The organism is Rhizobium sp. NLR16a (assembly GCF_017948245.1).
Lineage (GTDB): Bacteria > Pseudomonadota > Alphaproteobacteria > Rhizobiales > Rhizobiaceae > Rhizobium.
Genome location: NZ_CP072866.1, coordinates 396947 through 454355 on the forward strand (window position 1 = coordinate 396947; position 57409 = coordinate 454355).

The following is a 57409-nucleotide window of genomic DNA, read 5'->3' on the forward strand; positions in this document are numbered from 1 at the left end:
CAGGAAGGGCAATCTCTGGGGCCTACCGATCAACCTGCTGGCATTCTGCCTCGTCGCAGGTGTCACGACCACGGCAGCCTTCACCGTATACGGTGAGGTCCTGCTGCATCCGGAAATGATATCGGCGAAATTCGACAGCTGGTTCCTGGCGCTGCTTGCGGCGCTGACATTCGCGATTGCAACGCTCGGCATCAACGTCGTGGCGAACTTCGTTTCGCCCGCCTTCGACTTTGCCAATGTCTTCCCGCGCCAGATCAACTTCAAGCGCGGCGGATATATCGCCGCGCTGATCGCCCTCGTGCTCTATCCCTTCGCTCCCTGGGAGACGGGTGCTGCGCATTTCGTCAACTTCATCGGTTCGACGATGGGGCCGATCTTCGGCATCATGATGGTCGACTACTATCTCATCAGGAAGAGCCAGCTGAACGTCGAGGCTCTCTACCAGGAGAATGGCGAGTTCCGGTTCCAGAACGGCTGGCACGGCAATGCCTTCATCGCCTTTGCGGTCGGTGCGCTGTTCTCGTCGATCCTGCCGACCTTCACCTCCATCCTGCCGGACTGGTGGGGCACCTATGGCTGGTTCTTCGGCGTCGCCATCGGCGGAGCGATCTATTTCGTGCTGAGGATGGGCGCACGGCGCAATCCGGCCTTCGCCGCATGACGAAACAAAGGCGCCTGGCCATCGCCAGGCGCCTTCATGTTCTGTTTGGAAAATCTGCCGGCCCGAGGGAGCCGGTCATTTCGCCCGGTTCAACGGCGTGCCGCCACCGCATGGATGGCCCCACGGCCGATGGGCTGGGCCATGGATTTTGCCGTCGAGCGGAGGGCTGCGGAATGGCTGGAGACCACCTCGTCGAGCCTGAACTGTGCGACAAGTTCGCGAAGCTTCTGGGCCTCCTGCGCCAGTGAATCGGATGCTGCAGTCGATTCTTCCACCATCGCTGCGTTCTGTTGTGTGGTCTGGTCCATCTGATTGACCGCGACGTTCACTTCGCTCAGTCCGATCGACTGTTCTTTCGCAGAGGTGGCGATCGAATCCATGTGGTGATTGATCTGGGTGATGAAGCCGCCGATGGTCTTCAAGGCCTGGCCGGTATCGCGCACCAGCTTGACGCCGCTTTCCACTTCCCTCGATGAGTTCTGGATAAGCCCCTTGATTTCCTTGGCAGCGCCGGCAGAGCGCTGTGCGAGTTCGCGCACTTCCTGGGCGACGACCGCAAAACCCTTGCCGGCTTCGCCGGCTCTCGCCGCTTCGACGCCGGCATTGAGGGCAAGAAGGTTGGTCTGGAATGCGATTTCGTCGATGACGCCGATGATGTTGGAAATCTGCTGCGACGAGGCCTCGATGCGTTCCATCGCTTCCTCCGCATGGGAGACGACTTCCGCCGAAATCCCGGCGCTCCGGTTTGCCTCGGTGGCGACTGCGCGCGTCTCCTCGGTCCGCTTGCTGGAGTTCGACACGTTCGCTGTGATTTGTTCTAATGCGGCCGCCGTTTCTTCGAGCGAGGCCGCCTGCTGCTCTGTCCGTTTCGAAAGATCACCGGCGCCCGAGGAGATTTCCCGGGTGCCTTCGTCGATCGTGCCGATGCTTTCGGAGATTGCTCTCAGCGTCGCGCCAAGCTGCGTGACCGACTGGTTGAAGTCATGGCGGAGTGCTTCAAACTCGGGGGCGAAGGCCTCATTGAGCTGGAAAGCGAGATCGCCCGAAGCGAGCCGTTTCAGACCGGCGGCCAGACCGGAAGTGGCGATGCGCAACCGCTCTGATGCGTCGGCTTCCGCCTGCATCTGCGCCGCAACACGATCTGCCTCCGCCCTGTTGCGGTTCTCCTCGGCTTCCACCGCCAGGCGCTTGTTCGCAATCGCGGCCTGGCGGAAAATCTCCACCGCTCCCGCCATCAATCCGATTTCGTCGGCGCGATCGGCAAAAGGAATTTCCGAGCCGGTGTCGCCTTCGGCGAGATGCCGCATCGAGGCGGTGATGTTGGTAATCGGATTGGCGATGCTCTTCAGTACGAAGACGATCGCGCCGAGAACGATCAATCCCGCAAAGGCGATCGTTGCAAGGAGGTAGGATTCGATGGAGGCGAAGGTCTCCTTGCTGAGATCGGCAGCCTTCTTGCTGCCGCTGACGTTCAATTCGACCAGGGCCGCCGTGGCCTCCTTGAGCTTGTCCAAATAGGAACGCATCTCGCCGCCCAGATATTGGCCAGCTTCTTCGGTCTTGTTTGCACGGGAAAGAGCAAGCAACTGCGAACTGCTGGCGACGTAGCCTTCGACACTTTCTTTGATCGTCTTGATCAGATCCCGCTCGCGATCGGATGAAGCCAGCTGAAGATAAGCGTCTGCCGATTTGCGAGTTGCATCTTCGGCGGCCTTAATGGCCTCTTCACGGGATTTCTTCTCTGCTTCCGCCTGGACGATAATGTGATCGCGGTAAGCGAGGCGCAAATTTGTCATGGCGAGGCTGATCGCTTGCGAAGCCTGCACGCTCGGCAGCCAGTTGGCGGCGATTTCTTCGGTGGAGCCGTTCGTCTTTTGCAGGCCGTCGACCGCGAGATAGGCAACGAGCCCGAAAAGGAGAGCTATGCCGCTGACAATGAACAGCAAACTCGATTTAATGTTTGGACGGCGCATCAAAGTCCCCATCGAACAGTCCGGTGTCGTGCCGGTTTGACCAGGCATGTTTGTAACGGAAAAAATTTAACGATGTGTTCCGGAGTGTAAAACGCCGTTTACCAGTTTACGCGAAACTCGCCGCCCTCTTCGTGTTCAGATTCCCGCTCCAACCGGAAAACGCTTAATCGACGGCTCAGGGACAATAGGAGCCAGACATGGTGAAGCGCATATTTTCCGCCCTTCTTGCGTTGGTCCTGCCGGTACAGGCAGCCGTTTCTCAACCCCCTGATGACGCACAGGCACGCAAAGCCCGGTCTGTCGCCCAGCTTCAGTCGGAAGGCGTGCCGACCATCGATCATCTGCCGTCCATCGAGGCAGAGAGCGACAGTACCCGCCGCGATAAAAGAGCAGTCGTTCAGCGCGCTATCGCGCTTGCGATCGTTGCCGTAAAAGGCGAGACTGGTGATCACTCGATGGGCCAGGCTCTCATCCGGCAATTCGATGCAGCAAGTTTCTTCACCCCCAAGGAACAGGCGTTCATGGACGACCCCGATCCTTCGGAGCAGGACCGGGTGAACTTCGCTTGGCGCTATGAGGGCGTGCACGTCATGTTATGGGCGCTCGGGATCACGGCCGATCTCGAACGTCCCGACCATATTTGCGATGTGCCATCCATCGCCGGGACGCTTCGCGAACTCGGCACCGACGGGCTGATGCGCCGCGCCAGGCTGCGTCCGCAGAAAGAACTGCTCGACGCCGCCGACCTGATCTACCGCTACGATTGGGCGGCCGTGAATGCACGGCTGAAGGGCGAGGAGGCGCCGGCCGGACTGGACAAGGGCGTGGTTTACGAGCGCCACTACGCCCTCAACTGGCTGATCGGTTACCTGAATCAGGACTGGGATGATATTTCCACCGATACGTGACGAGTGTGGACTTCCTGCCCAAGTCGAGGATTGAGGCGGGGGAGTCGGCCCCCGTGCCGAAGTGGATGCATGTTTTGCGAAATGGCATTATGATCGGCGCATCGCCTGACCGGCGTTGGTTTCGGACACGTGATCCGCAGGACGGGGGGGACGGCAGGATTTGGAACGGCTGAAGGATCTGGACAGTGTTTCCGCGCGGGTTGGCAGCGGGTCGGCGTCGTCTCCCTACGAGCGGCGCGGCGTCGTGGCCGCAGCCGTATACCAGCATGGGCAGCGCATTCGCGACATCAGGATAGAGGAGGCTGGCGAATGGCGGAACCGGGAGGATGCGATCGTCTGGATCGGCCTGCACGAGCCGGATGAAGTGCTGCTGCACCAGATCCAGGCCGAATTCAATCTCCATCCGCTGGCGATCGAGGATGCGGCGCAGCCGCACCAGCGTCCGAAGCTGGAGATTTACGGTGACGCGATGTTCATCGTCGCCCGGACCGCCCATATGAAGGATGGCGAGATCATCTTCGGCGAAACGCATCTGTTCGTTGGCCGCGGTTATGTCGTCTCCGTTCGCCACGGAGAATCGTCTTCCTATCTGGCCGTCAGGCAGCGATGCGAGGCGACGCCCGCCGCCCTTGCCCATGGCGAGAACTACATTCTCTATTCCATCCTCGACTTCATCGTCGACAACTACATGCCTGTTATCGAGGTGGTGCAGGAGGAGGTCGAGATGCTCGAGGATCTCGTGCTGCGCGAACAGCTGGGAAAATCCGACATCGAGCGGCTTTACATGCTGCGGCGCAAGCTTCTGCGGCTGCGCAACGCAGTAGTGCCACTCGTCGACGTCTGCCGGCGATACGAGCATATCGATCTTCCCGGCATGGATCCGACGCTGCAATCGCTGTTCCGCGATGTGACCGATCACGTGCGCCGGGTTCAGGAGGATATCGACGCGTTGCGCGAGGTGCTCGCTTTCGCCTTCGAGGCCAGCGTGATGATCGGCCAGACGGAACAGACGGCAATCGCCCGCAAGCTCGCCGCCTGGGCGGCGATCCTCGCTGTTCCCACCGCGATCGCCGGCATCTACGGCATGAATTTCAGCGACATGCCGGAATTAAAATTCCAATATGGCTATTTCGTCGTGTTGGGCGTCATCGCCGTCCTGTGCCTCAGCCTTTTCGGCTTCTTCCGCCGGCGAAAGTGGCTTTAGTCAGGACAGCGCTTTCAGCAGCCGATTTCGGTGTATCCCCATATAGCCGATGTCGTTCAGATAGAGCCTGGCGTCTCCTGCATCGACGTCTTCCGCGAAGGTCTCGTCGCCGGCCGCAGCCTTTGCCAACATGAAATCGGCAAGGGCTTGGAGCCGCGTGCAGACCATTTCGGGAAGCCCACGCCGTTCTGCCATCGTCGCGCCATAGGCGGTGCAGAAGATTTCCGCCCGCCGCAGTTGGTCGTCGAGACCGAATGCCACGGAGGCATTGGCAGGATCGGAGAGGGGCGCCCAGCGATAGACCGCATAGGCGAGATCCCAAAGGCGCGGGGCGGGATGGGCAGTGTCGAAATCGACGATCCCGACAGCTTCCTGATCGACGGTGGCGACATTGTAGGGCGCAAAGTCTCCGTGACAGACGATCTCCCGCGGCTCCTGCGGCGGCAGCATCCATATCTGAGCATCGTCATCCGATTCCAGAAAGCCTTGAGATGCTCTATGAAAATCGCGCAGAAGTCTTGCTGCGGAAATCAGCATGCGCTCCGATCCGACAAGGGGATCACTGAGGTCTTCGCAGACGCGCCCGTCGACATAGCTGACGACCTCCTGATCGTCGCCGATAATTTGAATGGGCTGCGGAGCCGCCGGGAAGCCGTTGCTTCTGAGATGACGCAAGAACCGGTGCGTGGTCGGCGTCCATGCTCCTGATGGTCTGATGACGGTATCGCCGTCGCGCCAGATCTGCCCGGTTCGACCGCCCTCCAATAATTCCACGCATGGCCTCCTACGCAGATTTCAGTTTTTCGATATGGGCCTGAACCGTAGCGCCAAGGTTCGTCTCATGGCAGTTCCGGTAGAACGCCGCCGTGTCCGACGGCATCCCGTTGGGAATGGCGACGAAGTCGTCAAGCCGGAAACCACTTGTACTGCCGAGTTGCGGGTCAGCCAGCTGGCTTTCACTCAGGGCGCCGACGCGAACGGCCAAGTCTTGGAAATAAGCGAGGTTCTCGTCCACTGCCGAAGGCGTCGATGTTCTGCCGTGTGCGGGAATGACCAGTTTCGCATCAAGGTCACGGATAAGCCTGAGTGAGGAGCGGATCTGGCGAAGATCATCGGCACTCCTGCTCCAGACTTCGGGAATGGGATATTCCACCGCGTCGACGGCGAGGCAGATGCGGAGTTCCGGAATCCAGACGGCGATATGGTCAGGCGTGTGTCCCGGCGTGTGAATGAGTTCCAGCGTCAGATCGCCGCCGTTAAGGACCATCGAGCCGGAGAAGGTGATATCCGGGCCGATAAGTTCGACGTTCGCAAACCGCGTTTCCTGTCTCGCCTTGTCCTTCAGGATCTGCTGCGTAGAGGCATCACGCAGACGGTCGAGCGCGGCGGCATGCGCGATGATCGGAGCACGCCCTGAAACCGCAGTGTTCCCCCAGAAGTGATCCCAATCCATATGCGAATTGACGACGATCAGCGGGCGATCCTCGCCTCTGTCCCCAACCAGATCGAGCGCAATCCGGCACAGTTCCGGCGTGCCGAGCGTATCGATCAGGACATTGAACCTCTCGGTCCGCACAAACACGGCATCGACCTCGTCTCCCGCCCGGAGGATAATGATGCGCTCGTCAAGTCCGGGATAGGAGCACAATTCTACCGCTGGGTTCACGTCTGCCCGCCTTCGCTGCAATCGCAGTGATATCATCTACTACATCAAATCTCGTTTGGATGCTCGCCCTCTAAGGGCTTCCCGATTTCCGCTCCACCGGCACTGGCACATCCCACCGTTCCATCACGGCGTTCGGCACAGCGGCCGCGCAGATCACTATAACGCTGGGCTTCGAGCGGTCGAGGCTCTTCGGCGTCCATCGTGCCTGCAGGGGCACCGCGCATCGGGGCACAAGCACCTTCGCATTGGGTTCTAGCACGTTCCACTGCTCGTGCGCCTTGGCGTTCTCCTGTGCGATGAAGCGCCTGGCCTTTTCGCGGATTTCGAACAGGCCGTGCTTATCCGGCGTCGAGCGATCGGTCTCGATGCTCCAGGAGGCGAGGCAGGGTATGCAAGCCGTGAGGGCGGTGATGAAGACTATTGATCGAAGCATTGATGGGCTCTCAACCGCTCGAGATTTCCGGATCGGAAACAGTCGGACGATCTTTTATCGCATGGCGGCAATATCTCTACCGGCAAATCGTGAGGACTTCCTTCTCTCGCTGAGCGAGATCGGCCTGCCGGATCACGTCGTCTCCCACCTCGCGCGCAGGCGCGTTCAGCCTTTAGCCATGTGCCCCATGCAGCCGTGAATTGACGGTTTGAGTGGAACAACCTCCGCCAAAAGAAGTTTGCCTGAAAAGCAACACGAGGCGGCGGCCGATGTTACTCTCTGCGAAGCAGGGTGCGTTCAGCACCCCACCCCGGATCTATTATGTCAACCCGCTACTTCTCCAAGGCATCGATGCATGGCGCGAGGTTTTCGACCATGCGGCGGATACCGGCTTTGAGTATGTTCTGACGGCGCCGCTCTTCGACCGAGGCGGGGACTGCAGCGTCTTTACCTCCCGGGATTTCGATCGGCTCGATCCTGAACTGCAGCTCGGAAGCGCGGTCGATGATGGGATATCGCGCCTGTCGGAGGCCGCTGACAAGAGCGGCGTCGGCCTGATGATGGACCTGATGCTCGACGGGAAAGTCGGCGATGCGCAAGTGGGCTTTCGTCCGATCGATCCTCGACGCTCGCCGCTCGATCCGGCGGAGCCGATGAACACGATCGGGTCCGAGCGGCAATTGCGTTTGTTGGGGGAGTGGACCGAACGGCTGTGGCGGCTGTCCGGGCTCGGCCTCTCCGGCTACCGAGTGCTCGGGATCGATCGCGCTGAACCGGCGCTTTTCAAATCGCTGATCGCTGCGGTGCGCGAGAAGGCTGACGCGCAATTCCTCGCCTGGACGCCCGGCACCGACTTTGCGGTAAGAAGAGGGATCGCGGATGCGGGCTTTTCTGGATGTTTTTCATCGATGGCCTGGTGGGATCTCGACGAGAGATGGTTCGTCGAGGAGCATCGCGTTCAGGAGGCGCTCGGCTGGCAAATTGCCTTTCCCGAACCGCCCTTTGCCAGACGGATTGCGCATGGGACCGAGAGCCGTGAAATTCTCGAGCGGCGTGCCGTCAGAGCGCTGCGGCTCGCCGCCTCGCTCGGCGGCGGCCTCATGGTTCCGATTGGTTTCGAATATGGTGCGGCGACGCCGCTCGATCCAACCCACGGCGATGGTTCGGGGCTGCGGAAGCTGCGCCATGATCTCGCCTTCGACATCTCCTCTGAAATACGCGCCGCCAATGCCGAGATCGGCAGGCCCGGCCACGCGCGCGCTCCGTCGCTTCGCCTGATCCGCAACGCCAACGGGCCGGTCTCCGCGCTTGTGCAATCCGAGGAGCAGGATCTCCGCAGTGCATCGAATGTGCGGTTCGTCCTGATTAACCGGGACCTCCGGAGAAGCGCGCCCGCGCCGATGACGGCGGTTCGCGAGGCGGTGTCCGGCTATCTTCCCGTCGCGGCCGATGGCGCAATCCTGCGCCTGCGGGCCGGGGAGACGCGGATCATCGGAGCCAGAGCGCCGGAGCCGATCACATCCCGACCCGCCCTCGACGTTGAGCAGGCGATCGCTTCGCCGCGGCTTGCCATCGAAAACATCATGCCGCGGGTCGATGACGGACGCTTTCCTGTCAAGCGGGTGGTCGGCGAGACCGTCACCGTCGAGGCCGATCTATTCGCCGACGGTCACGACCCGATCGCGGCCGTCCTGCTCTGGCGGCCGCACGACGCCATGGCGGAGTGGAACGAGACTGAGATGCAGCTGGTCGAGAACGACCGCTGGCGCGCCGAATTCCTGCTGGAGCGCATCGGACGCTACGAGTTCGCGGTCGAAGCGTGGAAGAATCCGTTCGCGATCTTCCGCTACGAACTGACCAAGAAGAACGATGCCAGGTTGGACCTGAAGCTGGAGCTTCAGGAGGGGTTGAACCTCGTGCGCGCCGCGAGGGCCGAAGCGCCGGCGGCACTCGGCGCCGACTTGCAGGCGCTCATCGACGGTCTGGAAAACGCCTCGGATGCCGAGCGCACGGCAATCCTGCTCGACCCCGAGACCTCCGAGTTGATGAACAAGGCTGACAGGCGGCCCTTCCGGCTTCGCTCCACGACAAGCGCCGTCGATGCTGAACGCAAGTCGGCGGCCTTCGCCAGCTGGTATCAGATCTTCCCGCGCTCACAGAGCGGCGATCCCAATCGGCACGGCACCTTCGACGACGTCATCCCGAGATTGTCTGCCATCCGCGACATGGGTTTCGACGTGCTCTACTTCCCGCCGATCCATCCGATTGGAACGACCAACCGAAAGGGACGCAATAACAGCCTGAAGGCAGCGCCTGATGATCCCGGAAGTCCCTATGCCATCGGTTCCGAGGAGGGCGGCCATGATGCCATTCATCCCGAGCTTGGCGATTTCGAGGATTTCGGCCGGCTGGTCGAGGAGGCGGGCCGGCATGGGTTGGAGATCGCGCTCGATCTCGCGATCCAGGCTTCGCCCGATCATCCCTGGCTGACGGAACATCCCGGCTGGTTCGACTGGAGGCCCGACGGCACGATCAAATATGCCGAGAACCCGCCGAAAAAGTACGAGGACATCGTCAATGTCGATTTCTATACGAAAGACGCGCTGCCCTCTCTATGGGTGGAACTCAGGGATATTGTCCAGCTTTGGGTCGACCAGGGCGTCAAGCTGTTTCGTGTCGACAATCCGCACACAAAGCCATTTCCGTTCTGGGAATGGCTGATCGGCGATATCAGGGCGCGCCATCCCGACGTCGTCTTCCTGTCGGAAGCCTTCACCAAGCCGAAGGTCATGTACCGGTTGGCGAAGATTGGCTTCTCCCAGTCCTACACATACTTCACCTGGCGCAATACCAAGTGGGAGCTCGAGCAATATATGCGAGAGCTGACCGAGACGGCGCCGAAGGAATTCTTCCGCCCGCATTTCTTCGTCAACACCCATGACATCAATCCGGAGTTTCTGCAGAACGCGCCGCGCCCGGCCTTCCTGATCCGCGCGGCACTCGCCGCGACGCTTTCCGGTCTGTGGGGCGTTTATAACGGCTTCGAACTCTGCGAGGGCCGTCCCGACGCCAAGCGCAAGGAATATGCCGACAGCGAGAAATACGAGATCCGCGCCTGGGATTACGACCGGCCGGGCAACATCATCGCCGAAATCAGGATGCTGAACCGCATTCGGAACGAAAATACCGCGCTGCATTCGCATCTCGGGCTGACGCTGCTGAACGCCTGGAATGACAACATCCTGTTCTTCGAGAAGGCGAGCCAAGCCCGCGACAATGTCTTGCTGATCGCGATCAGCCTTGACCCCCATAATTTTCAGGAAAGCGATGTCGAACTGCCGCTTTGGAAGTGGTCGTTGGATGATGGCAGCGCGCTCGACGCCGAGGACTTGGTCACGGGGCACCGGTTCAGGTGGAACGGCAAGCGGCAGAGAGTGGGTTTCAATCCTCAGATCCTGCCCTTTGCGATCTGGCGCGTTCGCGCAGCGGAGGCATGAATGGACACGATGAATCCCGGTAGCGTCGACCCGCTGCTCTGGTACAAGGATGCGATCATCTACCAGCTGCACATCAAGTCATTCTACGACGCCAATGGCGACGGCGTCGGCGATTTTGCCGGCCTGCACCAGAAGCTCGATCACGTCGCAGCGCTCGGCGTCAACGCGATCTGGCTTTTGCCTTTCTTTCCCTCACCGCGTCGTGACGACGGCTACGACATCGCCGACTACGGCAATGTCAGCCCGGATTACGGGACTATGGAGGATTTCCGCGCCTTCGTCGACGCCGCCCACCAGCGCAATATCCGTGTCATCATCGAGCTCGTCATCAACCACACCTCCGACCAGCATCCCTGGTTCCAGCGGGCACGTCATGCACCTGCGGGATCGCCGGAGCGGGATTTCTATGTCTGGTCGGACAGCGATCAGAAATTTCCGGAAACGCGCATCATCTTCCTCGACACGGAAAAATCGAACTGGACGTGGGATGCCGTCGCCGGCGCCTATTATTGGCACCGCTTCTATTCCCACCAGCCCGACCTCAATTTCGACAGCCCGCTTGTTATGGAGGAGCTGCTGAAGGTGATGCGCTTCTGGCTGGAGACCGGTATCGACGGTTTCCGCCTCGATGCGATTCCGTACCTCGTCGAGCGCGAGGGGACGATCAACGAAAACCTTCCCGAGACGCACGCAATCCTCAAGCGCATCCGTGCCGCCCTCGATGCCACTCATCCCGGCGTGATGCTGCTTGCCGAAGCCAATCAATGGCCGGAGGACACGCGCGAATATTTCGGCGAAGGCGACGAATGCCATATGGCGTTCCACTTCCCGCTGATGCCGCGCATGTACATGGCGATTGCCAAGGAAGACCGCTTCCCGATCACCGACATCCTGCGCCAGACGCCTGAAATCCCGGAGAATTGCCAATGGGCGATCTTCTTGCGCAATCACGACGAACTGACGCTTGAGATGGTCACCGACGCCGAGCGGGACTATCTCTGGGAGACCTATGCTTCCGACAAGCGCGCCCGCATCAATCTCGGCATCAGGCGGCGCCTGGCGCCGCTGATGGAACGCGACCGCCGGCGCATAGAGTTGATGAACGCGCTTCTTCTGTCGATGCCGGGGACGCCCGTTATCTATTACGGTGATGAGATCGGCATGGGCGACAACATCTATCTCGGCGACCGCGACGGGGTGCGGACGCCGATGCAATGGTCACCCGACCGCAATGGCGGCTTCTCCCGAACGGACCCGGCGCGCCTCGTCCTGCCGCCGATCGCCGATCCGCTCTACGGCTTCGAGGCTGTCAATGTCGAAGCCCAGAGCACCGATGCGCATTCGCTGCTTAACTGGACGCGCAAGATGCTGGCGCTGCGCGGTCGGCATCCGGCCTTCGGACGCGGTTCGCTGCGTTTCCTCTCGCCTGAGAACCGCAAGATCCTGGCCTATCTCAGGGAATATGAAGGCGAGACGCTGATGTGCGTCGCAAACCTCTCGCGACTGCCCCAGGCGGTCGAGCTCGACCTCTCGGCCTTCGAGGGCCGCGTGCCGATCGAACTGACGGGCATGTCGCCCTTTCCGCCGATCGGGCAACTGACCTATCTCCTGACGCTGCCGCCCTATGGCTTCTTCTGGTTTCAGCTGGAGGCCGATGCCGATCCGCCGGCATGGCGTACTGCTCCGCCCGAACAGCTTCCCGATCTCATGACGATGGTCCTCCGCCGCGGTCTGCTCGACCTCGTCGATGAACCGCGGCTGGGACGCGTCCTCAGCAACGAAATTCTGCCCGCCTACCTCTCCAAACGGCGGTGGTTCGGCGCAAAGGATCAGCCGCTTCAGGCGGCTCGACTGATTTCGGCGACGCCGATCCCCTATGCCGATGGGATCGTTCTCGGCGAGTTGGAGGTGGAGCTGCCGGATCACAGCGAATCCTATCAGTTGCCGCTGGCGGTCGCCTGGGATGATGCGCAACCCTCCGCTCTGACACAGCAGCTTGCGCTCGGGCGGGTTCGTCAGGGCAGGCGGGTCGGCTTCCTGACAGATGGGTTCGCGGTCGAGCCGATGGCGCGCGGTATCCTGCGCGGGCTGACCGACCGCTCGCGCATCACCGGACGTACCGGCACCCTCGAATTTCTCGGCACCGAGCGGCTCGACCGCCTACAGGTTACCGACGGCATGCCGGTTCATTGGCTATCGGCCGAACAATCCAACAGTTCGCTGATCGTCGGCGACGTCGCCATGATCAAGCTGATCCGGCACATCTTTCCGGGCGTCCATCCGGAAGTCGAGATGACGCGGTTTCTGACCTGCGCGGGTTACCATCACACCGCTCCACTCCTCGGCGAGGTCGCGCATACGGATTCCAGTGGGCGTCGCTCGACCTTGATCATCGTCCAGGGCGCGATCCGCAACCAGGGCGACGCCTGGAACTGGATGCTGAATAATCTGCGCCGCGCGGCCGACGAGCTCGTGTTGAACGATCCGGCGGTCGAGCCCGGCGACGACGTCTTCCGGCCGCTGATCAGCTTCGTTGCCATGGTCGGTATGAGGCTCGGCGAGTTACACGTCGTGCTCTCCGGGGAAAACGCGGACGAGGCTTTCAGCCCTGTGGTCGCTGGCGACGATGAGGTCGAGGCGATCAAGAAGGCGGTGGCGGGCGAAGTCGCCTATGCCATGTCGAAGCTTGCCGAGCGCGAGGAAAATGCCGAGCCCGCTATCGATCTGCTCGCCCGTCCGCTTCTGGAACGCCGCTCCGAACTGGTTGAACTTGGCGCGCGCCTGGCGGAGAGCGCCCGCGGCACGCTGATGACGCGTACGCATGGCGACTTCCATCTCGGTCAGATCCTGGTCAGTGAGGGCGACGCCGTCATCATCGATTTCGAGGGCGAACCCGCGAAAAACCTTGCTGAACGCCGCGCCAAGACAGTTCCGCTGCGCGATGTCGCCGGGCTTCTCCGGTCGCTCAGCTATCTCGTCGCCACCGCCCAGCTCGACAATGACGCGGTCACCGAACACGAAAACGAGGTGCGCCGTGACGCCATCGCCCGTTTCGGGCGCAATGCCGAGCAGGCTTTTCTCGATGCCTATTGGCAGGCGGTCTCGACCTCGAAGGCGCTCGCCATGCCGACCGAACAAAGACGGAGGGTTCTCGATGCTTTTCTTCTCGAAAAGGCGGCATACGAAATCGCCTATGAGGCCCGCATCAGGCCGAAATGGCTGCCGATCCCGCTTGCCGGCCTTACCGAAATCGTATCGCGCTTAGCGGGGGTCGAGGCATGAATGTTGAACGCTCGGAACTTCTCGCCGGCATCGGACATGATGCGCTCTGGGCGCTGATCGAGGGACGCCATGGCGATCCCTTTTCGATCCTCGGCCCGCATGAAAGCGGCGGCATGACGATCGTGCGCGTCTATTTGCCGGGTGCCGAAGGCGTCGATCTCATCGAAGCGGCGAGCGGCAGGGTGGTGGCACCCTTCAGCATCGCTCACCCCTCAGGCTTGTTTGCGGCGGCGATGGGTTCGAGGATGCCCTACCGGTTGCGGATCACATGGCCGGATGGCGAGCAGATCACCGAAGATCCCTATAGTTTCGGACTTCTGCTTGGAGAGCTCGATCTCCACCTGATCTCCGAGGGCACGCATTATAGCCTGAGCCGGACGCTCGGCGCGGTTGAAATGTCGGTCGACGACGTCGCAGGCGTCCGCTTCGCCGTCTGGGCGCCGAATGCCCGCCGCGTTTCGGTTGTCGGCGATTTCAACGCCTGGGACGGGCGGCGAAACCCGATGCGGTTGAGGCAGTCCGCCGGCGTCTGGGAGCTGTTCGTGCCCCGGCTGGCGCCCGGCGAAAGATACAAGTTCGAGATCATCGATCCGCATGGAAACTGTTTGCCGCAGAAGGCCGATCCGGTGGCGAGAGCGAGCGAAGCTGCCCCGTCCACCGCTTCGATCGTCGCATCGTCGATGCGATTCCGGTGGACTGACGACAATTGGATGAAGGGCCGGTCGCGACAGCAAAGACTGGAAGGGCCGATCTCCGTCTACGAGGTGCATGCCGGTTCCTGGCTGCGGGAGAATGGCGGGCGGTCGCTCGACTGGGTCGAGCTCAGCCAGCGGCTCGTTCCCTATGTTCGCGATATGGGATTCACCCATATCGAGCTGCTGCCGATCATGGAACACCCCTTCGGCGGCTCCTGGGGGTATCAGCCGCTCGGCCTCTTCGCCCCGACCGGCCGTTATGGCACGCCTGAGGATCTCGCCTATTTCATCGACCGCTGCCATGGCGCCGGGATCGGCGTCATCCTCGATTGGGTGCCGGCTCATTTTCCCACCGACGTCTGGGGGCTCGCCCGCTTCGACGGCACCGCGCTCTACGAACACGAGGATCCGCGTGAAGGCTTTCACCGTGACTGGAACACGCTGATCTACAATCTCGGCCGCAACGAGGTGAAAGGCTTCCTGATCGCCAGCGCGCTGGAATGGCTCGAACGCTACCATATCGACGGATTGCGCGTCGATGCCGTCGCCTCGATGCTCTACCGCGACTACAGCCGCAACGAGGGGGAATGGATTCCGAACCGGTATGGCGGCCGTGAGAACCTGGAAGCGGTGGAATTCTTCAAGCACCTGAACAGCATCGTCCATGAGCGCTGCCCGCATGCGATGACGATCGCAGAGGAGTCGACCGCTTGGCCCGGCGTCACCAAGCCGCCGGAAGAGGGTGGGCTCGGTTTCGACATGAAGTGGAACATGGGCTGGATGCATGACAGCCTGAGCTATATCGAGAAGGACCCCGTCCATCGGAGCTACCATCACGGCACGATGACCTTCGGCATGATCTATGCCTATTCCGAACGCTTCATTCTGCCGATTTCGCACGACGAGGTGGTCTACGGAAAAGGCTCGCTGCTCGGCAAGATGCCGGGCGACGAGTGGCAGAAATTCGCCAATCTGCGGAGCTACCTCGCCTTCATGTGGGGCCATCCCGGCAAGAAGCTGATGTTCATGGGAGGCGAGATCGCTCAGCTCGGCGAGTGGAACCACGACGCCTCAATCAGCTGGGATGTGCTGGATCGGCCCGCGCATGCGGGAATCCAGCGGCTGGTCAAGGATCTGAACGGCTTCTACAAAGACGAGCCGGCATTGCAGTTCGGCGATTTCCATCACCAAGGCTTCGAATGGGCGGCGGCCGACGACGCGGTGAATTCAGTGCTCGGCATGCTGCGTTATGCCCCCGATCGCTCGTCCTCGGTTCTCGTCCTCTCGAACTTCACGCCGGTGCCCCGTTACGGCTACAGGATCGGCGTGCCGCAGGATGGCGTGTGGGTCGAACGGGTCACGACGGATGCGCGCGAATATGGCGGGTCCGGTCTCGTCAACGGCGCAGTGTCGAGCGAACCCGTGGCCGCCCACGGCAGGCCGCATTCCCTCGCGCTGACACTGCCACCGCTGGCGACGATATTTCTCAAGGGGCCGTCGCCGTGAAAAGGTCTCGGCCCCTTGCGGTCATTCGGCATGCGGAGCCGGATGAATGAAAGGCCAGGGACTCGCCTCAGATCCCCTTCCAACCGGAACTTCGATGAGAACGGGCTCGTCGAGTGCGAGTGCCTTCTCCAGCACCTCTCTCAATTCGCCGGGGCTTGTCGCCCGGAAGGATCGGATGCCGAAGCTCTCGCCAAGGACGACGAAATCGGGATTGGTCAGATCCGAGCCGAGAGTGCGGCCCTTGTAGATCTGCCTCTGGTCGCGCAGCACATTGCCGTAGGCTGAATTGTTGAAGACGATGGCGACGACGGCGATCTTGTGCTGGACGGCTGTGGCAAGTTCCTGGACGCCGAACATGAAGCCGCCATCGCCCGAAACGGAGACCACTGCCTTATCGGGATGGGCGACTTTCACGCCCAAGGCGGTGTTGAAGCCGAAACCGAGATTGTCCTGATAGCCGCATGTCACGTATTGGCGAGGGCCGTAGGTCGGGAAGGCAAAGCGGGCGGCAAAGCCAGTCTGGCTGATTTCCTCGACGAAGAAGCCGTCTTTCGGCAGGGCCTCGCGAATGGCTTCGAGATAGCCAAGCTGTGGCTGCACCGCCGAGAAACGAGATCTTGCTTCTTCATTGAGTTCGGCAAATTTGTGCCTGCGATCCCCTCGGAAGTACCCCGCCAGCGCGTCGGTAAGAGCCTGGGCCCCATCCTTGGCGTCCGAGACGATGCCGACATCCGGCTTGAGACGGACCATCTCGGTCGGATCGATATCGATGCGGATGATCTTGAGCCCCTTGGGAAGCCACTTCCAGCGCATGAACTGCAATTCGAGCCTGCTGCCGATCCCGATCAGCACGTCGACCTTCTTCCAGTATTCATAGGCGGCCACGAAATTCATATAGTTCGGATGGTCGTCGCGCACGATGCCCTTGCCGGAGCGATGCGATGTCACCGGCGCCTGCAGCAATTCCGCTAACGCGGCGATCTCCGCGCCGGCATCCACCGCGCCGCCGCCGACCATGATCATCGGATTGCTTGCGCTTGATATCAGTGCTGCCGCGGCTGCGATCTGATCGGGATCGACGGTTGGATGAGGCGCTCTCGCGCCAACGGGAATGTCGATTTCAGGGCCGGATTGTCCGAACACGTCCCAAGGGGCTTCGACCGCTCCCGGGCCCTGGCGGCCGGAGAGCATCTTGCCGACGACCGCCGCCATGACCGGACCGGCTTCGGACTGATGGTTGATGCGTTCTGCCGCCTTGGTAATCCCGCGCATCGTCGCAAGCTGATCCGGCAGTTCGTGCAGCTGTCCTCTGCCTCGGCCGATGAGGTGCGACATGATGTTGCCGGTGATGCAGAGCACCGGCGCGTTGGCGCCGTAAGCGGTGCAGAGGGCGGCGCCCGAATTGAGAACGCCCGGGCCGGGCACGACGGTATAGGCACCGATCCTGCCGGTGGATTTGGCATAGCCGTAGGCCATGTAGGCCGCGCCCTGTTCATGCCGGGTGTGGATGAACCGGATCTTGTCGCCGGCGTCGTAGAGGGCATCGTTGAAATCGTACATGTGGGCGCCGGGGATGCCGAAGACTGTATCGATCCCATGGGCGACAAGCGATCGGGTGATCGCCTGGCCGGTCGTTTCTTTCCTGTTCATTCAAAGGCTCCAATGGTGCGATCGGTTATGATTTCAGGCAGCCTTCGGCCCGGAGCGCCGCGACGATGGCGCCGGCATCGGCGGGCTGCATGCCGGCAAGGTTCATGCGCCCGGAATCCGCCATGTAGATGCCGTGGTTTGCCCTGAGCGCGACCGCCGTTTCCTTGCGCATGGAGAGATTGGAAAACAGGCCGCGCTGACGGCTGATGAAAGCCAGTTCGGGCGAGGCAGCAGCCAGCGCCGCGCGATTGCCGTTGATGCGCTCGCACATCTCTTCGAGTTCGGCGCGCCACATTGCCGTCATTTCCGGGTTTTCGAGAATGGCCCTGACGATGGCGGCCCCATGATCCGGCGGCATGGACCAGTTGACGCGGGCAAGCGCCGCCATGTTGCTTTCCGCCTTTCTGGCGTCATCGGCATGGCGAGCCACGACACACAGCGCGCCGACGCGTTCGCGATAGAGGCCGAAGTTCTTGTCGCAGGAATAGGCGATCAGCGCTTCCTCGACCGCATCGAGGATTATGCGCGTCGGTGCTGCATCTTGTTCAAGACCGTCGCCGAGCCCCTGATAGGCAAGATCGATGAAGGGCACGAGCCTGTGCGCAACGAGAAGTTGGGTAATCTCTCGCCACTGTTCCACGGTAAAATCGATACCCGTGGGATTATGGCAGCAACCGTGAAGCAGCACGACGTCGCCTTCCCCGGCGGAAGACAAAGCGGAGACCACGCTTTCGAACGTCACCTGCTGTGACGTCAGGTCGACGAAGGCATATTCCTTTACGTCCAAGCGTGCCGAAGCGAAGATCGGTGCATGGTTAGGCCAGCTCGGCGTTCCCAAGAGAACCTTTGCCGATGGATTTGCCGTTTGGATGAGTTCCGCGCCGAGACGGAGCGCGCCGCTGCCGCCCGGCGTCTGAATGCCGGCGAGCCGTTGGGCGAATTTCGGCGAGTTGCCGAAGATGATCGGCTCAAGCAGGCGCACGAATTGCAGATCACCCTCGGGGCCGAGATATTTCTTGCTGTCCTGGGTCTCCAGGAGAAACTGCTCCGCCGCCTTGACGGCCCGCATGACGGGCGTGCGTCCCATGGCATCGCGATAGACGCCGACGCCGAGGTCGATCTTTCCGGGACGATCGTCGGCCTGGAAGGCTTTGATGAGCGCGAGCAGGCTATCGGCCGGCCGGCTGTTCAGTTGGTCAAACACTGTCACCTCCACTTGCATGTCAGAGGCCGAAGATTAACGGAACTATCGCGACGAATTTCTGCGATTATCTTCCTGTTTAAGCGTAATTGTGCAGATAATCTGCGTCAAATCGGTATAATACGCAGAAACTCACCGCAATCGAGGCCGATGACCATGCTGGACCCATTTGATATCAAACTGCTCGCCGCTCTCCAGCAGAACAGCGAACTGACGCAGAGCGAACTCTCTCAGAAGGTCAATCTCTCGGCGACCCAATGCGCCCGCCGTTTGGAAAGGCTGCGCAATGAGCAATATATTCAGAGCGTCGTCGCCATCCTCAATCCGGTGAAGCTGGGTTTCACCGTCGTCGCGCATACGCTCGTCAGCCTTCGCGCGCATACAGAAGGCGGAAACGAGCGGCTCCATCGTTTCATCGAGACTGCGCCGGAGATCCTGGAATGTTATTCGCAGACGGGTGACGCCGACTTTCTGATGAAGGTCATGACGCGCGACCTCGACCATCTCAGCCAGTTTCTCGAAAGAATGATCCGGGTCACCGACAATCTGGCGTCGGTGAAATCGAGCATCGTCCTGAAGACGATCAAAAAAACGACCGCTCTGCCGCTGCAGATCGTGACGTGAGGGCGGCTCCGGCCGCTTTCACCTGAGATAATGGATATGCGGGCGCGAATGATGGGGTGAAGCTTCGATGCGGGCTTCGACCGAAAAGACTTCGCGCAGCAGTTTCTCGCTCAACACGTCCTCTGGCGCGCCGGAGGCGACGATCCTGCCCTGCTGCATTATAATAAGCTCATCGCAGAACATGGCGGCATGGTTGAGATCGTGCAGCGCGACGATGCTGGTGATCGGCAGGCCGGAAACGAGCCGCATTAGGCCGATCTGGTGCTGAATGTCGAGATGATTTGTCGGTTCGTCGAGGATCAGCTCCTGCGGCGATTGGGCAAGCGCCCTGGCGATATGGGTGCGCTGCTTTTCGCCGCCCGACAGGCTCTGCCAGCGCTCGTCGCGCTTTTCGGCCATGCCGGCGCGTGCGAGTGCGGCCTCGACCGCCTCTTCGTCGGCTCTCGTCCAGCCCGAGAACATCGACCGGTGCGGGAAGCGGCCGAGCTTGACGACGTCGACGACCTTGAGGTTGGCGTTCGTCGTCGCGTGCTGCTCGACGAAGGCGATGCGCCGGGCGATCGACCGGCGGCTGATGGTACCGATATCGCTACCGGCGAGGATGACGCGACCCGAATGCGGCCGCTTCAGGCCGGCGAGAAGCCGCAGCAGCGAGGTCTTGCCCGAGCCGTTTGGCCCGAGCAGGCCGAGCATCCGGCCGGGCTGCGCCTCCATGGAAACACCGTCCAGAATGGTCTTCCTGCCAATTTTCCAGGTGAGGTTGTCAGCCTTGATGCTCATGGCGCGCGCTGGAACCGGTAGAGGATGATTGAGAAGAAGGGCACGCCCACCAGCGCCGTGACGACGCCAATCGGCAGGATCTGGTTGGGAATGAGGGCGCGCGCGGCAATGTCTGCGAGCACCATGAAGATCGCTCCCGCGATGGCGCAGGCCGGCAGGAGACGGATATGCAGCGGCCCGACGACGAAGCGGGCGACATGCGGCACGACGAGGCCGACGAACCCGATCGAGCCGACCATGCTGACGATCGTCGCCGTCATCATCGCGGTCAGCGCGAAGAGCGCCATTCTGGCGCGGCTGACATTGACGCCGAGCGAGGACGCCGCTTCGTCGCCGAAAGCGAAGGCGTCGAGCACGCGGGCGTAGAACAGACAGGCGGCGAGGCCGAAACCGACGACGATCGAGACCAGCGCGAATTCCGGCCAGCGCACGCCGCTGAAGCTGCCGAGCAGCCAGAACATGACGTCGCGGGCCTGTTGCGCGTTGGCCGAGGTGGTGACGATATAGGAGGTGGAGGCGTTGAAGAGCTGCGATGCGGCGACACCGGCAAGGATGGTGCGGTCCGCGCCGCCGCGCGTGCCGTTCGACAGCAGCGCCACGAAGAAGAAGGCCGCGAAGGCGCCGGCGAAGGCGCCTGCCGAGAGCGATACAGCGCCCGCGCCGACGCCCAAGATGACGATCGCGACGGCGCCGGTGGAGGCTCCGGCGGAGATGCCGAGCACATAGGGTTCGGCCAGCGGATTGCGCAGCAGCGACTGCATGATGGCGCCCGACAGCGCCAGCCCCGCGCCGCAGAAGGCGGCGACGAGCGCGCGGCTGAGCCGATAGTCCCAGATGACGGTCTCATGGATGCGGTTCAGCTCGACCGCGGTCCAGCCGAGCCGGTTGGTGACGGCCGAAAAAGTGGTCGCAAGCGGGATCGGCAGGTCGCCGATCCCGACGCTGACGCCAATGGCGACAGCGATGAGGCAGAGGGAAGCGAGCAGCAGTGCGGTGACCGCTCCCAGCCGCCGGAAGAGACGGCCTGCGTTGGTCACTTCAGCAGACCAAGGGCCTTCAATTGCTCGGCAACCTGCTCGGCGCCGTAGATCGTGCGGATGGTCGGATTCATCGCCTGGCCGTCCATCACGACGAGAGCCTTGTTCTTGACGGCCGGGATCTGGCTGACGGCCGGATCGGTGTTCAGGAAGTTGATCTTGGCCTCGGGCTTGTCGAGCTCCCAGCGGTTGCGGTCGAGGCTGGCGACGACGATGACGGCGGGATTGGAGGCGATGATGCCTTCCCAGCCGACGGTCGGCCATTCGGCGTCCGCGGTGATCGCATTGTGGCCGCCAAGCAGGTCGGCGATGAAGCCGGAAGCGCTGTACTTGCCGCCGACATAGGCATCGGCCGAGGGGCTGGGGCTGGAGAACCAGAAAACGTAGGAGAGGTTCTGGCCGTCCTTGGCAACGCTGCCGCGGAGCTTGGCTTCACGCGCCTTGAAATCGGCGATCAGCGCCTGGCCGCGATCGGCGACATCGAAAATCTGCGAGAGTTCGTCGATCTCCCTGTAGAGCAGATCCATGTTCCATGGCTCGCCGCGGCTGCCGTACTGGTCCTTGACATCCTTGGTGCTGAGGCAGGTGCTCGGCGAGAGATAGGTTGAAACGCCGACCTTGTCGAAATCCTCGCGCTTGGCGATCTTGCTGTTCGGGCCGACGAGGCTCGGCAGGGCGACGGCCACGAAATCGGGATTTTCGGCAAGCATGGATTCGAAGGTCGGCATCTCCACGGTGAGGAGCTTGACCTTGGCATTGGCTTCGGCGAGTTGCGGCAGGACCTTGCTCGGCCAGAAGGCGGTGCCGACCATCTTGTCCTGGAGGCCGAGCAGCAGCAGGATTTCCGCGCTGTTCTGCCCAAGCCCGATCGCCCGCTCGGGCGCTTTCTTGAAGGTCACCTGCGCGCCGCAGTTTTCGAGCGTCAGCGGGTAGGTTGTCGAACCGGCGAATGACGGGGCTGCGGCAAGGCCGATCAGGGCGGAGAGGCCGCAGGCGGCCAGAAGTGATTTGAGGCTGGTCACGAAGAAAATCCCGGTGCGTGAATATATGCGGCCGGGGTATAGCCACAGGAACGATCGGAAAACAAGACAAAAAAGATCAACTTATCGCAAAAATCGACGGCACTGAACATTGCCGCCGGAACAGTGCTCGCCGGTGTCGAGCGAAAAGCCTTCGAACATGATTAGCTGAGCTTGCCCACAAGCTTGGCATAGTCCGAAAAAGTGGCGCCTTCGCCTTTTCCGCCGGCTTCGCCGGCAAGCTGCAGTACGCGGATCGGAAATAGGATTGCCGCCAAGTTGGCGCCGGACAGCTCGTGGTCATCGTCTTCCTCAATCGCCTTTTGAGCTTTCGAGAGCGCGGCGTCGATCTCGCCGCGCGTGAGCAGTTCCTTTTCCACGATGGCGTCGAATATCGAGGCCATCGCCATGATCAGGCCTTTGAGCTGCAGATTGGCGGTATTCATGAGAACTCCCAGGTGAAGAAAGGATCCTAGTCTGGCTCGACGGGCCGGATTGTTTCGACCGAGACCGTACCCTCGAGTATACCGCGCTTTATATCATGTCTGTTCCGATCGATCTCTATCACGGTGTAGAGTTTATCGTCGCGAAAGGCGCTAGCATTGGCGGTCGTGACGTCCTCGGCGGGCGCCGCATCGACTTCCATGAAATCGAGTTCTCGTGCGGCCGCGACGATCCTGGCATCGCCTGGCGTTCGGGCGGCCACGACGATCGTGCCGTGATTGGTGGCATTGCCCCATCTGGGATCATCGGGTTTCGCAATCGGTTCCAGCCGATAGATGTTGAGCACCTCGCCGCCGGCCTCTGGCGATGCCTCCGCGGCGGCATCCTGCATCTGCGCCTGACTCTCGACCGAGCGCCCGAAGGTCGTCGGGCTGATCGCGTTGTTGATCTCGTCTTTGCCTGTCCTTGAGACGTTCGACATGTCGCTCTCCTTGTCAGGGCGGAAACGACGGGCGGCGGGAAACTGTTCCCGCGCAGGCAAAGTTTGGGCGTTGACGATGGGTTAGGCCTATCTCTGCAACCCTGCCGCACACCCATACCCTTTTTCCAGCCGAGCACTAGTTACCTTCTGTCGAATAAGGGGGATTCCGTGAGCAAGCAGACCAGTGAATATTCGGCCGATAGCATTGCGGCAGAGAGCCTCAACGGACGTGACCATAAAAGCATGGCGTTTGACGATGCCAGCGCGCTTCTGGAGGTGCTTGTCGCGGTCCGGCGCGGCGATTTTTCCGTACGGATGCGCTCCGACCTGACCGGTGTTACCGGCAAGGTCGCTGATGCGCTGAACGATATCATCGCCGCCAACCAGCGCATGGCAAAGCAGCTCGAACATGTCGGCCAGGTGGTCGGCCGCGACGGGCGGACGAGCACGCGCGTGCGCTTCGGCCTGTCGGATGGTTCATGGTCCGAGATGGAAGGCTCGATCAATGGTCTCATCGACGATCTCCTCTGGCCGACGACGGCCGTCACCCGCACGATCACCGCGGTCGCCAAGGGCGATCTGCTGCAGACCGTGCCGCTCGATGTCGACGGGCGGGCGCTCAAGGGCGAATTCCTGCGCTCGGCCGATATCGTCAACACGATGATCAAGCAGCTCAGCGTCTTTACCTCGGAGGTGACGCGCGTTGCCCGCGAAGTGGGCACCGACGGCAAACTCGGCGGGCAGGCGCAGGTGCCTGAAGTGACCGGCGTCTGGAAGGACCTGACCGAAAGCGTCAACTCGATGGCGTCGAACCTGACGGCGCAGGTGCGCAATATCGCGGAAGTGACCATCGCCGTTGCCAACGGCGACCTTTCCAAGAAGATCACTGTCGACGTGCGCGGCGAGATCCTGCAGTTGAAGGAAGCGATCAACACCATGGTCGACCAGCTGCGCTCCTTCGCTTCCGAAGTGACGCGCGTCGCCCGCGAGGTCGGCACCGAAGGCAAGCTCGGCGGCCAGGCGCTGGTGCCTGGCGTCGCCGGCACCTGGAAGGACCTGACCGACTCGGTCAACGCCATGTGCGGCAACCTGACTGCCCAGGTGCGCAACATCGCGCAGGTGACGACGGCGGTTGCGCGCGGCGACCTCTCGCGCAAGATCACGGTCGACGTCTCGGGCGAAATCCTTGAACTGAAGGAAACCATCAATACGATGGTCGATCAGCTGAACGGCTTTGCCGGCGAGGTGACGCGCGTGGCGCGCGAAGTCGGCACCGAGGGCCGCCTCGGCGGCCAGGCGCAGGTGCCCGGCGTCGCCGGCACCTGGAAGGATCTGACCGACAACGTCAATTCGATGGCCTCGAACCTGACGGCGCAGGTGCGCAATATCGCCGAAGTCTCCACAGCCATCGCCAATGGCGACCTGTCGAAGAAGATTACGGTGACAGTGTCGGGCGAAATCCTCGAACTGAAGGAGACCATCAACACGATGGTCGACCAGCTGAACGCCTTTGCCTCGGAAGTGACCCGTGTGGCGCGCGAAGTCGGCACGGAAGGCCGGCTCGGCGGCCAGGCGAACGTGCGTGGCGTCGCCGGCACCTGGAAGGACCTGACCGAAAACGTCAACTCGATGGGCGGCAACCTGACGGCGCAGGTGCGCAATATCGCCGAAGTCTCGACTGCGATCGCTAACGGCGACCTGTCGAAGAAGATCACCGTCGACGTGAAGGGTGAAATCCTCGAACTCAAGGAAACCATCAATACGATGGTGGACCAGCTGAACGCCTTCGCTTCGGAAGTGACGCGCGTGGCGCGCGAGGTCGGCACGGAAGGCCGGCTCGGCGGCCAGGCGAACGTGCGCGGCGTCGCGGGCACCTGGAAGGACCTGACCGATAGCGTCAATTCCATGGCCTCGAACCTGACCGGCCAGGTGCGCAACATCGCCGAAGTCGCGACCGCCGTCGCCCAGGGCGACCTTTCCAAGAAGATCACCGTTCCGGTTTCGGGCGAAATCCTCGAGCTGAAGGAGACCATCAACACGATGGTTGATCAGTTGAACGGTTTTGCCGGCGAGGTGACGCGCGTGGCGCGCGAGGTCGGCACGGAAGGTCGGCTCGGCGGCCAGGCGAACGTGCTCGGAGTCGCCGGTACCTGGAAGGACCTGACCGACAGCGTCAACTCCATGGCCGGCAATTTGACGGCGCAGGTGCGCAACATTGCCGAAGTCTCCACAGCGATCGCCAATGGTGACCTGTCGAAAAAGATCACCGTGTCGGTCTCGGGCGAAATCCTCGAGCTCAAGGAAACGCTGAACACCATGGTGGACCAGCTGAACCGCTTCGCCTCGGAAGTGACTCGTGTCGCCCGCGAAGTCGGCACCGAAGGCAAGCTCGGCGGCCAGGCTCAGGTGCCTGGCGTGGCCGGTACCTGGAAGGACCTCACCGAAAACGTCAACTCCATGGCCTCCAACCTGACAGGCCAGGTGCGCAACATCGCCGAAGTCACCACCGCCGTGGCGCGCGGCGACCTCTCGCGCAAGATCACCGTCGACGTGAAGGGGGAAATCCTCGAACTCAAGAACACCATCAATACGATGGTGGACCAGCTCAACGCTTTCGCCGGCGAAGTGACCCGCGTCGCCCGCGAAGTCGGCACCGAAGGCAAACTCGGCGGCCAGGCGCAGGTCTCCGGCGTCGCCGGCACCTGGAAGGACCTGACGGACAGCGTCAACTCCATGGCCGGCAACCTGACGGCGCAGGTGCGCAACATCGCCGAGGTGGCGACCGCGATCGCCAATGGCGACCTGTCGCGCAAGATTACCGTCGACGTGCGCGGCGAAATCCTGCTCCTCAAGGATACCTTGAACACCATGGTCGACCAGCTTCGCTCCTTCGCCGGCGAAGTGACGCGCGTCGCCCGCGAAGTCGGCACCGACGGCCGGCTCGGCGGCCAGGCCGTCGTTCCCGGCGTGGCCGGCACCTGGAAGGACCTGACCGATAACGTCAACCTGCTCGCCGCCAACCTGACGACCCAGGTGCGCAACATCGCCGAAGTCACGACCGCAGTGGCGCGCGGCGACCTGTCGCGCAAGATCACCGTCGACGTGAAGGGCGAAATCCTCGAACTGAAGAACACTATCAACACGATGGTGGACCAGCTCAACGCCTTTGCCGGCGAAGTGACGCGCGTGGCGCGCGAGGTCGGCACCGAAGGCAAGCTCGGCGGCCAGGCGCAGGTGCCGGGTGTGGCCGGCACCTGGAAGGACCTGACCGACACCGTCAACGTCATGGCAGCCAACTTGACCGAACAGGTGCGCGGCATCGTCAAGGTGGTGACGGCGGTCGCCAACGGCGACCTCAAGCAGAACCTCACCGTCGCCTCCAAGGGCGAGGTGGCGGCGCTTGCCGAAACCATCAACAACATGACCAATACGCTCGCGACCTTCGCCGATCAGGTGACGACGGTGGCGCGTGAAGTCGGCGTCGAGGGCCGCCTCGGCGGCCAGGCGAATGTCCCCGGTACCGCGGGAACGTGGAAGGACCTGACCGGTAACGTCAACCTGCTTGCCGCGAACCTCACGACCCAGGTGCGCGCCATCGCCGAGGTCGCCACCGCCGTCACCAAGGGCGACCTGACGCGCTCGATCAAGGTCGATGCACGCGGCGAAGTGGCCGAGCTCAAGGACAACATCAACACGATGATCGACAACCTGCGCCTGACGACGGAGCGCAACACCGAGCAGGACTGGCTGAAGACCAACCTGGCGCGCTTCACCAACATGCTGCAGGGGCAGCGCGACCTGACGCTGGTCGGCAAGATGATGCTCTCCGAGCTCGCGCCGCTGGTTGGCGCGCATCAGGGTGTCATCTATCAGGTGGATGCCGACGAAGAGCAGGCGTTTCTGTCGCTGCTGTCGGTCTATGCGCAGGGCGTCGAAGCGGCGCATCCGCCGCGGCTCGATTTCGGCCAGGGCCTCGTCGGGCAATGCGCCAGCGATGCCCGCCGCATCCTCGTCACCGATCTTCCCGACAACGTCGTTCCCATCAGTTCGGGCGTGTTCACGACGCTGCCGCGAAGCGCCATTGTCTTGCCGGTGCATTTCGAGGGGCAGGTGAAGGCGGTGATCGAGCTTGCCTCCGCCGGTGAATTCACCGAGCTGCAGCTTTCCTTCCTCGACCAGCTGACGACCTCGATCGGCATCGTTCTCAACTCGATCGAAGCGACGATGCAAACCGAAGGACTCCTCAAGCAGTCGCAGCAGCTTGCCGCCGAACTGCAGACGCAGCAGCGCGAGTTGCAGCAGACCAACGAACAGCTCGGCCAGAAGGCGCAACAGCTGGAGGAACGCAACGTCGAAGTCGAAGCGAAGAACCAGGAAATCGAGCAGGCGAGACGCGCGCTCGAGGAAAAGGCGACGGAGCTTGCACTCACCTCCAAATACAAATCCGAATTCCTCGCCAACATGTCGCATGAGCTGCGCACACCTTTGAATTCGATCCTCATCCTCGGCCAGCAGCTCGGAGAAAACCCGGACGGCAATCTGTCGGTCAAGCAGGTCGAATTCGCAAAGACGATCCACGGCGCCGGCACCGATCTGCTCAACCTCATCAGCGACATTCTCGACCTCTCGAAGATCGAGTCCGGCACGGTCTCGGTCGATGCCGAGGAGATCTTCGTCAGCAACCTGCTGGAGGTGATGGCGCGGCCGTTCCGCCACGAGGCGGAAAACCGCAACCTCTCCTTCGCGGTCGAGGTCGGCGCCGATGTGACAAAGAGCATCATCACCGACTCGAAGCGGCTGCAGCAGATCCTCAAGAACCTGCTCTCGAACGCCTTCAAGTTCACCGCGCAGGGCGGCGTGACGCTTCGCGTCGCATCGGCGACGAGCGGCTGGTCACCGGAGCATCCTTCTCTGCGGCACGCGCCTTCGGTCATTGCCTTCGAAGTGGTCGATACCGGCATCGGCATACCGCCCGAGAAGCAGCGCATCATCTTCGAGGCGTTCCAGCAGGCGGATGCGTCGACCAGCCGCAAATATGGCGGCACCGGACTTGGCCTGGCGATCAGCCGCGAACTGGCGAACCTGCTCGGCGGCGAGATCCAGCTGCGCAGCACGCCCGGCGTCGGCAGCACCTTCGTGCTTTACCTGCCGCTCACCTATGTCGGCGCCGGCGCGGTGGCGCCGAAGTCCACTCCGGCAGCGGCGAACGTCGTCGAGTTCGCCGAGGCGGCTGCCCGTCGGGCTGACAAACCGGTCGAACATGTCGCGGACGACCGTCACCGGATCGAGCCCGGCGACTCCGTGCTGCTCGTCGTCGAAGACGATGCGCATTATGCCCGCGTCCTCGTCGATCTCGCCCGCGACAACGGTTTCAAGGTGCTGGTCGCGATGCGCGGCAGCGACGCGCTTGTTCTCGCCCAGGAATACAGACCGTTGGCGATCTCGCTCGATATTTTCCTCCCTGATATGCTGGGCTGGACGGTGCTGAGCCAGCTCAAACAGAATTCCCAGACGCGACACATTCCGGTGCAGATCATCAGCCTCGACGAGGACCGCCAGCACGGGTTGACCCGCGGCGCCTTCGCCTTCATGAGCAAGCCGACGACCCCGGAAGGCCTCGGCAAGGCACTGTCGCGGCTGAAGGCCTATGCCGAGCCGCGCCGCAAGCAGTTGCTGCTGGTGGAAGACAACGAGGCCGAGCGCGTGAGCGTCACCGCCCTTCTCGGGCACGACGACATCGACATAACAAGCGTCGGCTCCGGCTCGGAGGCGCTCGCCGTTCTCCGGCAAGGCTCTGCCGACTGCGTCGTGCTCGACCTTACGCTGCCTGACATGTCCGGCTTCGAAGTGCTGGAGCAAATCCGCGACGACGACGGGATCGCCGAAGTCCCGGTGGTCGTCTTCACCGGCCGGGAGCTTTCACCTGACGAAGACGCGATGCTGCACAGCATGGCCCGCAGCGTCGTGGTGAAGGGCGTGGAGTCGCCCGAGCGCCTGCTCGACGAGACTGCGCTCTTCCTGCACCGCGTCGTCGCCGACCTGCCGGCCGCAAAACAAGCGACGCTGCAGGAGCTGCACAGCTCGGACGAGGATCTGGTGGGCGAGACCGTGCTGCTCGTCGATGACGATGCGCGCAACATCTTCGCGCTGAGCAGCGTTCTCGAACGTCGCGGCATGAAGGTGCTGACGGCGACGACGGGCAGCGAGGCGATCGACGTCATCAACAATGAGCCTTCCGTCGCGATCGTGCTGATGGACATCATGATGCCGGGGATGGATGGCTATGAAACAATGCAGGTGATCCGATCTGAGCCCCGCTTCCGGCGGCTGCCGATCCTGGCGCTGACGGCCAAGGCGATGAAGGGCGACCGGGAAAAATGCCTGGAAGCCGGCGCCTCGGACTACCTGGCGAAGCCCGTCAACACAGAGCAGCTGCTGTCGGCTCTGCGCATGTGGCTGCACCGCTGAGGATCCGGTCATGAGCCCCGTCAATATCCTCCTCGTCGACGATCAGCCTGCAAAGCTTCTGAGCTATGAGGTGATTCTCGAAGAGCTCGAGGAAAACCTGATCAAGGCGCAGTCGGCGCGCGAAGCATTCGAGCACCTGTTGCGCACCGAGATCGCCGTGATCCTCGTCGACGTCTGCATGCCCGAGCAGGACGGTTTCGAACTCGTCGGAATGATCCGTCAGCACCCGCGCTATCAGAACACGCCGATCATCTTCGTCTCGGCCGTGATGCTGGCCGAACCTGACCGGCTGCGCGGCTACGCGGTCGGCGCCGTCGACTATGTCTCGGTCCCGATCGTGCCCGAGGTGCTGAGGGCAAAGGTCAGAGTCTTTGCCGATCTCTACCGGAAGACACGGGAACTCGAGCGCCTGAATGCCGAACTGGAGGCCAGGGTGCACCAGCGCACCGCCGAGCTCGAGGCCTCGGCCGCGCAATTGCGTCAGCTGAACGAGGAACTCGAACACCGCATCGACCAAAGGACGCGCGAACGCGAGGAGGCGCTGGCGCAGCTGTTCGAGGCGCAGAAGCTCGATACGATCGGCCACCTGACAGGCGGCGTGGCGCACGATTTCAATAATCTTCTCATGGCGGTGCTCGGCAGCCTCAGTCTGCTCAAGAAGCGGCTTCCGGCCGATGAGCGCAGCGAACGCCTGGTGACGAACGCCATCCAGGCGGCCGAACGCGGTACGGCGCTCACCCAGCGTCTGCTCGCCTTCGCCCGCCGACAGGAGCTGAAGCCACAGGCGGTCGACTTCCTCCGGCTGTTCGAAAACGTCGAGGATCTGCTCGCAAAGGCGGTTGGACCGCGCGTCGAGATCCGAAAGCGCATACCGGCGGATCTGGAGCCGCTTCTGGTGGACAGCAACCAGTTGGAACTGGCCCTGCTAAATCTCTTCGTCAATGCGCGGGATGCGCTTGAAAGTGGCGGTGCGGTGACGGTCGCCGCGGCGGCGGAGCAAGACCGGCCCGCCGGTCTTGCAGGCGGAAACTACATCAAGATATCGGTCTCGGATGACGGCGAAGGGATGGACGAGGCGACGGTCCTGCGCGCCGCCGAGCCATTCTTCACCACGAAAGGAATCGGCAAAGGCACTGGTCTTGGCCTATCGATGGTGCACGGCCTGGCGGCGCAATCGGGCGGTTCCATCCAGATTTCGAGCACAAGAGGGAAGGGCACAACTGTCTCGCTCTGGCTGCCCGTTGCGCAGAGCATTGCCAAGGAGGAGCCGGCGGTCGTGCCTGCGGCCGCGGAACCCTTGAAGCCGGTCTCGCGATCGCTTGCCATCCTCGTCGTCGACGACGACGCGCTCGTCAGGACCGGAACCGTGGCAATGCTGGAGGATCTCGGACATCTGCCGCGGGAGGCGGCTTCCGCTACCCAGGCCCTGGAATTCCTCGCCGGCGGACAGGAGTGTGATCTCGTCATCACCGATCATGCCATGCCGGGGATGACCGGCGCCGAGCTCGCGCGCCACCTTCGTTCAGCCTTCCCCAACCTGCCCGTGATCCTCGCTTCAGGTTATGTCGAGCTTGCCGAGGATCAGGGGCTCGGCCGCATGCTCAGGATGGCGAAGCCGTTCACGCAAGAGCAACTCCAAGCGGCCATGGACGAGGCGCTGAGGGACAAGGTCGCGGCAGCGTGATGATGGGGGCGCCGCCGGGGGAGCTGGCGTAATTGAAGTGGATCGGCTTCATCTTTTATTTGCTTCGCTCTCAGCACAACCAGGGTGTGCTGCATGAATGAAAGATTGTGAAGTTGTTGAAATAGCTTGCGATTCGCATCTCACCTTTTGCCTCAAGGCTCACATTCATTCCAGCCGCAGGTTGAAGCACAACCGCGTTTCAAGCTGAACCCGAGGGTGGTCTTTCGCGCTGCGTGAACCTTTCGCCAGCAGAAATGCCACTGCAGCGGCCAATCCGGATTCAGGCTGCTCGCTGATCAGGTTTCCTCGATCAGCGCACCCCAGCCCGGCGAAACTTTTTGCCCTGACAAAAGTTACTCAAATCCGTCTCACTTCACTGAAGGCTTTCCTTTGACCAAAACGATGTTCGGCCCCGCGTTCACCCAAGATGGCATTCTGTTTCGTGTTTGGGCTCCTCTGCATGAAAGCGTGTCGTTGAAAATCGAAGGCTGTGATCCGCGCCCGATGCACGCGACTGAAGATGGCTGGCATCGGTGCACGGTCGCGGACGCCGGTCCCGGTGCGCGCTATCGCTTTATCCTGCCGGACGGTCTTCAAATTCCCGATCCTGCCTCGCGCTTCCAGCCGCAAGATGTGCATGGTCCGAGCGAAGTGGTCGACCTTTCCGCCTATCACTGGAAGACGCACGAATGGTCCGGCCGGCCCTGGGAGGAGATGGTCATCTACGAACTGCACATCGGCTGCTTCACACCAGAGGGAACCTTCAAGGCCGCGATCGAGCGTCTCGATCATCTGCGGGGGCTGGGTGTCACGGCGCTGCAGATCATGCCGCTCAGTGACTTTCCGGGGCGCTGGAATTGGGGCTATGACGGTGTGCTTCCCTATGCGCCCGACAGCAGTTACGGCCGGCCGGAAGATCTCATGGCGCTGGTGGATGCGGCGCACCAGCGTGGCATCTCGGTTTTCCTCGACGCGGTCTACAACCACTTCGGACCCGACGGGAACTATATCCCCTCCTACGCGCCGCTCTTTACCGATCATCACAGGACGCCCTGGGGCCACGGCATCAATTACGACGGCGACGGCTCCGAGATGATCCGCGAATTCTTCATCGAGAACGCCATCTATTGGATCAACGAGTTCAGGCTCGACGGTTTTCGCTTCGACGCCGTCCACGCCATCAAGGACGACAGTTCTGAGCATCTTCTTCACGCGCTGGCCCGCCGCCTCAGGGCTGCGGCCGGTGACCGGCATGTTCATCTGATCGTGGAAAACGAGGAGAATGACAGCGACCTTTTGGAACGTGACGCAGACGGCGAGGCGAGGTTGTTCACGGCCCAATGGAACGACGATATCCACCATGTTCTGCATGTTGCTGCCACGGGTGAAACCTTCGGCTACTATGCCGATTATGCCGGCGACACCGGCAAGCTCGGTCGGGCGCTGACGCAAGGATTCGTGTTCCAGGGCGAGCACATGCCGTATCGTGGAGGAAGCCGAGGCAGGCCGAGCGGCCACCTGCCGCCCACCGCCTTCGTGTCCTTTATCCAGAATCACGACCAGATCGGCAATCGGGCGCTGGGGGACCGGATCATGGCTTCGAGCCCGACCGATGCCGTCAAGACCGTCACGTCGATCTACCTGCTGGCACCACAGATACCGATGCTGTTCATGGGCGAGGAATGGGGTGCGCGCGAGCCTTTTCCGTTTTTCTGCGACTTCGACGAGGATCTGAACGAGAAGGTCAGGAAGGGCAGGCGAGAGGAGCTTTCGCGTCTGCCGGGTTTCGACGCTGACGAGCTTCTCGATCCAACGGCTCCGTCGACCTTTGCGGCCGCCAAGCTCGACTGGTCGAAATGCGCCTCTTCGGAAATGCTCGAATTCTACCGGGAGCTTCTCAGCCTCCGGCATGGACGAATCGTACCCTTGTTGAAGGGCGCCCGCGGCGGAAACGCGGCCTATCACTCGGCGGGTGCGACGCTTGCGGTCGATTGGACCCTGGCCGGCGATTGGCGCCTTCATCTCGACGCCAACCTCGGCAGCGAGGCGGTGCGGCTTCCCAAGCGGTGCGACCAAGGTGAAACGATCTTCCGCCTCGGCAGCTGCGATGGAGGTCAACTGGCGCCCTGGACGGTGATCTGGCGCATCTCGAAAGGCGAGGGCATCGCATGAAGGCGATCGGACGATGAAGTCTGCCGAGCTCGACAAGCTCGCCCGCCAATACGGGATCAGGTTGACCAGGCCCAGTCCCGACGACGGCGGCGAGGTGGCGATTTCCGCCGACACCAAACGCAAGATACTCTCGGCTTTGGAAGTCGATCTGCCAGGAACCACCCATCGCGGGACGGTTGCACCGCGGCGGGAGCAGGAGCCGGGGCCGGCGAAGGATACAATTCCCAAGTCATTTCTGCCGAACTTCCTGCTCAAGACGCGGGTCTGGGGGATCAGCCTGCAGCTTTACGAACTCCGTTCGGTGCGCAACTGGGGCATCGGAGATTTCGAGGATCTGTCCGATGTGGCCGACCTGGCGGGAAAGCTTGGCGCCGATTTCATCGGCCTCAATCCGCTTCACGCACCATTTCTTGCCGATCCCGATCGCTGCAGCCCCTATGAACCTTCAAGCCGTCAGCATCTCAACCCGCTCTATATCGCGGTCGACCGATTGCCGGGTTTTGTCAGTAGTGCCGAACTCGAACGGCAATTGGAGGGACTTCGCGGAAGCGACCTCGTCGATTATGCCGGAGTTGCGAGGGTCAAGCTTGGAATTCTGCGGGATCGCTGGCGCGCCTGGCTGCAAGCGGATGCCGCCGATGAAACCTACAATCCCGTCGATTTCGATGTCTTCGTCGCGCAGGGCGGCGACAGCTTGCGGCGACACGCGCTTTTCGAATGCCTTTCGCTTTCCATGGTGGAGCGTGGGAGGGGCGCCGGTTGGCAGGGATGGCCGGCCGATTTCCGGCGCTTCGACAGCGCCGCCGTCGCCGAATTCGCACGTGAGCATGCGGAGGAGGTCCGTTTTCATATGTGGTTGCAGTGGCTCGCCCACCGGCAGTTGCTGCAGGCGGCGGACCGGGCGCGCGAAGCCGGCCTGCGGATCGGGCTTTATCTCGATCTTGCCGTGGGCGAGGCGGTCGACGGATCGGCGATGTGGAGCGAGCCGGATGTCTATATCTCGAAGGCGACCATCGGCAGCCCTCCCGATCCATTCGCGGTAGAGGGGCAGGACTGGCATCTCGCCGGATATCTGCCGTCCGCGATCGCTGCGGGAGACAATTCTCCTTACCGGCGCATGGTAAGCGCCGCCATGCGCTATGCCGGTGCGATCCGGATCGATCACGCCCCGGCGCTCCGACGCCTCTTTCTGGTGCCGCTCGGCAGCAGGCCGGATGGCGGCGCCTATGTCCGCTACCCCCAGCATCGGCTTCTACAGATCCTGGCCGAGACCTCCGCTGAGCATCGATGCCTCGTCATCGGTGAAGCGCTGGGAGTGATACCGCCGGATTTGCCTGACGAGCTCGCGGCGGCGCAGATCCTTTCGTATCGCATTCTCTCCTATGAACAGGACGGGAAAGGCTTCAAGCCGCCGGATGCCTATCCCGTTTTCGGCCTGGCCTGCATTTCGACGCACGACCATCAGACGCTTGCCGGTTGGTGGCGCAGCGCCGACATCCAGGATCGCCGCGACCATGGTATCGTGCCGCCCGATCTCACGGCAAAACATCTTCAGCACCGCCGACGCGAGCGACGAAATCTGAAGACGGCGCTCCGCGCTGCCGGCATCGACGTGCCGGCCCGTCTCAACGCAAGGGCGAGCCGGGAGACCTTGAGGGAATTGACCGTCAGCGCCTACCGCTTCATCGCCCGTACTCCGTCGCTTCTCGTCGCGGTTCGGGTTGCCGACCTGACCGACGAGAAAAGCCCCACCAACATCCCCGGCACGAGCGACAGCTACCCCAACTGGAAACCGAAGCTGTCGGTTTCGCTGGAGGGGCTGGCGTCGAACCCGCTGCTGCATCGCATTACGGCGGCGATGCGGGAAGAAAGGCCACGAATTCACGCGGCGAGGGAACGATCAGGGAGCAGGCGGATTTCGAATAGACAGGGATAAGGATCGCCGAGATGAAAGCCAGAAAACCACTTGTCGAGGTCGCGGTAGAGACCGAGGAAGGCCGGGTGCCGTTGGGCATCATGAACGCCAAGCAGGCATTGTCGCTTCCTGACGATCTCGATGTGAAGGTATCGCATCCTGATCACGAGCCGGGCAGCACCGACATTTTCATTCCCAAGGACGAACTGCACCGGCATCTGGACAAGTCATAGGATGCGTCACCTTACCAGCTCGACGCGGGCAGGCGATTTGAATTCGAGCCCGGAACCTCGGCGGGCCTGGAGTGTTTGACTCGATAAACCGAAGGAGAAAATCATGGCACATGCCGACCGGAAACATATTGGTGCTGGCACGAAGGGAAAGGGCGACGGCGGCGGCGCGATGACCGATCTCGACCGGGAACAGCTTCCCGAAAACATGGTCCTCTCGAACCGCGACAAGACGCAGCATTCCAAGGAGCGCGGCCTCGACGGCAAGACGATCCAAACTGAGCAATACGCGGATCACAGCTCCAATCGGAATCCTAAGTGAGGAAAAGGTGATGAGCAGCAGATTGCCCCCCATTCCCGCCAAAAACGTCAGCAACAAGGGAGCCGGCAAGCCGGCGCGGACCGAGGCGGAGGATACCGCAAGCGGCAACGAAAACCCTGAGAAGAAGGGTCAACAAGGAAACACCAAAGTCAACACTACCCATCAGGGTTACCAGCAGGACAGGTAGGAGGCATCGATGTCTACCTCGCAGAAGAGCCCGTCAACGATCCGCCAGGGCGGCCCAGGCGCATCCCACGAAAACGCCAAGGCGCCGCTCGAGGTACCGAAGCCGGCAGCCGAGCCGGATAGACGCACGCGAAGCAAGGTTTCCGGCGGCGGCGGCGAGCATGATCGCCACCACACCCACGACGCAAGAGAGAAGTGAGGGACAGACCTGGCGGCGGAACCCTGATCGGCCAACGTCGCAGGTCCACCGCTTCACATGATCAACATGACGGAAAACAGACCATGACGACCGCATTCATCCTTGTTGCACTGGCTCTCCTCATCATCTACGCCGGCCCGACATTGCTTTACATCTGCGTTGGTTATGCTGACTACATGATCGAGCGGCGCCGACATTTGCTGGCTGTGAAACACGCCGTAAAGCGTCGCAGCGACGAGCTTTAGCTGTCCGTTACAACGGGCCATCAATACTTGGGGTGCCGTATCTTTGGCTCCGCAGGTTCATTCTTCTTCGTTGGAGCGCTGGGTGATCGCGAAGTCCTGGAGGATGCCGGCCTTTTCAGGCTCGCTGCCGGCATGGGCGATAAGAGCATGGAAGGCGGCTCGAACGATCTCTTTCTTGGTGGCCTGCGGATGCGATTTCATCACCGCCTTGATCAGCTGTTCCCCGAACCGTCGTCTTCGATTTCCTCGACATCATGACGAGGCAGAATGCGCTGCTTCACTTCCTCGGCCGCGACCGCGATACCTCTGGCCGTTCCCGCCAGCGCCAGTTCAGCGGCGATAAGAGGGTGCTTGCGCACAAGCTTGCCCAGCACTTTGGCGGCTGCAGCCGCCTTGGCCTGGGACAGGACGCCTTTATTAGCGCGTTTGCGCAAGAGAGATTCCAGCTTTCGCTTCGAACGCTTTCGGGGCGGCGTCGAATCTAATGTACGGCGACGCCCTTCCGAGGGTTTTCTTCGGCCTGTTTCCGGACTTTCTTCGGGAGCGCCGAACTGGCGGCGTCACGCACGACGCCGACGGCCGCATCGGTTGCGCTGTGAAAGGCTCGGCCGACTAGCCCAAGGGTCTTGGCGCCCTTGCGCCCACCCGATTTTGCGGCGCCGGCAATGTCGTCGCTATCCTCCACGAGCACGGCCGCTGCAGCGCCGGCCCCGGCGATCAGCGCCTTTCCCAAGATATCGCGGCCTGTCGAGCTCGCCAGTAATGTTTTCACTATAGAATTCTTCCGGATGCCTTTAGGTACCTTGTATCCTGCAATCCTCTTCGGAATCTTTGTCTTGGCCATAGTACAGCTCCCTTTTGAACGTTGGAAACGCGGTAAAGCGCACCCTGTTCCCAGATTAGGTGGCACAGTTCGCGATGGCGGGATCTCCGGCAGTGCGGGAGCTCCGGTCTCGTCGCAGCAAAGGGAGAATAGACGTTAGTGGATCGACTGCGAGGTCGGAGCGTTGATCTTGAGCAGATCCGGGGCGGGAAACATCTCGATCAATCCTGCTGCGAGGTCGTCGACATCCGTCTTGCCGTCATTGAAGAGCTGAATGGCGGCGCTGCACAGGATCTGGCTGTCGTGTTCGCTCACCGAGACGCCGAAATGGCGATACCAGCTCATGACAGCCTTCGAAAGACATCTGAAATCCTGCGGTAGTATCGGTCTGTAGAAAATCGCCATGAACGCCCACCACGATTGCCGCTTGTCGCCTTCACTTAATCAAGATAATGCCCGTCCTGTTTGATACCAAGCGGCTTGTTTCTTCGGTGCGTTAGCGCACGGACCAGCTATTTCGAGCGGCGTGCCGAGCCTCCTTTGCCTCAGGCAAGGACACCCGCGGCAATGGCGGCCTGGATGAAACGTTGGCGCGCCAGTTCGGCGCTTCCGCGTCGGCGAAGCGCATCGACGCAGCGCCGCTTCGCTTCGAAATAACCGCCGCCCCGAACGTTGGTCCAGCGATGATTCAGGATGTCGAGTGCCGCGTCCGGACCTTCTATGCGCTGCTGCTCGCTCTCGGCGGTGCGGATGAAAACTGGATATTACCAAACCAGGTGGAAATCGACCTCGATGACGTCAGCCATGATATGATCCAGAATGGTCTTTCGGACGGTGGCCCCTGCCGCTGTCCTGGAACGTCCGGTAGTGGCCCGGGTGAACAAACGCATGGCGAGCCCTGGCCGGGAGCCTTGGTCGGATCGGTGCTTCATGGTCCATATGGCATCTCCTTTGCCGGTCGAACTACGCCATGGCACGGGTGTTCCTGTTCGAAAAAGGAACTCCTGCCTGCCGCCACCGAGTACTGGAACAATGTCTGCCTCGCCTTGTTATTTGTGCGACAGGCGAATGCCGAAGCAGCCGGAGGATACGATGAGGCGGAGCATTGTGCTTGGGCTGGTTCTGGCCATCGCGCTGACGGGTTGCACCACCAGCGCAGGCAGCTACACATCGGCGGGACTTGAGCCTATTCCGGGCAGCATCACCTATCAGGGGCAGCCGCGCACAAAGCTGACGAAATCGCCGGTCGGTTCATCGTTCCCGCACAGCTTCACGGATCAATGGGGGCGGCAAGTCGAGGAGATCTATATTATCCAGCCGGACCGCAGCTTACTGATTTCCCAGCGCCACTACCGACCGGTTTTTTCGCTCGACGACGACTAGGAAGGAGACCTGATCATGCCGCGCCGTAAGAACAATGTTGGGACGACGCTCGACACCGAGGGAGCCAAGATCGGCGAGCCTGTTCCGAAAGCGATCATCGATATCAACACCGCCCCTGTCGGGGTCCCCCGCCAGGCCGAGCAAGATTTGCGCACTGAATTGGGCGCTCTGCGGCAACAGGTTGATAGGCTACAGCAACAGGTCATCAGTGCCGGGCGTTCTGCGAAGGGCGGCGCCCGAAACGCAGTCCGCGAGACCGAGGCTCTGGTGAAGCATTATCCGCTCTCAACGTTTGCCCTCATGGCTGCTGTCGCGGGTTTGTTGACGTTTGCCTCACGTCAGCTCTCCCCACCACGCCATCGTGAGTCCTCAGCCCTACGAGATCTCAGGGATTTCTACGACAGGATGCGCGAGCGGATCTGACAAGATTTTAGGATTGCCAGCATTCCGATTCTGCCCGACTCTCTGTCAGGCAAGGAGGGAAAATGCATGCTCGACGTCCTTATACGAAGCGCTCTCGATATTGTCCGGCGCGCGGAGCGCTTGATCGAAGCGGCGAGACGGCTGCTTGACAGGCATGATCTTGCTGAGGGCGAGCGATATGAACTCGATTATGAGATCGAGCGGCTGAGGGACGCGGTTCTTGCGGTGGAGGAGGCCGTCCGGTCGCTCGCGCGCAGGAGCGAACGCTGGCCGCAGGCCGCTCGTGTCCATGCGCTGCAGACGACATTGCACTGATTGCGTGACTTCACAGGCTCCCTGTCGTTTTCCATAAATTACTGTTTTCCAAGGAATTTTCTAAGGCGTAACTGCATGTCACGCCGATGTCACGCGACCATGGAAGCAATATATGCTTGATTGGGCCGCTTAGCGCTTATGATTTCCGGCACCGGGTGCATGAAACGGGGGACGAGGAACAGGGGCGCTGTGATCGTTGGGGCATCGCGATGACTTTGGAAACATCCGGGCAAATATCCGAGCCCGACGAATTCGTATTTCCGGTTCACACCCGGACGATCGCTCAGATACGCTATGATATTCGCAGTCATGTTATGACGGTCATCTATCACGACGGCCGCTCGCGCACGACAACCGGCATACAGGGTCCGGCGATGCTAAAGATCCTCGCCCAGCGTCCGCTGGAGCGTTCCCCGTTTCTTTTGCGGACGGTCATCTGATCGAGAAAGTCGAGCATCCACCGCTAAATCGTGCTGGTGGTGCATCCATTTCAGTGGAGCTGCGTTCATCCTGGGTAGTCAGACATGAAGGGAACGCCGATGACCTTTCCACCGCCAAAAGCCGAGGCTCCCGCTCAGCGGTTCGAAGAAGCGAGCGCTGCTGCGCGCGACGCTTTGGAGGAGCTGATTGCAGCCGCCAATCAAGCCGGATGGGCAACCGAAGAAATCTCGGTCGCATTCCTTGAGGCGGCGCGGTTTTTGACCGAGGCCAATAAAAAAGATCCCGATCCTGCGGAAGATCCCGTGATTAGCGACGTGCCGGGCAAGCGGGAGCAGATCGGCCATGGTGAGCTTTTCGATTAGGACGTCGCTCACATCCGGCTCAGGACGCATCTCACCGGCCAATCCTTGCGACCGAGCTGCGTATGACGAGGCTCGTGCTGACCCGCAGCCGTTCAACGGCTAGGGGGATCTGTTCGATGCGGGCGACGAGCCGCTCGCCGGCGAGTTTGCCCATCTCGTATACGCGCTGGTCAACGACTGTGATCGGGGGAACGGTAACGCTTGTCCAATCGGCATCCAGGAAGGAAATCATCGAGATGTCGTCGGGAATTGAGAGGCCGAGTGATTGCAGCGACTTGAAGACGCGCAGCCCCACCAGGCTGTCTGATGCGAGGATTGCCGTTGGCGGTGATGAATCCGAGAGCAGGCGTCTGATCACGGCGTCCGTCTGCGGTTGGTCCGTCGCGCCGAGCCGCACATAGTGAAGGGGGTTGGGCAAGCCTGCCTCTGTCAGGACGCTCACGAAGCCCTCCACGCGTTCACGCACGGCAGAATTCGATATGCGGGCGACATCGGTGGGTCCGCCGTCCTCGGCGTCCATGGCCGAAACGTAAGCGAGATGTCGATGTCCTGCCTCGACCATAAACCGGGCGGCGGCGATGGCAGCCTCGCGATCATCGCCGGTCACGGCGTCGACATCGAGTTCCGGGATGCTCCGGTCGAAGAGGACCAGCGGCATACCGGCGCGGCCGACGTGCCGGAGATGGTCGACGCTGTCGCAGCGAGCGGGCGTCACGATCAAGCCATCAACACGCTTGCCGATCAGGAGGTCGACGGCTGATTTCTCCGCTTCGAGCTTCTCGCCCGAATTGGAAATGATCACGTTGAAGCCGGCGAGCCGAGCCGCATCGCTGATGCCGCGTACCGCCAGACTGAAGAAGGCGTTTTCGATATCGCCGACGACGATCCCGATGATGCCGGACCGGCCGGTGCTCATGCTGCGCGCAAGTTCGTTCGGCCGGTATTCGAGTGCGGCCGCCGCCGCCAGGACCTGATCCTTTATCTTACCGCTAACGACACCGTAGCCGCCGAGCACGCGGGCGGCCGTCGCTTTCGACACCCGTGCCGCCTTCGCGACGTCGGCGACAGTAACTGAACGTTTCGGACCAGCGGAATTTTCCATGCCGCAGCACTACAAGAGTTATTGACGGGCGGTCAATTGACAGTTATCAAAATGGCTGTGAGACCGGTCTCTTTTAGATAGAGACCGGTTTCCTTGCAGAAAGTGTTGCCGCAAAACGGCGGCAACGGATAAACAGCTAATGCCGACAAGAGCATTCCTTCCGGAGCGGAGAACGAACATGAAACTTTTTGAATCACTTCCGGCAGTCATTGCGCCTCTGCAAGCCGGCCTCACGGCTTGCTTTCTGGCGATGGGAGTGGGTTTCGCAGCAGCGGCCGACAATCCCTACAATCTGATCGAGCCTGGCGTTATCAGCGTTGGCACGATGGGCGATGCCAAGCCCTATACATTTGCGACCGCGGACGGCCAGTTCACCGGTTTCGACATCGAACTGTTTCTCAACGTCGTGTCTAGGCTCGGCTTTCAGAAAGACAAGGTGACATTCACCGGCCAGGAATTTTCCGCCCTCCTGCCATCGGTGGCGAACGAGCGGTTCGACGTTGCCGTCGCCGCGATCGGAACCACCGAAGCCCGCAAGAAGACCGTCGACTTCTCCGACGGCTATCTCGCCGGTTATCTCTCTGTGCTGACGTCGGACGGTGCCATCAAGGACGCGGCCGGGCTGAAGGGCAAGCGGCTTGGTGTCGTGCAGGGAACCTTGCAGGAAGTCTACGCCGCCAAGAATTTCGGTGAGACCGATCTCGTTAAATTTCCTGACAACAATTCCGCCGTCGCCGCGCTCAACAACGGCACGATCGATGCGCATTTCCTCGACTACGAGGCGGCCAAACAATATGGCGAACGCTATCCTGCGCTGAAGGTCGCCGTCAACATTCCATCCTTCGATGCGCCGGCGGGCTTCGTGATCAGGAAGGGAAACGACGCCTTCCGCACGGCGCTGAACAGTGCCCTTCACGACGCGATGCAGGACGGCACCTGGAAGACGCTCTATGAGAAGTGGTTCCCCGGCTCACCGATGCCGGACCAATATCTGCCGAAGAAATGAGGCGCCAGGCCGTCCGCCGAGGCGGACGGCCTAGTCTCGGCGGCTGCATGCCCGACAAGGCCTCACGGGGATCACGATGAACTGGATAGACAATCTGCGCCGCAGCTTCCTCGATTGGAGCGCGATGGCGGACGTGCTGCCGAGCATGATCAGTGTCGGCCTGAAAAATACTCTGATCCTTGCCGCGGCATCGACCGTGCTCGGCGTCGTCATCGGCATGGTTCTTGCCGTGATGGGCATCTCTCAGTCTCGCTGGCTGCGGCTGCCGGCGCGCATCTATACCGATATCTTTCGCGGGCTGCCGGCCATCGTTACGATCCTGATCATCGGCCAGGGCTTTGCCCGGATCGGACGGGATATCTTCGGCCCGTCGCCATTCCCGCTCGGAATACTGGCGCTCAGCCTGATTGCCGGCGCCTACATCGGCGAAATTTTTCGATCGGGCATCCAAAGCGTCGAGCGCGGCCAGATGGAAGCCTGCCGGGCGCTCAGCATGAGCTATGGGCAAGGCATGCGCCTGATCGTCATTCCGCAGGGTGTGCGGCGCGTGCTGCCGGCGCTGGTCAATCAGTTCATCGGCAACGTCAAGGATTCGAGCCTTGTTTATTTCCTCGGATTGCTCGCCTCAGAGCGGGAGATTTTCCGCGTCGGGCAAGACCACGCGGTCGTAACCGGCAACCTGTCGCCACTGCTCCTGGCAGGTGTTTTCTACCTCGTGATCACCGTGCCGCTGACCCACTTCGTCAATTACATCGATGCGAGGCTGCGATTGGGAAAACAGGGGCGGGGTCCCGGTCCCGGGAGTGGATTGGTCGAGGTGACCGAGCTTGCGGCGGCGGTGGGCCCCCACTCCATCACCGGCGTCGCGAGCTGCGATAATCAGCATTTCAAGGGCGGGACGATTGAAATCCGAGATGTGAGTATGGCTTACGGAGAGCTCGAGGTACTCAAGGGTGTCGATCTCGATATCGCCGCCGGAACCGTCACTTGCATCATCGGCCCTTCCGGCTCGGGAAAATCGACGCTGCTGCGTTGCATGAACAGGCTCGTCGAACCGAAGGGTGGCGACATACGGCTCGACGGCGAAAGCATCCTGGCCATGAAGCCGGAAAAGCTCCGTCGTCGGGTCGGCATGGTGTTCCAGCACTTCAACCTCTTTCCCGACCACACCGCTTTCGAAAACGTCATGCTTGCACTGACGAAGATCAAGAAGATGCCGAGGCAGGAGGCGCGGCGCGTCGCCGAGGCGCGCCTGGCCGATGTCGGTCTTGCCGCGCGCCGGGATCACCGGCCGGCAGGCCTCTCCGGCGGGCAGCAGCAGCGCGTCGCGATCGCGCGGGCATTGGCCATGGATCCGGAGATCATCCTGTTTGACGAGGTGACGAGCGCGCTTGACCCTGAATTGGTGAAGGGCGTGCTCGACCTGATGGCGAGGCTCGGTCGTCAGGGCATGACGATGGCCGTCGTGACGCATGAGATGGGGTTTGCCCGCCGCGTCGCCGACCAGGTGGTCTTCATGGATGAGGGCCGTATCGTCGAAGCCGGCTCGCCGCAGCAGATCTTTGACAATCCGCGAAGCGAACGGCTGAAGCGCTTCCTTGCGGAAGTTCTGTGAGGCGCCAGCCGTAAGGCGTGCAAATTCGGTTCGATCAAGCAAGAGCAGGAACAGGGTACCCGACATGAATGCTTCCACCAAACCTTCGAAGGTCGTTGTCATCGGCGGCGGGATTTTCGGCGTCTCGACCGCGCTCCATCTGGCCCGGCTCGGGGTTGATACCATGCTCATCAATGACGGCCCCCTTGCCAACGGGGCTTCCGGCCGGTCGCTCGCCTGGCTGAACTCGGCGCGAAAGCGCTCCGATGCCTATCACCGGCTGCGTCTGGCAGGCATTGACCGCTATCGTACGCTGGCTGCTCGATATCCCGATGCGCCGTGGTTGCGCTTCGACGGCGGCCTGACCTGGGACGCGGACGACGCGAGCAACGAGATCGCCGAAGTCTTCGACTATGAACGTGACCTCGGCTATCACGCACAATGGCTCACCCCGGAGAAGATCGCTGCGGTAACGCCCGGCGTCGACCCAAGCGCTGTGACGCCGCAAGGCGCTATCTTCAATCCGGGGGAGGGGTGGGTCGATCTTCCATCCCTGATTGGTAGGCTTTCGGAAGAATTCCAGGCGCTGGGCGGCGAGATCATCACGGATGCCGGACGCGCGGCGGTCGATGTCAGCAACGGGCGTGCCAGCTGCGTGGTCACACCGGACGGCACGCGCCACGACGCCGACGCCGTGCTGCTCGCTGCAGGCAGCGAGGTTCCCGCAATCGTTGCGGAGGCCGGCCAACAGATCGAGGATGCAACGCCTGTCGCCCTTCTCGTCAGGACAAAGCCGATCCGCCACCCGCTGAAGGCCGTGCTCAACACGCCGCGTGTTGCCATTCGACCGATGTCCAATGGGGGCTTCGCACTCGATTCCGCCTGGTCGGAGGAAGAGGTAGGCGTCAACCCCGACGGCAGCTACAATGTCAGGCAATCGACGCTGCAGGGACTGCTGCGGGAAGCGTCGAAAGTCCTCGAAGGCAATCCGGTCCTTGAGATCGAAGATTATGGGGTCGGTCCGAAACCTATTCCTGGCGATGGCGAGCCTGTTTTCGGCGAGCTGTCCTCGATCCCGGGTTACTTCGTCGCCTTTAGTCATAGCGGCGCCACCCTTGGCCTGATTGCCGGCGAGCTGTTGGCGGATGAGATCGCCACGGGCCGCCGCCATCCGCTGCTGGCGGCGTTTCGCCCTGAGCGCTTCAGCGCATCGTGCCGGTGACGTCCGCGATATGGGTGGCTGCCAGCCTGATCGGCGCGCGGATCATTTAGAGCCATCGAGCGTTCTGCCGAAAGGAACCAATGGGAGACGCAACATGTTCAAGGATCAGGCCGCCGCCTTCGGCGCCGAAAATAACCGAGGCGATGCCGCCGCTTCAATGCCGAATGGAGAGGAACCAGCCATCAATCCGGATCTCATTCGGCGTGAGGGCTTCGCGAGCGAGGCCGAATACCGCGCCTACTTTGCCACATTGGGCAGAGATGTGTCCGCTCCGACCGAAGATCACGTGGGAGAACCGGTGCGGACCTCCGGGGAACACATCCTGGAAAGCCGGCTGCAGGAATTGAGGTGGGAACTCGAAATTCTGCAGGCTCGTCTTCATGGAATCAGACGCCAGGCCGCGACCGTTGTCACCGAAAACCTCCGGTGGGCTGATTCCAGCGCCCATGCCCAGCTTGGCGATCAGCCCTGGCTGAAGCTCGCCGGCGCGATGGCGGGTGCCTTCGTCATCACCAGGGGTTTGAAGCGCCTGCCTTGGGGAACTGTGGCGACAACGGCGCTCCCCCTGGCCGTCGCGGCGATGAACAGAAAGCTCGCTCGGCGGTGATGTGGCAGGCACAGATGGTTCTGCGTGAGATCGCGCGCCGGTTCCTTAATCATGAAGGGACGCCATCATCTCGCCGAAGTGTTCGTGACATCCTACCGCTTTAAACGGAGGCGAACATGGCTGGACATGACGATCGCTACGTCGAGATTACCACGCGTCTTCGCTCGGTACGGTCGTTCTGCGACTTCCTCTCGCAGGGCGGAACTGTCCGCGTCGCCCTATCGGAGGGCGAACCGTACAAGGATGTTACTGCCGCGCTGCTGGAGCGGAATCGCCGGGAGGCGGAGGCACTCGCCCGCACGCGCAGGTACCTCTACCCGGAGCTGGCCGACGAAGAGGTGGCGCCGCCGCTCTACAGCCATCACTGACGCACCCGCGCGTCGTGACCATCGCGAGGGTAGGATGGGATGGGCCTAAAGCGCGTCGCGATCTTTCGGATTCGTCTGCCGCGCTTTGCGTCCTTGTGCTTACGCATGTCGTTATTGCAAAACCGCTGCACACTTTTGCGCGACATGCTCTATGCAGCGGCAACCCGGCGTGCCTCCGTTTGATCCAGCTGGAACTGGTCGATCAGCTGCAGGAGCGTTCTGGTCTCATCGGCAAGTTCCTTCGTCGCCGCGCTGGTTTCCTCGACCATGGCGGCATTCTGCTGCGTCATCTGGTCCATCCTGTTGACGGAAGAATTGACCTCGTGCAGCGCGTTGTACTGCTCCCGGCTCGAGCGGGCGATGACATCCATCTGCTCGGATGCGGTGACCACTTTTGCGGAAATGCTTTCAAGGACCTCACTCGTTTCGCGAACGACCCGCGCGCCGTTGGTGATCTCGGCTCGCGAACGTCCGATGAGTTGCTTGATCCGTTGGCCGGCCTCCGCTGAGCGCTGGGCGAGATCGCGGACTTCCTGGGCCACGACCGCAAAACCTTTGCCGGCCTCGCCGGCGCGGGCCGCTTCGATGCCGGCATTGAGCGCGAGCAGGTTCGTCTGAAAGGCGATGTCATCGATAACGCCGATGATCTGCACGATCTCGTTGGAAGCCGCCTCTATCTTGCTCATCGCCTCGATGGCGCTGGCTACCACCTCGGATGAAGAATCGGCGGTCTTCTTGGTATCCGTGATAATCTCACGGGCATCGTCGGCGCAGGCCGCTGATGAGCGAACCGTCGTTGTAATCTCCTCGATGGCGGCGGCGATCTCTTCGAGCCCTACGGCCTGCTGTTCCGTGCGCTTCGCGAGGTTGCTGGCGGACAGATCCATCTGACCGGCATTGCCCTCGATCATCCGCGTGTTGGTGCGAATCTGGTCAATCGTTTCCTGCAGACGAAGCAGCGACGAATTGAAATCGTTACGAAGTTGCTCCAGCCGGCCGAAGAAAGGCGTCGCGATCGTCTGGGAGATGTCGCCTCGCGCCAGGCGCCCGAGCCCCTCGGCCAGTGCCGTCACAGCAAAATCGATCTGCTGCTCGACAGCGCGTTTCTCCTCATCATTACGGTGCCTTTCCTCCTCGGCCCTCGTCCGTTCGATCTCGCTGCGCTCCTCAATCTCGACCTTGGCGATCGCATTGTTCTTGAAGACACCAAGCGCACGAGCCATGTCGCCGATTTCATCGGCGCGACTTTCGCCGACGATCGACGTTTCCAGCCTGCCGTCCGCCAGTCGCCGCATTGCCGAGGTGATCTGATTGATCGGCCCTTTAAGCGTCACAGTCAGACCGATGCCGGCTAGAATTGCGATCACCACGCCGAGGATCGTTGTTCCAAGCGACATGGAGTTGGCGTCATCGCGTTCGTCGGCCGCGTTCTGCCGCTGCATTTCGGCGAAAGCCGTCAGCTGGGACCACATCCGATCCACATCGGCGGCGGCGGCACGGAATTCGTCCTGGCGCTGCGCGCTGATGCGGACGAGGTCGGCAGCGGATTTCTGCATCTTGTCCAGCGCCGGCAGAAGCTTCGGTTTGAGATTGTCGAATTGTCTAACGCCGCCGGCATTGGAAACCAGCATGTCCAGACCTTTTCTGACGGCGGTGATCTCCTGCGAAAGCCGCTGGAGATTGGCGTCCGTCGGGGCCAGCGCCAGCTTCGCCAGGACGATCTGGATCACGTAAGCCGAGGTCGTCAGCTTCTGACCATCTCTCTGACTGGTCTTGGCGCGCTCGACCATTTTGGCTGTCTCGGCCGCCTTGTCGGTCACGGCCTTCAGCCGCCGTGTGGCGACCACCCGCAATTCGGGCAGGCTGCCGACGATCTGGCCAGTTTTATCGCTAAGCGCGGCTGCGCGTTCATCGGTCTGGCCAGAGGTTTCGACGAGCGGCTTCAGGGAAGCGACGGCGTCGTCGATCGCCTTTTTGGCATCCGGCGCTTCGCCGCCAAGGGCCATTCCCACGATGCGCTGCTGCCGGGCGAGTTGCTCCATATCCGGCCTGGCAATCGTGCCTGCGGCCTGGGCCTTGTCGTTCAGCAATTGGGCGAAGGACGCGAAGTCCGAAATACGCTGTGCGTCGGCGAGGGTGTTGCGGGATTCATCTTCCTGCAGGTCGGCGGTACGCTGGAGAGCCTTGGTCCCTTCGACAATATCTGTCTGAGACGATACGACGACGCTCTGGGCTTTCTGAAGATCGGTGAGCAGCGCTGCCCTGCTCTCCTGAAGCTGCCACAGCAAATCCATGCGGGCTGCAATTCGGTCAATGGAAGAGAGCACCTGCTCCAGTTCCTGCTGACCACTATGATCTGCGCTGAGCCGCTCGATGCCGGATTTCAAAAGGCTGCGCTGGTCGGCAAGCCTGGCGTTGACGGCCTCCCGGTTTTCCTGCGTGGCATTGGCGAGGAACTCGGCCATTGCCGCCGACAGATTGCGAAAGCCGCTCAAGGATTGCAGGACGGAGTTGGAAATATCCATCCGCCCCTGAAGCAGACTCGATGCATAAAAACCCGTCGCGCCCACGGCCATGATGCTCAAGATGAACGGAATGATGAACAGCATCACCTGCGTCTGGATGCGAACCCGCGATAACAGCCTTCCCAGCATCAAACCCCTCCACCCCTGCAGGAAACAGCCGATCTCGAGTGAAGGTCCCGATCCGCTCGAATCGACTCTATCCGTCTCCGTCCCGACACCTATGGGATCGCGGAATGAATATTTCATAACGCCTAATTCGTGAAATATTCGTTTCAATGTCGCTATGGGTGAACGTTGAATGCCGTTTTCTGCCGGAGACTCCACCGCCGCTGGCGAATGATCAGGCGAAACTGATTTCTGCAAGAAGAGGGAGGTGGTCGGAGGCGACCCTCGTCAGCCGGCTTTGGAGCACTATTGCCCGTTGGACGACCAGGTCTTCGGTGACGAAGATGTGGTCGAGACGCATCAGCGGATAGCGGGAGGGGAAGGTCGCTCTCGGCGCATCGCTGCCTGCGAGCTGGGCGTCGGTCAATGAGCGCGCGGCAAGCCGGTAAGTCGCCGATGACGGAATGGCGTTGAAATCGCCGCAGAGAATGCTTGGAACCGGTTCGTCCGACGGACCGCGCAGCCAGCCGGAATTCAAGAGCGTCGTCATCTGCCGAATGCGCTCGCGCCCTCGAAGGCCGAGATGAGTATTGACAACGAGCAACTTCCTGTCGCCGAGCAATATTTCGACGGACAACGCGCCCCTCGCTTCGCCGATGGAGGGCAGCGGACCGGCCTTGACCGCGCCGGTTGGCAACGCGGTGATGATTGCATCGCCATATTGCTCCTCGGCAATCGACAGCGCAGGGTGAAAATGAGCCTGCATCTTTAGAAGGGAAGCGATTGCATGGGCCTGGTCGACGCCGCCGGTCCTGCGCCTGAGGACGTCGACCTCCTGCAGGGCGACAATGTCGGCTTCAGCCTCGGCGATGACCGAAGCGATCCGCCCGGGGTCGAGCTTCCGGTCGTTGCCGATGCAGCTGTGAACGTTATAAGTTAGGAGTTTGATCGATCTATCCGGCATAGGTCCGCTGAAGCTGATCTCCCCTCGAGAGACGGGACTCGTTCTCCCCCAGGGGAACACAGAACTCTTTTGATCGTTCCAAATGATCGAGCCGTGGGGCTCGCACTTCGGAAACGGACAATCGATGAATCTGAAAACCATAATCTGGAATGGACTGCTCGTTGCCGCCCTTTGCGTCGCGGGCTTTCTTCTCTATCGGATTTTCCGCCAGTACAGCCTGGAGCAGATCGTCCAATCGGTCCGCGGCATACCGTTTGCGACCTTCGCCACCGCGTTGCTCTTCGCGGCGGCATCGTATCTATGCCTCAGCTGTTTCGACTTGCTGGCGATCCGTTCCCTTGGCAAATCCCTGTCTTACCGGAGGGTCTTGCTCGCCTCATTCATCAGCCTTTCGCTCGGTCACAATATTGGCTTTGCAGGTCTGAGTAGCGGCGCCTTCCGCTATCGTTATTATTCCCGCTGGGGACTGACGACGGAGGACGTGGCGAAGATCATCCTGTTCTGCGGTGTCACAGTGGGGCTCGGCCTCATCACGCTCGGCGGCCTTGCCCTGATCGTCAATCCCGCTGACGCGGCACGTCTGCTGCGTCTCGATGCGGCAAGCACCCGGGTGTTCGGGCTGCTGGCTCTGACCGTGCCGGCCGTCTACGCGGGGTTGGCGTTCTTCATCCGCGGCAAGCTGCGGCTGTGGCGGTGGTCGTTTCAACTGCCGCGCTTTCCGATCGCGGTGGCGCAGGTAGGCGTTGGGACGATCAACTTCATGCTGGTGTCCGCCTGCCTGCACCAGATGCTCGCGACCTTCGGCGACGTTGCCTTCTTCCGCTCCGTCACGGCTTACGTGCTCGCCAATTCGGCGATCCTGGCAACCCATGTCCCCGGCGGCCTCGGCGTGCTGGAGGCGACCGTCTCCTACGCCGTGCCGCAGCAGGCCTCGATCGGCGCGCTGATCGCTTTCCGCTGCGCTTATTTCTTCATCCCGCTGACGCTGGGCACGACACTTCTCCTCATCAGCGAATTCATCTTCCGGCGGTCACGCAGTGCGGGCGAACAGGCGGAGGAGCGCGCCGAGGCCCAGTCGGTGTAGGAGCAGAAAGGGCCGGCTGGGGTCGACGATCGCCGTACCTGTGATCGGCGAGACTTTGCCTGACAGTTCGACGGCAAATTCCCTGAGGCCGCGAGCCCCCCGGTTTAGCGCGTCGATCGCCTCGATCATCGAACCGCGTTGCGCGTAGGCAGCCGCGAAAGCCTCGGGAGCCGCTCCGAGATATTCCGCGAGAAGCCGATTGTACAGCTCCGCGATCGCGCGGCGATGCTCGCCGGTTTCAGCCTCGAACAGCAGATCGCATTCTGAATCAAGCCCTTCCGAGCGATTGTTGAGATTGGAAGAGCCGATGCGGACCAGTTCGTCGTCGGCGATTATCAATTTCGAATGGATGAGCACCTCAACCTCGCTGTCTGCCTGCACCGACTGCCCGGGCGTCTCAGGCCCGGGCACTTTCGGCCCGGGCACGACGGGGTAACAGACCCGCAGGCGGTTGGCGCGATCGGCGCGTTTGAGGCGGCGGATGACACGGTCGCGATTGCTGCCCATGACGAGCTTTTCGATCAGCCCGTGAGAACTGCGCGTGCAGATGACGACCACCTCGGGCCCGTCCTCCTCGTGCAACCGTGCGGCAATGGCGTCGGCGACGCGGAAGGAGGCGAGATATTGCGCCTCGATATAGAGTTGACGCCGCGCTCGGGCGATGATCTCCAGGGTCGATGCGATGCCGTCGCCGATACCGGTGCGCCAGGTGGTTTCCGGCTCCGTGAGGGCGAAACCGACCGGGATGTCTTGCAGCGATATCGAGAGATCGTCTGGCCAGGCGAAGGACAGGCTGCCGGCAAGTGGCAGATGCTTTTCGCCGGTGGCGTTTTCCCAGCGCCGCCTGGCGATATCGCCGATCAGCCGGGCGGCCTCGCCCGTAACCATCGCCTGCACGTCGTGCAGCGGATCGTAGGGGGCACCGTCGGGGTCGCGCCGCAGCTTGTCCTTGGCGTGATGGCGCCTGGTATCCCACCGCCGCGACGTCATGTCTATACCGCCGATGAAGGCGACCGCGTCGTCGATGCAGACGAGTTTCTGATGATGACAGCCGCGCAACGCGTACTGAAGATCGAAACGCAGATCGATCCTGGCATTCTTGGGGAAATTCTTCTTCCGAAGTAGATCTATCGATTTGTCCGAGTAGATCGGCCCGAGCGCCCAAATAAGAATGCGTATTTCGAGTTCGGGATTTTCCGCCGCCAGCGCATGCAGCAGGTCCGCCAAGGTTTCGTCCGACTTCTCGGGCTCCAATCGAATATTGGGATGGAAGTCCCATCCGATAATCCACACATTGCGGCGGGCCTGCCGCAACGCCCTTGAAACTTCGGCAAAATATTTGTTGCCGTTGATTAGAAAGGCGGCTTTTTCCGCGCGTCCCTGGAGCCGAAATGCCGCACTCCCCTCTTTTTCGCCTCCCCGATGTTGCGCTTTTGTTCGGCTCAGGTAGGGTTGATCGGAAATGGTTTCGAATGCGGTCATGTTTGCCTCGGCCGTTTTGACTGAAAACAAACGCCTGGAAATTCACCGGGTTCCCGATCCCGGCCGTCGCCGCACAGCGGGTCGAACAGCGAGGATATAGGAAACGAGATGTCACAGCGGGCAGGCAGCGCCGATCTTCCCCTTCACGGGGGACGTGTGCCGCATTGGCTCGGCGACAGGATGACCCGGTTGGGAACGCTGATCACCGAGGCGATCGTTCATCACTACGGCCGCGACGAATTTCTGCGCCGGCTTGCCCACCCTTTCTGGTTCCAGTCCTTCGGCGCGGTCATGGGCATGGATTGGCATTCCTCCGGCATTACGACAAGTGTTCTCGGTGCGTTGAAGCGCGGGCTGAAGCCGCGCGCCGGCGAGCTCGGCCTGCATGTCTGCGGCGGCCGAGGCGCGCATTCGCGCAAGACCCCGCAAGAGCTGGTCTCGATCGGCGAGCGCGTCGGCCTCGACGGGGAGGGGCTGGCGACGACGAGCCGGCTCATCGCCAAGGTCGACAGCGCCGCGCTGCAGGACGGCTTCGACCTTTATCTGCACGGCTTCATCGTCGCCGATGACGGTCATTGGGTGGTGGTGCAGCAGGGCATGAATGGCGACCGGCGGCAGGCCCGGCGTTATCACTGGCTCTCCGAAGGACTCGAAAGTTTCGTCGACTCGCCGCATGCGGCAATTGAAGGCAGAAGTCAGGGCGAAATTGTCAATCTCGCCGATAAACGCGCCGAGCGCTCACGGCGTGGTCAGCTCGACCTCTTGGCAACGCTCGGCCCCGACAGGATCATCCGTGAGGCGGCCGCGCTGATGCGTGCGGAGGAGCCGGCGCCCGAACCTGCCGAACAGCCGATGCTGCCGCATTTGGTCATGCCCACTCATCATGATGTCCGCGAGAGCGATGTCCACATGCGGCGCCTGCATGGAAATCTGGCGGCTGCGGCGGACCGCGGACCGGTGGACTTTCAGGAGTTGCTCCTCGTTCCAGGTGTCGGCGCCCGCACGGTGAAGGCGCTGGCGATGGTGGCGGAAGTGGTACACGGCGCGCCCTGCCGTTTTTCTGACCCGGCACGCTTCTCCATCGCCCACGGCGGCAAGGATCGACATCCCTTCCCGGTGCCGCTCAAGGTCTATGACGAAACGATCGACGTGATGAAATCGGCGGTGCGCAAGGGCAGGCTCGGGCGCGAGGAGGAACTGCAGGCGCTGAAGCGCCTGGACGATCAATCCCGGCAGATGGAACGCTATGTCACGGGTCCCGATCTCAAGGAGATCATCGCCGGCGAATTCCGCCAATCCGCCGATTTCGGCGGCCGCAGCGTCTTCGGCTGGGAGCCGCCGCCCGGGGATGAGGATTAGGCCATGACGGCGAATGTGTCAGCCATTTCGGGCGGCATCGTGCCATCGATTCGGAGTTTCAGGCCGATGCGCTGTTCAATCGCCCGGTGAAGGCACACCCTCGCGGATCTCTTTCGAAAATTCCTCGGAGGCGGCGGCACCCTTTGCCCGTGCGGTGATACGCGCCGCCGCTTTCAATTCCTCAAAAGGCAGCTTCATATCGAGCGCTTTCCGGTCATAGGCGAATTCCGGAAGGTAACCGTTCACGATCAGCCGCCAATCAAACGGAAATGTAGCGCCGACGGCCCGCATCATTTTAGCGGCAGTCGTGGTGCAGTTGGTGGTGAGCGAGTTGTAGAAGCGCGGGTGTTCGGCGAGCGTGTTCGCATCGCTCACATATTGCAGGAGAAGCCGAGCGGCATTGGCCGGCGGAACGCGCATGCGAAAAAGCTGAACGTCCTCGCCGCGTATGTTGGATCGGACAAGAATGACGTCGCTTTCGGTGGCCGCGATAATGACGAGGGGATTGCTTTTGAAGAGGTCGCCGATCGGAGAGAATTTACCCCCGGCCGTCCTCCGCACCTCGATCGACCATGCCAGGTATTGGTAGTCATCGAACCCGAAACTCAGGATCATGTGCGCCATCTCAGGCCCTGACCAATAGGACATGAACAAATCGAGGCTCCTGAGCTTGTTCAGGTCGTAGGTGCGCGACTCCCATTTCTCCACAAAACCGCCATCCGTTTTCCAGGCGAAATTTCTGACATTGGTCAGCGTGAGGATGTTGCCGTCGACCGTGCCTGTCACCTGCCTGGCGACGTCTCCCGCCCAGTCGGCCGTCACTGGCGGCTTTATTGAGGTCCACCAAACGGCGATGCCTGCAAAACATAGGACGAACGGAAGGACAACCATGGGGCGTGGCTTCCAGATTATGGAAACTGCCGCGGCAACACCGACCAACGCGAGGACTCCTGCTGCGACCTCTCGGACCAGCACGGAAACGGGCAGACGATAGAATAGCGCGAGAGAGGCCCATATGGTCGCCAGCAGAAACGCTAGACAGAAGACAGCCTTTGCAGCCCGAAACAATATCCGAACGAGCAGGGGCGCTTGCCGCCGTCCGCGGCCTGAATATCTTGACGCACTTTGGCTGTTGTTGAAACTCATGACGCCTTCCTATCCTTGTTGAAGGTCAATCGATGATTTCGGTGTCCCAGTCATGTGACGAGGGCCGAGAAGGCGTATTTATCCGGAGACGCGGCTCCCGTGACGAGGGGATGGCGAACAATTTGTCTTGAACTGAGGACGCTTGTCCAGTCCGCATCGGACAAAACCAAGAGTCTTACGAGCAAACGACAGTCGAATATATCCGGGCGATATGTCCGTGCCATTCGGAGCAGCGCCAGCAAGAGTAGATCCTTACCGGCAAGACGCATTCCTGAATGCCGATGCGGTTCGTCAATGGCCGTCGGGGGGGACGGCCTCCGCCGGCACCGTCTCCTTCAGGTTCTTCCGGTGGAAGATGAACAGGCCGGCAAAGACGATGATTGCGGCGCCGACGACGATCTGCATATCGGGAATATCGTTGAAGAAGATATAGCCCAGCACGATTGCCCAGAGCAGCAGCGTATATTGCAGCGGCGCCAGCAGCGATGCTGGCGCGAGCTTCAGCGAGCGGGTGATCAGCAGATGCGCGCAGGTGGCGACGATGCCGAGCAGCAGCATGCCTGACCAGTCGATGGGTGTTGCCGGCTGCCAGTGGCCTATGCTGAGTGCGATGCCGGTGGCGAGCGCCGCAACCGTCTGCCATGTCACGAGCGTGGTGTCGCTGGTCGAGCGGAGATAGCGGCTCATCACCAACGATAGGGCAAAGGCCAAACTGCCAGCGAGGCCGAAGAGGGAGGGAAGCGACAGCATTGCCGTCGACGGACGCAACGCGATGACGACGCCGGCAAAACCGACCAGAACGGCGAGCCAGCGGCGCCAGCCGATCTTTTCCCCGAGAAAGAAATGCGAGAGCGCCGCAATGTAGATCGGTCCGGCCATGTAGAAGGTCATGACATCGGCGAGCGGCAGATAGGCGACGGCGGCGTAGAACAGTGCGACATCGCCGGTCGCCATGACGACCCGCATGAACTGCAAGCCCTTCTGCTCGACGCGGAAGAGCGCCATCGGTCCCTGCCGCAGGATCATCGGCCCGAGCAGGATGAAAGCGCCGACCGAACGGATCACCAACACCTGACCGACGGCAAAGCTCGTCACCAGCCACTTGCCCATCGCATCGTTCAACGCAAACAGCAGATCGCCGAGAAGCATCAGCACGACGCCCGTCATGATCAGGTTTCCGGCATTGGCGACGGTCGCCTTCGTCTTCATTCCTCATATCCTCGCAAAGACGGCCGCGCATGCACGGCCGAGTGCGTGCGGCTTCGGCCTTAACGCGGCCGATGTCAACCATCCGTTTGAAACACCTGCGTTGAATTTCACATGGGTGATAGGGTGAGCGACTGTGCCCTAGCGCAAGCCCGACGGGCGCGCTGTTTTTTCTCGGCTTCGTCACTTCCGTCGAGTTGAGCGTAAACGCGGAGATCTGACCGCCTTCAGTATTTCCAGCTTGTATAGTCGTCCGCAACGCATCCGAACGGGGCGCGATCCTGACCGAACCGTTTCCGCAATTGAAGGCATCCCCATTTGTTCAACGGCGTCGGCATGAGGTTGTTGATATCCATCCCCGGCGACTGGAAAGGTGTGCTGGCACTTGTCACGTACCAAAGCCAGAAACCGATGAAGCCGGCGAGGATCAAGAGGAGGGTGCCAAAAAACAGCCGCAGCCGCGCGCCGACCGACATTGTCTTCCCGCGCTTGCCGATCAAGACCGGCACAGTCTGTCCACCGCCGTGCTGTGCGAATGGCGCAAGCGCAATCTTTCGCTCGTCATCCGTCAGCCCGATACGTTGCAGACGATCATCCAGAAGCACTGGCAGCGCTGTCCTGCCATGCCGGACCGCCAAGCCCACGGCTTTGCCGTTTGCCACCCCCACAATCAAAGGCTCCTGACCTCCCTTCATCTGGGTGTAGGCTGATCGACCTGTCCGATCGTTGGCGATCTTGTCATTGTAGGTAACGGAAAGAATGTTGCGCTTGCGATCAAACGCAGCAATTTCCACCGGTATGGTATCCAAGAACGCCGGTTGGCGCAGCTGCCGTTTAACACGCCAGATCCGCAACGCCTGGAACAGTGTTCCAAGGCTCATGCCGCCAAGAAACAGGGCAAATACGGTGAGGGTTATGATCCGGTTCCAGAGCTTGTCCAGACCGAGGCTCATTGTCGCCAATTCCGGATGGTCGGCCGAGATCACCACGCCGGTTTCATAATCGCCGGTATGAAAATCGACGAACATCACTTGGACTTCCGTGTCGTAGTTGCGTCCGTCGTAACTGTAGACGAGGCGCGCCTCACAGTTCGTAAAGAAGAGCTTGCGTGTCGTGCATCTCCCATTTTGGACGTCACCATTCTCAAGGGTCAACGGATTTTGGCTGACCTGAAAATCCCTGATGACGCCGGGCGCTTGCCAAGTGACCATAAACACCGCCAGTGCCGCGATGACGGGAGTGGCCCAGAAGTAAGCCCGCGGCGTGGAGATCACATCAGGTGCAAGCGATAAAGGGCGGCTGGGAAGAACGAGCGCAGGCACGGGGGAGGACGCCTTTCGAGTATTCGAGCTGAGAAATACGCCGGATAGGAATTTTGATCGAAGCGGGTGACAGCTTCGCAGTAATGTT

General features: G+C 61.5%; 51 protein-coding genes (1 of these 51 only partly in view). 28 read left to right on the forward strand and 23 right to left on the reverse strand.

The window, feature by feature from the left end; translation table 11 throughout:
• Positions 1-661, forward strand: partial view of an NCS1 family nucleobase:cation symporter-1 gene (locus J7U39_RS21590; protein ID WP_210631824.1) — the final stretch only. It extends 791 nt beyond the left edge of the window; 661 of the gene's 1452 nt are visible here — the last part of the coding sequence; its start codon lies off the left edge, out of view; the stop codon is at positions 659-661.
• A gap of 89 nt (positions 662-750) precedes the next feature.
• Here J7U39_RS21590 and J7U39_RS21595 read toward each other — a convergent pair whose 3' ends face one another.
• Positions 751-2634: a HAMP domain-containing methyl-accepting chemotaxis protein gene (locus J7U39_RS21595; RefSeq protein ID WP_210631825.1), complete on the reverse strand. Its 1884-nt coding sequence runs from the start codon at positions 2632-2634 to the stop codon at positions 751-753.
• Between the two features lie 197 nt (positions 2635-2831).
• Between J7U39_RS21595 and J7U39_RS21600 the strand changes: the two genes are divergently transcribed.
• Positions 2832-3542: a DUF4272 domain-containing protein gene (locus J7U39_RS21600; RefSeq protein ID WP_210631826.1), complete on the forward strand. Its 711-nt coding sequence runs from the start codon at positions 2832-2834 to the stop codon at positions 3540-3542.
• A gap of 160 nt (positions 3543-3702) precedes the next feature.
• A complete protein-coding gene (locus tag J7U39_RS21605; RefSeq protein ID WP_210631827.1) occupies positions 3703-4746 on the forward strand; it encodes a magnesium and cobalt transport protein CorA in 1044 nt (347 codons plus the stop codon).
• Here J7U39_RS21605 and J7U39_RS21610 read toward each other — a convergent pair whose 3' ends face one another.
• The 3 genes from J7U39_RS21610 to J7U39_RS21620 form a co-directional block, all read right to left on the reverse strand.
• Complete coding sequence (locus J7U39_RS21610) at positions 4747-5520, reverse strand: aminoglycoside phosphotransferase family protein (protein ID WP_210631828.1); 774 nt, start codon at positions 5518-5520, stop codon at positions 4747-4749. It lies immediately after the preceding gene.
• A 10-nt stretch (positions 5521-5530) separates the two neighbouring features.
• Positions 5531-6412 carry an MBL fold metallo-hydrolase gene (locus tag J7U39_RS21615; protein WP_210631829.1) on the reverse strand — a complete coding sequence of 294 codons (882 nt, stop codon included), beginning with the start codon at positions 6410-6412 and terminating at the stop codon, positions 5531-5533.
• Between the two features lie 70 nt (positions 6413-6482).
• Positions 6483-6845: a hypothetical protein gene (locus J7U39_RS21620; RefSeq protein WP_210631830.1), complete on the reverse strand. Its 363-nt coding sequence runs from the start codon at positions 6843-6845 to the stop codon at positions 6483-6485.
• Between the two features lie 269 nt (positions 6846-7114).
• On the opposite strand from J7U39_RS21620, the gene J7U39_RS21625 reads away from it, so the two are divergent.
• From J7U39_RS21625 to glgB, 3 genes are read left to right on the forward strand one after another with little or no spacing between them, the layout of a single operon-like run.
• The gene (locus tag J7U39_RS21625; protein ID WP_210631831.1) at positions 7115-10342 is read left to right on the forward strand and encodes an alpha-1,4-glucan--maltose-1-phosphate maltosyltransferase; all 3228 of its coding nucleotides are present in this window, start codon (positions 7115-7117) and stop codon (positions 10340-10342) included.
• Entirely contained in the window at positions 10343-13624 is a 3282-nt protein-coding gene (gene treS, locus J7U39_RS21630; RefSeq protein ID WP_210631832.1) for a maltose alpha-D-glucosyltransferase, read from the forward strand.
• Positions 13621-15825: a 1,4-alpha-glucan branching protein GlgB gene (glgB, locus tag J7U39_RS21635; RefSeq protein ID WP_210631833.1), complete on the forward strand. Its 2205-nt coding sequence runs from the start codon at positions 13621-13623 to the stop codon at positions 15823-15825. The genes treS and glgB overlap by 4 nt, the downstream gene beginning before the upstream one ends.
• Before the next feature lie 21 nt (positions 15826-15846).
• On the opposite strand, the gene J7U39_RS21640 is transcribed toward glgB, so the two are convergent.
• Both J7U39_RS21640 and J7U39_RS21645 read right to left on the reverse strand, forming a co-directional pair.
• Positions 15847-17475, reverse strand: coding sequence for a thiamine pyrophosphate-dependent enzyme (locus J7U39_RS21640; protein ID WP_210631834.1), 1629 nt, complete (start codon positions 17473-17475; stop codon positions 15847-15849).
• Positions 17476-17500: 25 nt separating this feature from the next.
• Positions 17501-18679: an amino acid aminotransferase gene (locus J7U39_RS21645; protein WP_210631835.1), complete on the reverse strand. Its 1179-nt coding sequence runs from the start codon at positions 18677-18679 to the stop codon at positions 17501-17503.
• A 153-nt stretch (positions 18680-18832) separates the two neighbouring features.
• Between J7U39_RS21645 and J7U39_RS21650 the strand changes: the two genes are divergently transcribed.
• Positions 18833-19300, forward strand: coding sequence for an Lrp/AsnC family transcriptional regulator (locus J7U39_RS21650; RefSeq protein WP_210631836.1), 468 nt, complete (start codon positions 18833-18835; stop codon positions 19298-19300).
• Positions 19301-19318: 18 nt separating this feature from the next.
• Here the strand turns inward: J7U39_RS21650 and J7U39_RS21655 are convergent, their stop codons facing one another.
• From J7U39_RS21655 to J7U39_RS21675, 5 genes are all read right to left on the reverse strand, one after another.
• Positions 19319-20080 (reverse strand): ABC transporter ATP-binding protein, encoded by a 762-nt coding sequence (locus J7U39_RS21655; protein ID WP_210631837.1) that lies wholly within the window; start codon positions 20078-20080, stop codon positions 19319-19321.
• Positions 20077-21117: an iron ABC transporter permease gene (locus J7U39_RS21660; RefSeq protein WP_210631838.1), complete on the reverse strand. Its 1041-nt coding sequence runs from the start codon at positions 21115-21117 to the stop codon at positions 20077-20079. Before J7U39_RS21660 ends, J7U39_RS21655 begins: the two co-directional genes overlap by 4 nt.
• Positions 21114-22139, reverse strand: coding sequence for an ABC transporter substrate-binding protein (locus J7U39_RS21665; protein ID WP_210631839.1), 1026 nt, complete (start codon positions 22137-22139; stop codon positions 21114-21116). Before J7U39_RS21665 ends, J7U39_RS21660 begins: the two co-directional genes overlap by 4 nt.
• A 161-nt stretch (positions 22140-22300) precedes the next feature.
• The gene (locus J7U39_RS21670) at positions 22301-22582 is read right to left on the reverse strand and encodes a hypothetical protein (RefSeq protein WP_210631840.1); all 282 of its coding nucleotides are present in this window, start codon (positions 22580-22582) and stop codon (positions 22301-22303) included.
• Positions 22583-22608: 26 nt separating this feature from the next.
• Positions 22609-23061, reverse strand: a complete 453-nt coding sequence (locus J7U39_RS21675; protein WP_210631841.1) for a hypothetical protein — start codon at positions 23059-23061, stop codon at positions 22609-22611.
• Between the two features lie 168 nt (positions 23062-23229).
• Here J7U39_RS21675 and J7U39_RS21680 point away from each other — a divergent pair, with 168 nt between their 5' ends.
• The 9 genes from J7U39_RS21680 to J7U39_RS21720 all read left to right on the forward strand — a co-directional run bounded on the left by J7U39_RS21680 (position 23230) and on the right by J7U39_RS21720 (position 36482).
• Positions 23230-29529 (forward strand): HAMP domain-containing protein, encoded by a 6300-nt coding sequence (locus tag J7U39_RS21680; RefSeq protein ID WP_210631842.1) that lies wholly within the window; start codon positions 23230-23232, stop codon positions 29527-29529.
• 10 nt (positions 29530-29539) lie between these two features.
• The gene (locus J7U39_RS21685; RefSeq protein ID WP_210631843.1) at positions 29540-31213 is read left to right on the forward strand and encodes a response regulator; all 1674 of its coding nucleotides are present in this window, start codon (positions 29540-29542) and stop codon (positions 31211-31213) included.
• Between the two features lie 390 nt (positions 31214-31603).
• Complete coding sequence (gene treZ, locus J7U39_RS21690) at positions 31604-33385, forward strand: malto-oligosyltrehalose trehalohydrolase (RefSeq protein ID WP_210631844.1); 1782 nt, start codon at positions 31604-31606, stop codon at positions 33383-33385.
• 13 nt (positions 33386-33398) lie between these two features.
• Positions 33399-35321, forward strand: coding sequence for a 4-alpha-glucanotransferase (gene malQ, locus J7U39_RS21695; protein ID WP_210631845.1), 1923 nt, complete (start codon positions 33399-33401; stop codon positions 35319-35321).
• An 11-nt stretch (positions 35322-35332) separates the two neighbouring features.
• The gene (locus tag J7U39_RS21700) at positions 35333-35533 is read left to right on the forward strand and encodes a hypothetical protein (protein ID WP_210631846.1); all 201 of its coding nucleotides are present in this window, start codon (positions 35333-35335) and stop codon (positions 35531-35533) included.
• 103 nt (positions 35534-35636) lie between these two features.
• Positions 35637-35852 carry a hypothetical protein gene (locus J7U39_RS21705; protein WP_210631847.1) on the forward strand — a complete coding sequence of 72 codons (216 nt, stop codon included), beginning with the start codon at positions 35637-35639 and terminating at the stop codon, positions 35850-35852.
• Positions 35853-35862: 10 nt separating this feature from the next.
• Positions 35863-36039, forward strand: coding sequence for a hypothetical protein (locus J7U39_RS21710; RefSeq protein ID WP_210631848.1), 177 nt, complete (start codon positions 35863-35865; stop codon positions 36037-36039).
• Between the two features lie 9 nt (positions 36040-36048).
• Complete coding sequence (locus J7U39_RS21715; RefSeq protein ID WP_210631849.1) at positions 36049-36237, forward strand: hypothetical protein; 189 nt, start codon at positions 36049-36051, stop codon at positions 36235-36237.
• Between the two features lie 83 nt (positions 36238-36320).
• The gene (locus J7U39_RS21720) at positions 36321-36482 is read left to right on the forward strand and encodes a hypothetical protein (protein WP_210631850.1); all 162 of its coding nucleotides are present in this window, start codon (positions 36321-36323) and stop codon (positions 36480-36482) included.
• A gap of 57 nt (positions 36483-36539) precedes the next feature.
• Here the strand turns inward: J7U39_RS21720 and J7U39_RS21725 are convergent, their stop codons facing one another.
• From J7U39_RS21725 to J7U39_RS21745, 5 genes are all read right to left on the reverse strand, one after another.
• Entirely contained in the window at positions 36540-36683 is a 144-nt protein-coding gene (locus J7U39_RS21725; RefSeq protein WP_210631851.1) for a hypothetical protein, read from the reverse strand.
• An 11-nt stretch (positions 36684-36694) separates the two neighbouring features.
• Positions 36695-36916, reverse strand: coding sequence for a hypothetical protein (locus J7U39_RS21730; protein ID WP_210631852.1), 222 nt, complete (start codon positions 36914-36916; stop codon positions 36695-36697).
• Between the two features lie 47 nt (positions 36917-36963).
• Positions 36964-37254, reverse strand: coding sequence for a hypothetical protein (locus J7U39_RS21735; protein ID WP_247241766.1), 291 nt, complete (start codon positions 37252-37254; stop codon positions 36964-36966).
• A gap of 207 nt (positions 37255-37461) precedes the next feature.
• Positions 37462-37650, reverse strand: a complete 189-nt coding sequence (locus J7U39_RS21740) for a hypothetical protein (RefSeq protein WP_184491010.1) — start codon at positions 37648-37650, stop codon at positions 37462-37464.
• Positions 37651-37850: 200 nt separating this feature from the next.
• A complete protein-coding gene (locus tag J7U39_RS21745) occupies positions 37851-38057 on the reverse strand; it encodes a DUF982 domain-containing protein (protein ID WP_247241779.1) in 207 nt (68 codons plus the stop codon).
• A gap of 340 nt (positions 38058-38397) precedes the next feature.
• Between J7U39_RS21745 and J7U39_RS21750 the strand changes: the two genes are divergently transcribed.
• From J7U39_RS21750 to J7U39_RS21770, 5 genes are all read left to right on the forward strand, one after another.
• Positions 38398-38688: a hypothetical protein gene (locus J7U39_RS21750; RefSeq protein WP_210631854.1), complete on the forward strand. Its 291-nt coding sequence runs from the start codon at positions 38398-38400 to the stop codon at positions 38686-38688.
• Between the two features lie 15 nt (positions 38689-38703).
• Positions 38704-39111, forward strand: a complete 408-nt coding sequence (locus tag J7U39_RS21755) for a hypothetical protein (RefSeq protein ID WP_210631855.1) — start codon at positions 38704-38706, stop codon at positions 39109-39111.
• 66 nt (positions 39112-39177) lie between these two features.
• Positions 39178-39426, forward strand: coding sequence for a hypothetical protein (locus tag J7U39_RS21760; protein ID WP_210631857.1), 249 nt, complete (start codon positions 39178-39180; stop codon positions 39424-39426).
• A gap of 209 nt (positions 39427-39635) precedes the next feature.
• The gene (locus tag J7U39_RS21765) at positions 39636-39866 is read left to right on the forward strand and encodes a hypothetical protein (RefSeq protein WP_210632201.1); all 231 of its coding nucleotides are present in this window, start codon (positions 39636-39638) and stop codon (positions 39864-39866) included.
• 99 nt (positions 39867-39965) lie between these two features.
• The gene (locus J7U39_RS21770; RefSeq protein ID WP_210632202.1) at positions 39966-40229 is read left to right on the forward strand and encodes a hypothetical protein; all 264 of its coding nucleotides are present in this window, start codon (positions 39966-39968) and stop codon (positions 40227-40229) included.
• 31 nt (positions 40230-40260) lie between these two features.
• Here J7U39_RS21770 and J7U39_RS21775 read toward each other — a convergent pair whose 3' ends face one another.
• Complete coding sequence (locus J7U39_RS21775) at positions 40261-41331, reverse strand: LacI family DNA-binding transcriptional regulator (RefSeq protein ID WP_210631858.1); 1071 nt, start codon at positions 41329-41331, stop codon at positions 40261-40263.
• 178 nt (positions 41332-41509) lie between these two features.
• Between J7U39_RS21775 and J7U39_RS21780 the strand changes: the two genes are divergently transcribed.
• The 5 genes from J7U39_RS21780 to J7U39_RS21800 all read left to right on the forward strand — a co-directional run bounded on the left by J7U39_RS21780 (position 41510) and on the right by J7U39_RS21800 (position 46128).
• Positions 41510-42337 carry an ABC transporter substrate-binding protein gene (locus tag J7U39_RS21780; RefSeq protein ID WP_210631859.1) on the forward strand — a complete coding sequence of 276 codons (828 nt, stop codon included), beginning with the start codon at positions 41510-41512 and terminating at the stop codon, positions 42335-42337.
• Between the two features lie 76 nt (positions 42338-42413).
• Positions 42414-43952, forward strand: a complete 1539-nt coding sequence (locus tag J7U39_RS32195; RefSeq protein WP_210631860.1) for an amino acid ABC transporter permease/ATP-binding protein — start codon at positions 42414-42416, stop codon at positions 43950-43952.
• Between the two features lie 64 nt (positions 43953-44016).
• The gene (locus J7U39_RS21790; RefSeq protein ID WP_210631861.1) at positions 44017-45153 is read left to right on the forward strand and encodes an FAD-binding oxidoreductase; all 1137 of its coding nucleotides are present in this window, start codon (positions 44017-44019) and stop codon (positions 45151-45153) included.
• Between the two features lie 94 nt (positions 45154-45247).
• The gene (locus tag J7U39_RS21795; protein WP_210631862.1) at positions 45248-45760 is read left to right on the forward strand and encodes a hypothetical protein; all 513 of its coding nucleotides are present in this window, start codon (positions 45248-45250) and stop codon (positions 45758-45760) included.
• Between the two features lie 116 nt (positions 45761-45876).
• A complete protein-coding gene (locus J7U39_RS21800; RefSeq protein WP_210631863.1) occupies positions 45877-46128 on the forward strand; it encodes a hypothetical protein in 252 nt (83 codons plus the stop codon).
• A 149-nt stretch (positions 46129-46277) separates the two neighbouring features.
• On the opposite strand, the gene J7U39_RS21805 is transcribed toward J7U39_RS21800, so the two are convergent.
• Positions 46278-48782: a methyl-accepting chemotaxis protein gene (locus tag J7U39_RS21805; RefSeq protein ID WP_210631864.1), complete on the reverse strand. Its 2505-nt coding sequence runs from the start codon at positions 48780-48782 to the stop codon at positions 46278-46280.
• Positions 48783-48993: 211 nt separating this feature from the next.
• Positions 48994-49722, reverse strand: a complete 729-nt coding sequence (locus J7U39_RS21810) for an endonuclease/exonuclease/phosphatase family protein (protein ID WP_210631868.1) — start codon at positions 49720-49722, stop codon at positions 48994-48996.
• A gap of 124 nt (positions 49723-49846) precedes the next feature.
• On the opposite strand from J7U39_RS21810, the gene J7U39_RS21815 reads away from it, so the two are divergent.
• Entirely contained in the window at positions 49847-50806 is a 960-nt protein-coding gene (locus J7U39_RS21815; RefSeq protein ID WP_210631869.1) for a lysylphosphatidylglycerol synthase domain-containing protein, read from the forward strand.
• Here J7U39_RS21815 and J7U39_RS21820 read toward each other — a convergent pair.
• The gene (locus J7U39_RS21820; protein WP_210631870.1) at positions 50753-52288 is read right to left on the reverse strand and encodes a phospholipase D-like domain-containing protein; all 1536 of its coding nucleotides are present in this window, start codon (positions 52286-52288) and stop codon (positions 50753-50755) included. The two genes, J7U39_RS21815 and J7U39_RS21820, sit on opposite strands and share 54 nt — an antisense overlap.
• A gap of 108 nt (positions 52289-52396) precedes the next feature.
• Here J7U39_RS21820 and J7U39_RS21825 point away from each other — a divergent pair, with 108 nt between their 5' ends.
• Entirely contained in the window at positions 52397-53647 is a 1251-nt protein-coding gene (locus J7U39_RS21825; RefSeq protein ID WP_210631871.1) for a DUF763 domain-containing protein, read from the forward strand.
• Between the two features lie 75 nt (positions 53648-53722).
• On the opposite strand, the gene J7U39_RS21830 is transcribed toward J7U39_RS21825, so the two are convergent.
• The 3 genes from J7U39_RS21830 to J7U39_RS32270 all read right to left on the reverse strand — a co-directional run bounded on the left by J7U39_RS21830 (position 53723) and on the right by J7U39_RS32270 (position 57321).
• Entirely contained in the window at positions 53723-54538 is an 816-nt protein-coding gene (locus J7U39_RS21830) for a DUF4105 domain-containing protein (RefSeq protein ID WP_259669051.1), read from the reverse strand.
• 546 nt (positions 54539-55084) lie between these two features.
• Entirely contained in the window at positions 55085-56002 is a 918-nt protein-coding gene (locus tag J7U39_RS21835) for a DMT family transporter (RefSeq protein WP_210631873.1), read from the reverse strand.
• A gap of 224 nt (positions 56003-56226) precedes the next feature.
• Complete coding sequence (locus tag J7U39_RS32270) at positions 56227-57321, reverse strand: hypothetical protein (protein WP_210632203.1); 1095 nt, start codon at positions 57319-57321, stop codon at positions 56227-56229.
• Positions 57322-57409 lie beyond the last annotated feature (88 nt).

What these genes read in the sequence shown, in the direction of transcription:
- J7U39_RS21595 (WP_210631825.1), bottom strand. Translation starts at nt 2,634, where the DNA reads ATGCGCCGTCCAAACATTAAATCGAGTTTGCTGTTCATTGTCAGCGGC.
- J7U39_RS21600 (WP_210631826.1), top strand. Translation starts at nt 2,832, where the DNA reads ATGGTGAAGCGCATATTTTCCGCCCTTCTTGCGTTGGTCCTGCCGGTA.
- J7U39_RS21620 (WP_210631830.1), bottom strand. Translation starts at nt 6,845, where the DNA reads ATGCTTCGATCAATAGTCTTCATCACCGCCCTCACGGCTTGCATACCC.
- J7U39_RS21625 (WP_210631831.1), top strand. Translation starts at nt 7,115, where the DNA reads ATGTTACTCTCTGCGAAGCAGGGTGCGTTCAGCACCCCACCCCGGATC.
- treS (WP_210631832.1), top strand. Translation starts at nt 10,343, where the DNA reads ATGGACACGATGAATCCCGGTAGCGTCGACCCGCTGCTCTGGTACAAG.
- glgB (WP_210631833.1), top strand. Translation starts at nt 13,621, where the DNA reads ATGAATGTTGAACGCTCGGAACTTCTCGCCGGCATCGGACATGATGCG.
- J7U39_RS21640 (WP_210631834.1), bottom strand. Translation starts at nt 17,475, where the DNA reads ATGAACAGGAAAGAAACGACCGGCCAGGCGATCACCCGATCGCTTGTC.
- J7U39_RS21650 (WP_210631836.1), top strand. Translation starts at nt 18,833, where the DNA reads ATGCTGGACCCATTTGATATCAAACTGCTCGCCGCTCTCCAGCAGAAC.
- J7U39_RS21655 (WP_210631837.1), bottom strand. Translation starts at nt 20,080, where the DNA reads ATGAGCATCAAGGCTGACAACCTCACCTGGAAAATTGGCAGGAAGACC.
- J7U39_RS21670 (WP_210631840.1), bottom strand. Translation starts at nt 22,582, where the DNA reads ATGAATACCGCCAATCTGCAGCTCAAAGGCCTGATCATGGCGATGGCC.
- J7U39_RS21675 (WP_210631841.1), bottom strand. Translation starts at nt 23,061, where the DNA reads ATGTCGAACGTCTCAAGGACAGGCAAAGACGAGATCAACAACGCGATC.
- J7U39_RS21685 (WP_210631843.1), top strand. Translation starts at nt 29,540, where the DNA reads ATGAGCCCCGTCAATATCCTCCTCGTCGACGATCAGCCTGCAAAGCTT.
- malQ (WP_210631845.1), top strand. Translation starts at nt 33,399, where the DNA reads ATGAAGTCTGCCGAGCTCGACAAGCTCGCCCGCCAATACGGGATCAGG.
- J7U39_RS21700 (WP_210631846.1), top strand. Translation starts at nt 35,333, where the DNA reads ATGAAAGCCAGAAAACCACTTGTCGAGGTCGCGGTAGAGACCGAGGAA.
- J7U39_RS21705 (WP_210631847.1), top strand. Translation starts at nt 35,637, where the DNA reads ATGGCACATGCCGACCGGAAACATATTGGTGCTGGCACGAAGGGAAAG.
- J7U39_RS21710 (WP_210631848.1), top strand. Translation starts at nt 35,863, where the DNA reads ATGAGCAGCAGATTGCCCCCCATTCCCGCCAAAAACGTCAGCAACAAG.
- J7U39_RS21715 (WP_210631849.1), top strand. Translation starts at nt 36,049, where the DNA reads ATGTCTACCTCGCAGAAGAGCCCGTCAACGATCCGCCAGGGCGGCCCA.
- J7U39_RS21720 (WP_210631850.1), top strand. Translation starts at nt 36,321, where the DNA reads ATGACGACCGCATTCATCCTTGTTGCACTGGCTCTCCTCATCATCTAC.
- J7U39_RS21725 (WP_210631851.1), bottom strand. Translation starts at nt 36,683, where the DNA reads ATGAAATCGCATCCGCAGGCCACCAAGAAAGAGATCGTTCGAGCCGCC.
- J7U39_RS21740 (WP_184491010.1), bottom strand. Translation starts at nt 37,650, where the DNA reads ATGAGCTGGTATCGCCATTTCGGCGTCTCGGTGAGCGAACACGACAGC.
- J7U39_RS21750 (WP_210631854.1), top strand. Translation starts at nt 38,398, where the DNA reads ATGAGGCGGAGCATTGTGCTTGGGCTGGTTCTGGCCATCGCGCTGACG.
- J7U39_RS21755 (WP_210631855.1), top strand. Translation starts at nt 38,704, where the DNA reads ATGCCGCGCCGTAAGAACAATGTTGGGACGACGCTCGACACCGAGGGA.
- J7U39_RS21760 (WP_210631857.1), top strand. Translation starts at nt 39,178, where the DNA reads ATGCTCGACGTCCTTATACGAAGCGCTCTCGATATTGTCCGGCGCGCG.
- J7U39_RS21765 (WP_210632201.1), top strand. Translation starts at nt 39,636, where the DNA reads ATGACTTTGGAAACATCCGGGCAAATATCCGAGCCCGACGAATTCGTA.
- J7U39_RS21770 (WP_210632202.1), top strand. Translation starts at nt 39,966, where the DNA reads ATGACCTTTCCACCGCCAAAAGCCGAGGCTCCCGCTCAGCGGTTCGAA.
- J7U39_RS21775 (WP_210631858.1), bottom strand. Translation starts at nt 41,331, where the DNA reads ATGGAAAATTCCGCTGGTCCGAAACGTTCAGTTACTGTCGCCGACGTC.
- J7U39_RS21780 (WP_210631859.1), top strand. Translation starts at nt 41,510, where the DNA reads ATGAAACTTTTTGAATCACTTCCGGCAGTCATTGCGCCTCTGCAAGCC.
- J7U39_RS32195 (WP_210631860.1), top strand. Translation starts at nt 42,414, where the DNA reads ATGAACTGGATAGACAATCTGCGCCGCAGCTTCCTCGATTGGAGCGCG.
- J7U39_RS21790 (WP_210631861.1), top strand. Translation starts at nt 44,017, where the DNA reads ATGAATGCTTCCACCAAACCTTCGAAGGTCGTTGTCATCGGCGGCGGG.
- J7U39_RS21795 (WP_210631862.1), top strand. Translation starts at nt 45,248, where the DNA reads ATGTTCAAGGATCAGGCCGCCGCCTTCGGCGCCGAAAATAACCGAGGC.
- J7U39_RS21800 (WP_210631863.1), top strand. Translation starts at nt 45,877, where the DNA reads ATGGCTGGACATGACGATCGCTACGTCGAGATTACCACGCGTCTTCGC.
- J7U39_RS21805 (WP_210631864.1), bottom strand. Translation starts at nt 48,782, where the DNA reads ATGCTGGGAAGGCTGTTATCGCGGGTTCGCATCCAGACGCAGGTGATG.
- J7U39_RS21810 (WP_210631868.1), bottom strand. Translation starts at nt 49,722, where the DNA reads ATGCCGGATAGATCGATCAAACTCCTAACTTATAACGTTCACAGCTGC.
- J7U39_RS21815 (WP_210631869.1), top strand. Translation starts at nt 49,847, where the DNA reads ATGAATCTGAAAACCATAATCTGGAATGGACTGCTCGTTGCCGCCCTT.
- J7U39_RS21820 (WP_210631870.1), bottom strand. Translation starts at nt 52,288, where the DNA reads ATGACCGCATTCGAAACCATTTCCGATCAACCCTACCTGAGCCGAACA.
- J7U39_RS21825 (WP_210631871.1), top strand. Translation starts at nt 52,397, where the DNA reads ATGTCACAGCGGGCAGGCAGCGCCGATCTTCCCCTTCACGGGGGACGT.
- J7U39_RS21830 (WP_259669051.1), bottom strand. Translation starts at nt 54,538, where the DNA reads ATGGTTGTCCTTCCGTTCGTCCTATGTTTTGCAGGCATCGCCGTTTGG.
- J7U39_RS21835 (WP_210631873.1), bottom strand. Translation starts at nt 56,002, where the DNA reads ATGAAGACGAAGGCGACCGTCGCCAATGCCGGAAACCTGATCATGACG.